We start from the raw sequence: 48,837 nt of genomic DNA, 5'->3' as shown, positions 1-48,837 counted from the left end.
TCCCACCCCTTCCCATCCCGAACAGGACCGTGAAACAACTTTGCGCCGATGATAGTGCTGCAACCAGTGTGAAAGTAGGTTATCGTCAGGCTTGTTATTCGCAGTAGAGAAAAACCCCGCCAGCAATGGTGGGGTTTTTTTTCGTCTGGTAGTTTTATCCATGCCAGCGATTGCCTGGTTTTTGAAAGGGATACCTTGTCTGCTTTGCATACACTGGAACAATTACGCGCTGGCCACCTGGCCGGCGTGCACCGTCTGAAGCTGTCCTGCGGCTTGACCGACTTCCCCCGCGAGATTTTCGATCTGGCCGATAGCCTGGAAATCCTTGATTTGTCCGGCAATGCGCTGTCCTCCCTGCCCGAGGATTTACCGCGCCTGCACAAGTTGCGCATTATTTTTTGTTCCGATAACTTGTTCGCCACCTTGCCGGCCGTGCTCGGTTCATGTCTGGACTTGAGCATGATCGGTTTCAAGGCGAACCGGATACGCCAGGTGCCGGCCGCCGCCTTGCCGCCCAGGCTGCGCTGGCTGACCCTGACCGACAATGCCATCGAAGTCTTGCCGGATGAGCTCGGTAAGTGCCGTGAATTGCAGAAACTCATGCTGGCAGGCAATTGCCTGAGCCACTTGCCCGCATCCCTGGCAGATTGCAGCCAACTGGAGCTGGTACGCATTGCCGCCAACCGTTTCACGGCGCTGCCTGATTGCCTGCTATCGTTGCCACGCCTGAGCTGGCTCGCGTACGCAGGCAACCCGTTCACGGAAGTGCGGGAAATGGCGGCCCTGACCGATGCCGGCGCGGCGAGTGTGGCATGGCAGCGCCTGGAATTGGCGCAGCAGCTGGGCGAGGGCGCATCTGGCGTGATTTACCGTGCCCGCCTGGACGGGCGCGATGATGTTGCTGTCAAAGTGTTCAAGGGGGCGATGACGAGTGACGGCTTACCGCGCAGCGAAATGGCCGCCTGTGTCGGCGCGGGTGCGCACGCGGGCCTGATTCCCATCCTGGGCACCCTGGACGGGCATCCGCAAGGGGCGCCTGGACTCGTCATGCCGCTCATCGATGGGACTTTCGGCAATCTGGCAGGACCACCGAGCCTGGCCTCATGCACGCGTGATGTGTATGCCGATGGCGCGCGCTTTGACGCGCCGCAAGCGCTGGCGATTGCCCATGGCATCGCCTCGGCCGTGTGTCAGCTGCATGCGCGCGGCATTGTGCATGGCGATTTGTATGGCCACAATATCCTGCATGCGGATGGCGGCGCCTGCCTGCTGGGCGACTTTGGCGCGGCTTCCATGTTTGTGCCCGGCTCGCCGCAAGGTGATTTGCTGCAGGGCATAGAGGCGCGCGCCTTTGGCGTGCTGCTGGGCGAGTTGATCGCGCATGGTGCAACGCCCTTGCCCTTCTTGCAGGCTTTGCAGCAAGCTTGCCTGCAAGAAGAAGTGTTGCGGCGGCCCAAGTTCGACGTGATCGAGCGGGCATTGCTGGAAATGCTCCAGGCATAAAAAATGGCGCAGCCTGCGAAGGCTGCGCCATTTTCAGTTCAGGCAGAGGATATTCAGCCCTGGACTTCTTTTTCCGGCAGGGCGATCTGGTTGTCGACGCTGAACTGGTAGTCCTTGAAGACGTGTTCGGCCGTCAGGATCTGGTATTCGCCGTTGTCCAGTTTATGCGTGGTGTCCTTCAGGCGATACGTGTAGTGGCCGCAGGTCCAGCAGTTGAAGTTGCGCATGTGCGTGCACAGGCAAGTCTTGTCCATCACGACGACGGTTTTTTGCTCGGGATGGGCCGCCACTTCGCGGTTGTACGAGTTGATGTACGCGCAGTTGCCCGTTGCGTCGAGCAGATAGCCATACGATTCGCAGCCTGGACGGATGCCGGCGCCGATGGCTGGCGTGTTCTTCAGCATGCGCATCGGGTAACCCGTCGGCGAGACGCCATTGACGATGATGTCTTCTTCCGAGGCCTTGTAGTATTCCTGCTTGACCTTGTTTGGCAAGCCGCATTCCTCGGTGACGGTGAAGCGCGTCGCCACTTGCACGCCAGCCGCACCCGCTTCCAGGAAGGAGACGGCATCGCTACCCGTGAAGATACCGCCAGCGGCGATCAGCGGGATGTCCAGCTGTTCCGTTTTCAGGTAGGCCAGGATTTCGGCGGTAATCGTGTGCAGGTCGTAATTGGCCCAGTCCATGCCAAAACCCAGGTGGCCGCCGGCCAGCGGGCCTTCGACGATGATGAAGTCGGGCAGGCGGTCCAGCTTGGCGTTCTTGCGCAGGAAAATTTGCAAGGCGCGCACGGACGAGACAATGATGCCCAGCTTGGCATCGCGGAAACGCGGATGGTCGGCGATCAAGGCAAACGAGCCGAAGTGCAGACCGGCCGACAGGGTGATGCCGTCGATGCCGGCATCCAGCGCCGCATTCAGGCGCACGCGCAAGGTTTCGCGGGGGCCGTTCATGGTCAGCTTTTCCATGCAATTGACGAAAATCAAACCATCGCCTTTTTTCGCTTCCATGGTGCGGCCGATATGTAGGCGCTGTGCTTCCGCCAGGCGGCCCAGGTCGAACTGCACCACGGCCTTGTCGCTATTATTGATGTTGAACTTGTACAGTTTCGTCTTGTCTTTGACGAAGGTGGTGTCGAAACGGCGATCCGACACATCTTCCACCATGGCATCGGAGATATGGCCGATACCGTTCAGCCGCGCCGCTTCCAGGGCCAGCTCCGACGTGGAAATATCCACACCCATTCCGCCTATCATGATGGGCACATATTCTTTTTTGCCAAATCGCAGGCGGAAATCATCAACACGTTTCATTGCTATCCTTAGACTACCGTGGTTATCACTGAGCCAGATGTACGGTCAAGCCCGCTGCCGGTCAGGCGCGCGGGCACATGTAGCTGCGCGCAGCTTCAATTCTACCCCAAGCGGGCAGGCTCTCCGGGGCAGCTTGCCACCGTGCCGGTGCAAGCGCGTGCCGGATCGCGCGCCCCATCAAAATTAATCGCGGAAATTGTTAAATTCCAGCGGCATGTCGGGCACGTCCTTGCGCAGCATGGTCATGGCCGCCTGCAGGTCGTCGCGCTTGGCGCCCGTGACACGCACGGCTTCACCCTGGATGCTCGCTTGTACCTTCATCTTGCTGTCCTTGATGACGCGCACGATTTTCTTGGCATCATCCGATTCGATGCCATTCTTGATCTTGATGATCTGCTTGACCTTGTCGCCGCCGATTTTCTTGATGTCACCTTCGTCGAGGAAGCGCACATCGACCTTGCGTTTGGTCAACTTGTTCGTCAGCACGTCGCGCACCTGGCTGAGCTGGAATTCCGAATCCGCAAACGCGGTCAATTCGTTTTCCTTGTGTTCGACGCGGGCGTCGCTGCCCTTGAAGTCGAAGCGGGTCGTGATTTCCTTGTTGGATTGCTCGACGGCATTCTTGACTTCGATCATATCGGCTTCGGAGACTACATCAAATGATGGCATGGTCTGTTCCTTTTCTTGTTAAAGCGAGCGCGCGCTCGGCGCACTGGGCCTTGGCGGTTGATTCTGCGCCATGGGACGGCCCTGTTAAAGATGCGACATTTTAACGGACAACGGGCAAGTCGCCCTTGTCCTGAGGTGGTTTTTTGTCGCTTTCGCTCTATAATCGAGCAAAATTCCCCTATCCCATGCATCCAGAGCTCACCATCGAACACAATTACTCCCTACAGCGCCTGAATACCTTCGGCATCACGGCCAATGCGGCCGCCTACGTACGCATCACTTCGCAAGCCGAATTGCAGGCCGCGTTGCAAGATCCCGCCTTGTCCGCCATGCCGCGTTTGATACTGGGCGGCGGTAGCAACATCGTCCTGACGGGCGACTTTCCCGGCGCCGTGCTGCACATGGCCACGCGCGGCATGCGCCTGGCGCAGGCGGACTTCGAGACCATCCTCGTCACGGCCGCCGCCGGTGAAAACTGGCACGACTTCGTGCAGTGGACCTTGGCACAAGGCGTGGGCGGGCTGGAAAACCTGTCGCTGATCCCCGGCACGGTAGGCGCGGCCCCTATCCAGAATATTGGCGCGTATGGCGTTGAAATCAAGGATTATCTGCATAGCGTGAGCGTCATGCACAGCGCCAGCGGCATCGTCTTCGACATGGATCGCGATGCTTGCCGTTTCGCTTATCGCGACAGCATCTTCAAGCAGGCAGACGGGCGCGAGCTGATCGTGCTGGAAGTGACGTTTGCCTTGCCTGCCGAGTGGCAGCCGAACTTGCGCTATGCGGAACTGGCGCAGGCCGTGGCCGAGCGCAATCTTGCCGAGCCGACGCCGCAACAGGTGGCCGAAACGGTGATGGCGATACGCCGGCGTAAATTGCCTGACCCGGCCGTTATCGGCAATGCGGGCAGTTTCTTCAAGAATCCCGTGGTGTCACGAGAGCAATGTCTTGCCTTGCTGGAACGTTTCCCCACGCTGGTGCACCATGCGCAAGCCGATGGCACGGAAAAGCTGGCGGCCGGCTGGCTGATCGATCAGTGTGGCTGGAAGGGGAAAAACCTGGGGCCCGCGGGAGTGTATCCCAAGCAGGCGCTGGTTCTGGTGAATAATGGCGGCGCTCGTGGCGCGGACATTACCCGGCTGGCGGCAGCGATACAGGATGATGTAGAGGCGAAATATGGCGTGCGCCTGTCGCCCGAGCCTGTGTTTGTCTGATTAGCCGAAGTGGCAGACGTAGTCCACGGTTTCCAATGTCTCGATATCAAAATAGCTATTGCCCGGGATGCTGAAGTTCTGGCCCGCGCCGTAGTTGTTCCATTCTGTCGCGTCGGCCAGGCGTACCTTGCACAGGCCGCCGACGATTTCCATCGTTTCCGGCGCGCCCGTGTTGAAGCGCAACGATGACGCGAAAATCACGCCCACGCTTTTCTTCGTGCCATCGGCCAGGATGACGTTGTGCGAGACGCACTTGCCGTCAAAATAGATATTCGACTTCTTGACGACGCTGACATTGTCCAGTTGTGTGCTCATGCTTCACTTTCCTTCAGTTAAAAATCAGTCTTCGACGTCATCAGCGCTCAGCACGCTGTTGCGTCCGCCGCGCTTGGCCGCGTACAGGGCCTGGTCGGCGCGGTTGATCAGTTGCTCGACCGTTGAGTCGGGCGAGGGCACGATGGTGGCCACGCCGATCGAGATGGTAACGATGCCCATGCTTGCCGCCGGGTTTTCGATCTGCAAGCCCTCCAGATGGCGCCGGCACGCTTCGGCGATCAGCAAGGCCCCTGCAGCCTCCGTTTCGGGCAGGATCAGGGCAAATTCCTCGCCACCATAGCGGGCCGCCAGGTCTGCCGGGCGTTTCAAATGTTCCGTCAGCACGGCGGCGACCTTTTTGAGGCACAGGTCACCCGCCAGGTGGCCAAAGTGATCGTTATAGCTTTTAAAATGGTCGATATCGCAAAATAGCAGGCTCAGTGGCGTCTTGTCGCGCTGGCCCCGCTGCCATTCAAATTGCAGGGTTTCATCGAAGCGGCGGCGGTTGGCGATGCCCGTCAAGCCATCGAGGGCGGCCAGTTTCTGCAATTCAATATTCGCGTCGGCCAGATTTTTTTGGCTTTCGCGCAGGAAACGAAATGCCTGGTCGCGTTGCAAACGGCTGATATGGGCTGCCGAATGGTAGCGTATGCGCGCCAGCAACTCCAGGCGGTCCGGCAGTTTCACCACATAATCGTTGGCGCCGACTGCAAAGCTGTGGGCTTTCAGTTTCGGGTCATCCTTGGCCGACAGCACGATGACGGGCACATGCGCCAGCGCCTCGTTTTCGCGGTACAGCTGGATCAGCGCGAAGCCGTCGATGCCCGGCAGCACCAGGTCTTGCAGGATGACGGTCGGTTGCAAGCGCAGCGCCGTGTCCAGCGCCTGCGTGGCGTCGGTCACGTAATGAAACTCGATATCCTGCTGGTCGCTCAGCATGCGCCGGATTGCCTCAGCAATGATCAACTGGTCGTCCACCAGCAGGACGCTGACCTTGAATTCGGTCAATGCGGGTTCGTGCTGAATGAAGCTGGAGGAAAATTCTGGCATTGCATTCTTTTCAGATGTTAGGGGAGGGCTCCCACCCATTGTTGAGTTTTGCGCCCAGGCGGCTGCGCAGGCTTGCGCCTATTCTATCCAATGGCAGGATGTGCTGCGCCGCATCGAGCTCGGCCGCCGCGCGCGGCATGCCGTACACGGCACTGCTGGCCTGGTCTTGCGCGATGGTCGTCTTGCCTGCGCGGCGCATGGCCAGCAAGCCATCGCCGCCGTCGCGCCCCATGCCTGTGAGCAATACGCCGATGGCGTCGCCGCGCCAGTGCTGCGCCACGCAATTGAAGAACACATCGACGGACGGGCGGTAAACATAGTCGCGTGGTGCTGCATCGTAACCCAAACGATAATTTTGATCTAGCAGCAGGTGATCATTGGTCTTGGCGACCAGCACACTGCCTGCCACCAGTTCGTCGCCCTCGGCGATCACGCGCACCGGCATGTCCAATTGATCGTCCAGCCATTTCGCAAAATGCGAGGCGAAGGTTTCATCGATATGCTGCACCACCACGATGGCGCAGCCGGGCGGCGCGGTCCAGCCGGACAGCACCCTGGCCACCGCTGACGGTCCGCCTGTCGATGCGCCGATGGCCACCAGGGTGGTGACCTGGCCGTCGCTGCGTTCGCCATTGGCTTGCACCAGGCGCGGCGACGGCACTTCTGCGCTGTGGCGTATCAGCTTGCCGATGGTCTTGATCTTGGCCAGCAGCTCGCTGTCGCCCCCCACTTGCCCCTGCAGCACGGGGGTGGCCGTGACGTCGAGCGCGCCGGCGCCCAGCGCGCGGAAGACTTGATTGACATTGTCTTGCGGGCGTCCTGTGACGACCAGGATGGCGCATGGACTTTGCTCCATGATCAGGCGCGTCGCCTCGACGCCATCCATCTCCGGCATGTTCAGATCCATCAGGATCAGGTCGGGGCGGTTACCCTCGCACATGCGCACCGCTTCGAGTCCCGTGCGGGCAATCCACAGCACCTGGTGTTCCTGCGTGCTGGCTACCACCCGGCGCAGGGCTTCGGCGGCCATGGCGACATCGTTGGCAATGGCAATTTTCATGAAGTACGACTCATAAGCGGGCATCTCCTATCAGGTCCGCCACCGCGTCGAGCAAGGTCTCGTCGTGGAAGCTGCCTTTGGTCAGATAATAGTCGGCGCCGGCGGACAGGCCGCGCGCGCGGTCTTCCGGGCGGTCCTTGTACGAGACGATCATCACCGGCAGCTTGTGCAGGTGCAGGTCCTTCTTGATCAGCGAGACCAGTTCGATGCCATCCATGCGAGGCATGTCCACGTCGGTGATCACCAGGTCGTACTCGCCACTGCGCACCACGTTCCAGCCGTCGATGCCGTCGATGGCCACGTCGACGTCGAAACCGCGCGCCAGCAGCAGCTTGCGCTCCATCTCGCGCACCGTCAGCGAATCGTCGACCACCAGGATGCGCTTGGCGCGGCGCTGCTGCGCGTGGCCGGCCTGCGCCAGCTGGTGCAGGCCGCCTTCGTGCAGCAGCTTGTCGATCGACAGCAGCAAATCGGGCACGTCGAGGATCAGCACCGGCTCGCCATCATCGAGCAGGGCGGCGGCGGAAATGTCGCGCATCTTGCCGAAGATCGGGTCGATGGCCTGCACCGCCAGGCTTTGCTCGCCGCGGATGGCGTCGACCACCAGGGCATAGCTTTGCTTGCCGCGCCCGATCACCACCACCGGCAAATCGTCGGCGCTGCTGGCCGCTTCGCCCAGTTCCAGCACCTGCGCCGCCGACACCAGGCCCAGATGCTCGCCCTTGAGCTCAAAGAACTGCTTGTTTTCCAGCGTATGGATGGCCGCTTGCGGCACGCGCACCACGCTTTCCACCTTGACGATGGGGATGGCGTAGGCTTCGCCCTGCACGTCGATCACCAGCGCGCGCACGATCGATTGCGTCAGCGGCAGGGTAATCAGGGCGCGGAAACCGCGTCCCGGCTCCGATTCCAGGCGTACTGTGCCGTTTTGCTGGCGTATCGTCTCGTGCACGATATCGAGGCCCACGCCGCGTCCGGACAGCTGGTTGGCCGTCGCTTTCAGGCTGAAGGCGGGCAGGAACAGGAATTCCAGCAGCTCGCCCTGAGACAGCGCGGCGGCCATGGCGGGGCTGGCCATCTTGCGTTCGATGACGGACTGGCGGATTTTTTCCAGGTCGACGCCGCGCCCGTCGTCGCTGATCTCGATGCTCAGCATGCCGGCGCGGTGGCGCGCTTCCATGCGTATCGTGCCCATTGCTTCCTTGCCCGCCTCGATGCGCTCGTACGGGCCTTCCATGCCATGGTCGATGGCATTCCTCAGCATGTGGTTCAACGGGCTTTCGATCTTCGCCAGGATGTCGCGGTCGACCAGGGTGTCTTCGCCGTCGATTTTCAGCTGCACTTCCTTGCCCAGGCTGCGCGCCAGGTCGCGCACCATGCGGGGAAACGCGTGGATGCCGTCGCGGAAAGGGCGCATGCGCAGCGCCAGCACTTCGTCGACCATGCCTTGCGAGACGGCCAGCAGGCGCCGTTCATAGGTTTCGATGTCGGCGATGTGTTCGAGCATGAACTGCTTCAGGGGCTGCGTCTTTTGCAGCGCCAGCAGGGATTTTTCCATCAGGCCCGGGTCGCCCGAGCGGGCAATGGCGACGTGCAGCTGTTCGATGACGGAAAACAGGCTGCTCTGGTTGCGCTTGAAGCGCTGCAGGGCGCCGATGAACGGGTGCATCTGGTGCGCATTGATGCGCGATTCGCTGGCCAGCGACAGCAATTTGTCGAAATTCTGCGCTTGGGCCTTGGCCGGCGCGCCGGCACGCGGCGCGGGCGCGGCCGCCGATTCTAGCTGTTCGCCCGTCAGGGCGCTGACCACGGGTGCCGGTGGCTCGGCCGCTTCCGCAGCCGCCGCTGCCGGCGCTGGCATGGGCGCTGGCGCCGAAGGCAGGGCCGGCAATTCGGGCAGCTCGGCGATGCCGGCGATGGCGTTCAGGGTCTGGTCGATCTGCGCCGCATTTGCAGCCAGCCACGCTTCGGCGCCCGCGTCGTCGAGGCGCGACAGCTGCACGATCAGGTCGACGCCCGACAGCAGCACGTCGACCCGCTCCGGCGTGAGTTTCAAGCGGCCATGCTGGGCGGCGACAAAACTGTCTTCCATCCCGTGCGCCAGCTGCACCACCACTTGCAGGCCGACGATGGCGGCGGCGCCCTTGATCGAGTGCGCCGCGCGCATCATCGATTCGACGGCGGCCGCGTCGCCCGCATGGCGCTCCATGGCCAGCAAACCATCGGTGAGAATCTGGGTCTGGCTGTCCGCCTCCATGCGGAACAGGTCCAGCAGGGAAAAGGCACTCAGGTCGCCGTGCTGGTCCTGGCTCATCGTAATAGTCTCGCAAGTTGAAAGCCGATCAGCGCCGTGTCCAGACAGCCGATGCGCATGTCGCCCTCGGTGATGACGCCCGACAGAAAGCGCGACAGGCCCTTGTTGATGGTGGCCGCCGGCGTTTGCAGGCTGCCCGACGCATAGCGCACGATGCCGTGCAGGTCGGCCACGGGCAGGGCGTAGGCTTGCTCTTCCCAGCGCATCAGCAGCAGGCGCGCAAAGGTGTGGCGGCCCTTGGCCGGAGGCGCGCCCTGTTCGTCGATGCCCAGCAGGTAAGCCAGCGACATGCATGGATACAGCTTGCCGCCGATATTCACGATGCCAGACAGCCCGCGCCCGCTGCGGTGCGGCAGCACGTGCGGCCTGGCCTGCGGCGCGACGGAGTCGAACACGCGCGTGGGCAGCGCCAGCCATTCACGGCCGATGCGGAACGCCAGCGCCGAGCTGTCGCGCATTTCACCGCCTGCATCGATCTGGCGGAAGTGGCTGGCCCAGTCGCGCTGGTAGTGTTCGTCCACGGGCCGTTGCAGGTTGCGCTGGGCGGCGCCCGCATACACGTCGCAGTTGCGGCAATGCACGTTGGCTGGCAGCTTGGGACAGCTCTGGTCGCCGACCACGCCGATATGGTTCCAGCAGTCGTCGATGGCTTCCGGGGTCTCGCTGCCGATGATGGATGTCATGCGTACCCCTTAGTTGGACGCCTGGCGGCGCTGGTAGATGCGTGCCGCGCGCGCCTTCAGGGTGGCGGCGGCCGTGTGGTTGCCATTGCGCTCGGCCAGCAGGGCCAGATGGCACAGCGCCTCGTAATGGTCCGGCTGCAGGTAGATGCAGCGGCGCCAGTAGTCGTCGGCCAGGTCCATCTTGCCGGCCAGCTCATTGATGATGCCCAGCATGAAATACGCTTCCGCCGCCTCGGGCACGCGGGCCAGGTGGGCGTGGCATTTTTCGCCGGCTTCGCGCAGCTGGCCACGGTCGGCCAGCAGGCGCGCCTCGGCCAGCAAATCGGTTTGCGCGGCCGGTGCCGGCGCTGGCGGGGGCGATGGTACGGACACGGGGCGCGTGCGCAGCCCCGCCGGCGAAATGGCAGCGGCAGGGCGCTTTGGTGCCGGCGGCACGCTGCGCAAGGTGCGCACGGCCGGCAGCGACGCTACCTGGGGGGCGGCAGCCGGCGCCGTCGTTTCCTTCTTCAGGGCGAAGGCCTGGCGGAACTGCAGCGTCGCAAAGCCGTTCTGGCAGAACGACGGCACTTCCGCATAGCCGGCCAGCAGCATGCCGTCGTCGGCCAGCAGGGCGGACAGGTTGGCGATGGCCGCGCGCGTGGTCGGCTTGTCGAAGTAAATCAGCAGGTTGCGGCAAAAGATGACGTCGTAATGGCGGCTGTAGGTGGCGGTATCGAACTGCAGCAAATTGCCCTGCCTGAAGGTCACCTGTTCGCGCAAGGCGTCGATGATGCGGTAGGCGTCGTCGGCCACATGCGTGAAATAGCGTTCGCGGAAGGCCACGTCCTGCGCGCGGAAGGCGTTGCGCCCATACACGCCGGCTTGCGCCCGCTCGATGCAGCCGGGGCTCAGGTCATACGCGTCGATGCTGAACGCCTGTTTTGGCACGCCGCCGTCGCGCAGCGCCATGGCCATCGAATATGGTTCCTCGCCGCCCGCGCACGGGATCGACAGGATGCGCGTGGCGCGCCCTCGCGCCCAGCGTTCCTGCACCAGTTCGACGGTGGCGTAAAACGCCTGCGGATCGCGGAACAGCCACGATTCCGGCACCACCACCAGTTCGATCAGTTGCGTCATTTCCGCCGGCGTGAGCGCTTGCAGATAGGCTGCGCTATCGGTAAAACCCGTCTGCTCCATGCGCTGGCCGACGGCCCGCTCGGCCACGGTTTTGGAGACGGACAGGCCGGTCGCGCGGCGCAGCAGGACTTGCGCCGTCATGCCGCGCTCGCATCTTGAAACAGCAGCGCGCGTACGTCCTGCGCCAGCAGATGTTCCAGTTCGACCAACTGCACGATGCCGTCGGCGTCGCTGGCCACCTGGCCCAGGAACGGCGCCGTCGCCACGCCGCTGTCTTCAAGCTGCTGCGGGTCGATGTCGGCGATGCCGCGCACCTGCGAGGCCAGCAGCCCCAGCGCATGCGTGGCGCCGCCAGGTGTACGGTAGTCGACGATGACGATGCGCGTGTCGAACTGCGCGGCGGCAGCCGGCAGTCCGGCCAGGCGCGACAGGTCGATCACGGGCACGGGCGTGCCGTGCAAGTCCATCAGGCCGGCCACATAGTCTGGCGTGAGCGGCAACTGCTTCAATTCCAGCAGCGGCAGCACGCGCACGATGCCGGCCAGGGGCAGGCCATAGCGGTCGCGTCCGATGTGAAAGAGCAGCACTTTCATGGGCTCAGATGGTCACGGCGAAGGTCGAGACGCTCGACTGCAGGTCGCCCGCCGCATATTGCAGCTGGTGCACCGCCTCGCTGGTGGCCTTCAATGATTCCACCGTCTGCTGGGTGGCGTCGTTGAGCTGCATCATGGTGTCGGAGATTTGCGACGCGCCTATCGCTTGCGACTGCATGCCTTGCAGCACGGCGTCAAATTGCGGCGTGAGCTTTTGCACCTGGTCCATTACGGACGACAGTTGTTCGGCCACTTGCCGCACTTCGCCCACGCTGCGGCGAATTTCCTCCGAGAATTTATCCATGCCCATCACGCTGGCGGACACGGCCGACTGCATTTCCTTGAGCATTTGCTCGATATCCCAGGTGGAAACAGAGGTCTGGTCGGCCAGGCGGCGAATTTCCGTAGCCACCACGGAAAAGCCGCGGCCCGCTTCGCCCGCTTTTTCCGCCTCGATGGCGGCGTTCAGCGAGAGGATATTGGTCTGGTCGGCCACCTTCGTGATAGTGATCAGCACGCTATTGATATTGCTGGCCTTTTCCGACAGGGCGGCCAGCTTGGCGTTGATCGAATCGGTGGCCGAGACCATGTGCTGCATGGTTGTATCCATGCGCTTGAGGTTGTTTTGCGCTTCGGCCGTGGCATTCGTCGTGTAGTCGGCCACGGCAGTGGCGTCTTCCATGGTTTTCAGCAACTGGCTCGTGTTGGCCGAGATTTCCTTGGTGGTGCTGAGAATTTCCACGCTGGTTTGCGCTTGCTCAATGCCCGTGGCTTCCTGCTGGCGTGCCGAGGCGGCGATTTCCGTGGCGGAGGTTGTCACCTGGATGCCCGCTTTTTGCACATTGTTGAGCAGACTGCGCAGGTTTTCGAACATCTTCGCCAGGCCATTGCCCAACTGGCCGATGGCGTCGCTGCCCGTGATGCTGACCTTGCCCGTCAGGTCGCCCGAGGCCGCTTTCGACACCACTTCCAGCAAGGAATCGACCTTGGCCCGCAAGTTATTCGTGGCGGCCAGTTCATTGGCCTGGTTGTCCTGGATGGTTTGCGCCATGCGGTTGAATTCTTCCGTTACCTTGCCCAGCTCGTCGCGCGAGAGGATGGCGGCGCGCGCCCCTTGCTCGCCGCCAGCGATGCGCCCGACGGCCTCCGTCAGGTTGTTCAGCGGGCCGAGGATGGCCTTGGACAGGATGAAGGAAATGCCCAGTGCCAGCACGATGCACAGCACGCCGCCCAGGGCCAGGGTCAGCAGCATGGTTTCCTGCAGGCGGCTCGAGGTGGCCGTGCGTTCGGCCAGCAGGCGGTTTTCTTCGGCGGCAGCTTCGTCGAGCAGTTTATTGGCCTGTACGATGCCGGGCGAGCCGCCCGGCGGAAGGAGGCGCGCCACCGTTTCAATGGCGCCCGGCGCATTGCCCAGCGCGCGGCGCTTCTCGATCAGGGGATTGATCCACTCCTTGACCCAGGTACTGCTCAGCTGGTCGATCTTGCGGAAGCGTTCCGACTGCGGCTTGTTATCGGCCGTCATGCTGATGGTTTTTTGCGTGTGCTGGCTCAGCACTGCCGCCTCGTCCGTTTCAGGCGTCAGCGACGCTTCATTGCCGGTCAGGATGTAGCCGCGCGTTTCCACCTGGATTTGCAGGATGGAATTATGAATCTTGTCGATCTCGATCAGTACTTCCATCGTGTGCCTATCCCATGCATTGGCGTCGGACAGGCGCGAAAAGCTGTTGTAGGCCACGCCCAGCAAGATCAGGATGATGGCCACGATGGAGCCGAAGCCCAGGTACAGTTTATTCTTGATACTCAGGTCTTTGAACATGGGAGGGCTCCGGAAGCGGGAAGGTCAGCACAATTGCACTGTAGCATTTTGCCATGCGCACAGCAAAATGTGGGTGCTACGGGGGCGTGCAGGGCGGTAAATCGCTGTCGGGTGTGTTTCAAACGTAAAAAAGCCGCCCAGGGGCGGCTCAGGCGGATGCGGGAGGCGGTGCCTCCCGGTAATAAATTACTTCTGGCCGCGCTTTTCGCGGGCGATGGCGGCGATGCGCATGCGCAAGGCGTTCAGCTTGATGAAGCCGCCGGCGTCGGCCTGGTTGTAGGCGCCGCCGTCTTCGTCGAAGGTGGCGATGTTCATGTCGAACAGCGAGTCCGTCTTCGAATCGCGCGAGACGACGATGACATTGCCCTTGTACAGTTTGATGCGTACCCAGCCGTTCACGGTTTCCTGCGTATGATCGATCAGGGTTTGCAGGGCGACGCGCTCGGGCGCCCACCAGTAGCCGTTGTAGATCATCGAAGCGTAGCGCGGCATCAAATCATCTTTCAGGTGGGCCACTTCGCGGTCCAGCGTGATCGATTCGATGGCGCGGTGGGCTTTCAACATGATGGTGCCGCCCGGGGTTTCATAGCAGCCGCGCGATTTCATGCCGACGTAGCGGTTTTCCACCAGGTCCAGGCGTCCCACGCCATGCTTGCCGCCCACTTTGTTCAGTTCGGCCAGCACGGTGGCGGGAGACATGCGCACGCCGTTGATGGCGACGATATCACCTTTTTCGTATTCGATGTCCAGATATTCCGCTTCGTCCGGCGCCTTTTCAGGGCTGACGGTCCAGCGCCACATGCTTTCTTCCGCTTCGGCGCTGGGGTTTTCCAGGTGACGGCCTTCAAAGCTGATGTGCAGCAAGTTGGCGTCCATCGAGTACGGCGCGCCGCCGTTCTTGTGTTTCATGTCGATGTCGATGCCGGCGTCTTCCGCGTACTTCAGCAGTTTTTCGCGCGACAGCAGATCCCACTCGCGCCATGGGGCGATGATTTTCACGCCTGGCTTCAGGGCGTAGGCGCCCAGTTCGAAACGCACCTGGTCGTTGCCCTTGCCGGTCGCGCCGTGCGAGATGGCGTCGGCGCCCGTGGCGTTGGCGATTTCGATCAGGCGCTTGGCGATCAGCGGACGGGCGATCGAGGTGCCCAGCAGGTATTCGCCTTCATACACGGTGTTGGCGCGGAACATAGGGAAGACGAAATCGCGCACGAATTCTTCGCGGACGTCTTCGATATGGATGTTTTCCGGCTTGATGCCGAATTTGATGGCCTTGGCGCGCGCCGGTTCCAGTTCTTCGCCCTGGCCCAGATCGGCCGTGAAGGTGACGATTTCGCACTGGTAGTTATCTTGCAGCCATTTCAGGATGACGGAGGTGTCGAGTCCGCCGGAATAGGCCAGGACTACTTTTTTAATGTCGCTCATATTGCTTCCAGTTGTCGTTGTCGATGTATGTGTTGCGATGCTGCCAGAATGGTTGCAGTACCTGGCGAATTATTGGATTTTACCCAGTAACAGGTACTCGATTAAAGCTTTTTGCACGTGCAGACGATTTTCCGCTTCGTCCCACACCACCGATTGCGGGCCGTCGATCACTTCGGCGGCCACTTCCTCGCCGCGGTGGGCGGGCAGGCAGTGCATGAACAGCGCGTCGGGCGCGGCGCGGGCCATCTTCGCGCCATCGACGATCCAGCCGTCGAAGGCGGCGATGCGGGCCGCGTTTTCCGCTTCGTAACCCATGCTGGTCCACACGTCCGTGTTGACCAGGTGCGCGCCCTCGCAGGCGTCGGACGGGTTGGCGAAGAAGGTGTAGCGCTGCGTCTTGACTTGCGACAGGTCAATGTCGTAGCCCTGCGGCGTCGACACGTTGACGTGGAAACCGAACACTTCGGCCGCCTGCAGCCACGAGTACAGCATATTGTTGGCGTCGCCGATCCAGGCGACGACCTTGCCGGCGATCGAGCCGCGGTGTTCGATGTAGGTGAAGATGTCGGCAAACACCTGGCACGGGTGGTGTTCATTGGTCAGGCCATTGATCACCGGCACGCGCGAGTTGGCGGCGAAACGCTCGATGATTTCCTGGCCAAACGTGCGCACCATGATGATGTCGCACATGCGCGACATGACCTGGCCCGCGTCTTCCACCGGTTCGCCGCGGCCCAGTTGGGAATCGCGCGTGTTCAGGTAGATGGCAGCACCGCCCAGCTGGTGCATGCCGGCTTCAAACGACAATCGCGTACGGGTGGAGTTCTTTTCAAAGACCATTACCAGGGTGCGGTCGATCAGTGGATGGTAGATTTCGTAATTCTTGAACTTGCGCTTGATCAGATGGGCGCGTTCGATCACATATTCGTACTCTTCCAACGTGAAATCGGAGAACTGGAGGTAGTGCTTGATCGGTTTTTTTATCGACATAATGACCACTTGAAGATGCGCAGGCCGCCGGCGGCGTGCCTTTCCCGCCGGGTTGCATCAGCGTACAACATCTCGTCTGATGACTGCCTCGCCCGGCGCGCTGCTGTGTTGATCGGTGCCCGTGCCTGTTTGTCGCACGGGTCGATGCGGTTTGCCAAGTTGTAAATCATGCAATGGCAGGGACTTCAGCTATTCAATTATAAGGGTTTTGCTTTTAGATTGGAAAGACTGGCCGGACGGGTACTTGTGTAGACAGGTGGCCGCGTCCAGCCAGGGTCTTGCCGGCTTAATAGATGTTGGCCGGGGTGGTTGCATCGATCTGCGGCGCCACCAGCGGCAGATCGAGCGTGAAACGCGTACCGGCGGGGCTGCTGGCGACCTGGATGGTGCCGCCCAGCAGGGCCGTGACGATGTTGTAGCTGATCGACAAACCCAGGCCGCTGCCGCCCTGGCCCAGCTTGGTAGTAAAGAAGGGGTCGAAGATGCGCGACAAATGCTGTTCGGCGATGCCGCTGCCATTGTCGGCGAAGACGACCTGCACGCGCACGCCATCGAGCGTGGCCGACAGGCGCATGCAGCCCTTGCCGGCGGCGCCATTGTTGGGCGCGGCGGCAAACGCGTGCAGCAGGGCGTTGTTGATCAGATTGGTGATCACCTGGCCGAACGGACCCGGATAGCTATCCATGGCGATGCCGAAATCGATGTCCGTCTCGATGCGGTGGCCCGAGCTGCGGATGCGGTTCATGACGGTGGCGATGATTTCATTGCTCACTTGTTGCAGGTCAAACTGGCGCCGCTGTTCGGTGGTGCGGTCGACGGCCACCTGCTTGAAGCTGTTGACCAGGTCGGCCGCGCTGTGCAGGCCGCGCATCACCAGCGCCGACGCCTTGCCCGCATCCTCGATGTAGGCGGCCAGGTCGGAGCGGCGCAGGCCGGGACCGTTCATCAGGCGCTCCACGTCTTCCGTCTTTTGCTGCATGGTGCTGGCGATCAACAGGCTGTTGCCGATGGGGGTATTGAGTTCATGCGCCACGCCGGCCATCAGGGAACCGAGGGCGGCCAGTTTTTCCTGCGACACCAGTTGCGCCTGGGCATCTTGCAATTGCCGGTAGGCGCTGGCATTGTCGAGCGCGATGGCGCCATACGCGCACAGGGTGCGGAAGATCAGCCGCTCGCGTTCGCCGTAGGCACGGGCATGGCAAGCCTGCACCGTCATCACGCCCAGCACGCGCTCGCCCACCATCAGCGGTACGTACAACACGCTCTGGTTATGCAGGGTGCCGGGTACGGTGTAGGCGTGGCGCTTGGGGGGCACCTGGTCGATATACACTTCGCGCCGGCCCAGCAGGCAGCGCACGGAGTAGGCGCGTGGATTGCTCAGGGGAATGGCGTTGTCGGACAGGGGCCGGCCCGCTTCCATGCCGTGCGCGCGGCGCAGCGCCGTGCCCGCAGCATCGAGCATGTAGACGGCGAAGGTGTTGACTGGCAGTAAAGCGTGGACGTGGCGGTCGAGTACCTGGAACACGGCGCTGGCGTCGAGGTGGGTGGTGATTTCCTGGCCGATAGCCGACAGCCGTTCCAGCGTGTCGCTGGTCTGTTGCAGCACTTCGGCGCGGCGCGCTTCGGAGGCGGCCAGTTCGCGGTGGTGATAGCCTTCCGAGCGCGCATGTTCCGTCTGGTGGTAGACCTGCATGGCGGTGGCGCGGTTGCTGGCCTGCTGGGTGTGGCTTTTTTCGCGCGCCACGCCCGCATCGAGGGCGATATCGTAGGCGCGCGCATAGTCGCCCGCATGCGCGTATTCGCGCGCCAGCGCATCGAGCAGTTCGCCGGGTGGCGAATAGCCTTCGATGGAAGCGGCCACCTGCAGCGCCTGGTGCAGGAAATGCAGGGCCGGATTGCGTTCCAGCATGTCTGCTGGCGGCGGCAGCTCGTGGCGCGCATGCAGCATGGACAAGACGCGCAGCGCCGCCACCTGGTGCATGGCGTCGCCCTGCGCCGTGGCCAGCTGGCGCGCCCGCTCGGCCGCCTGCAGCGCTTCGTCCGGGCGGTCCAGGTAGGACAGCGCGTGGGCGCTGCCGCGCTGCGCCATGCTGCGGAAATCGGCCTGGCCCAGCGCTTCGGCACGCTGCGCCAGGCGGCTGAAGGCGTCGAGCGCCGTGTCGTAGTCGCCCTTGTCCAGGCTCAGTTCACCCAGGTGGAACAGCGCGTTGGCATAGGTGCGCGCGCCCGACATGGGCGCCAGGATCTGCAGCGCTTCGCGCAGCAAGTCTTCGGCGGCGGCCAGGCGTCCCAGCCTGCGCATGGTTTCGGCCGTATGCGTCTGGCAGGCGCCGATACTGCGCGGCCAGCCGGTGGGGCGCGCCAGGTCCAGCGCGCACTGCATCCATTCGAGGGCCGATTCGTTGTCGTTGAGGCTGGCGAAACAGTCGCCGATATTGATGGCGGCCGTGATGGCGCCGCGCAGCTGGCCGCTTTCCAGCGCCGCTTCATAGCTTTGCATATAGTGGCCGGCGGCCGTGCCCAGATCGCGCGAGGTGTGCGCCAGCAAGCCGCGAAAGTCATGCACCCAGGTGGCCAGCGGCGCGGGCAGCTTGCCGCTGGCGCTGTCGGCCTGGAAGTGCTTGCCCCAGCGCGCCTGAGCGGCTGGCGCATCGCGCAAGACGGCCCAGCGCGCCATGGCCGCGTCGGCCAGGCTGGCGCGCACCCCATCGCCGGCGCCGCGCGCTTGCTCCGCCGCGGCCAGCAGCTCGGCATCGCAACGGGCATGGTCGCCGCGGTCGACAGCGATCGAGGACAGCAGCCAGTGGGCGTCGGCGCAGCCGGCGCCGTCGCCGTACGCGCACAGGATGGCGTGCGCCGCCATGGCCAGGCTTTCTGCCGCATCGAGTGAACCTTGCAACCATGCAACTTCCGCCCGCACCAGCTGCAGGCGTGCCTGCGCGATGGCCAATGCCTGCGCCGGCAGGTTTGCCAGGGGCAACCAGCCCTCCGCTTCGGCCGCATAGTGCTGCGCCTGGGCGCAGTTGCGCTGGCGCAAATGCCAGGCCAGCAGCATCAGCAAGGGCAGGCGCTCCACTGCGCTGAGTGGCCGTAGTGTGTCTTCCCACTGTGCAATGTCATGTTCGAGTGCGAACATTTCCATCCGAAATCTCCCGCAAGGCGATGGTGTTGGCCAGCGGCCAGTGACACCTTATTGAATCGCATTGTAAGCTGCATTCGGATGCAGTTGTTTGGCCGACTCGACAGTATTTTCTGCACGCGTCATGTCAATCTGCGCAAAGCAGGCGGGGCGTGCACCAGCCCCTGCCGGCTGGTGCACGCCCCGTGGACGGCTTGGTGATGGCCTGGCGGCCCGTCGCCGTGCCGCTTGCTTTAGCGGCCGGCGAAGTGCACGGTGCTGGCCGTTTCGCCCGCCTTGGCGATGGCGCCCGGAATATTATTCAGTCCGGTAATGGCGATGACGTCGCCATCGTTGCGAAATTCCAGGCGGCTGCCGCTGGCCGTTTCAAAGATGCCTGGCGCGCGGCCGAACAGTTCCACTTCCGGTTGCCCCTTGATGTGCGTGAAATAGCGGTTGACTTGCTGGCGCAGCAGCAGGGTATCGCCCGTGTCGAGCTGGTAGCTGTTGCCGTACTGGCTGACTTCCTGCGGTGCCAGCTTGTAGACTTTGCCGGAGACCTGGACCTTGTCTTGTTCGCCCATTTCCAGTGCGCTGGCGCTGAGGCAAGACAGGCCGAGGATGAGGGCGGCGCTACCGAGGGCGAGGGTACGCGAGAATGATGGTTTCATGATTTCACCTTGTGATCGAGATGCTAGTTGGAGTTAGACCAATGTTGTCTCCAGCAGGTTCGCTGGCGGGGACAATGCCAAGGTAGCAAGTGGATCGGCGCCATGCCAGCGCGAAGCGACGAAATGCCGGAATCCGGCGCTGAAGCGCACAATCGCGCGACGGATGGTTTTGAAATGAACGGTGGAAAGTTGGCTATACAACAGAATTTAATTCTGTTTTAATTGCAACGATAGGGGTTTTATTGGATTGGCGCCCACTGTGATAGCGGGCGCCATGACAGATCAATACAGCGTCTGCGCCGATTCGTGCAGCAATTGGCCATACAGGGTATGGCGCATCTTGGCGATCTTGCCTTCAGACAAGGCTTGCAGGATGGCGCATTGCGGCTCGATCAGGTGGCGGCAGTTGTAGAACTTGCAGCCGCCCAGGTAGGGCTGGAATTCGCGGAAGGCCCGCTCCAGCATGCCTTCGCTCAGGTGGTACAGGCCGAATTCCTGGAAACCGGGCGAATCGATGATGGAACTGTTCGCGCTCAGTTCGTCGAGCTTGTACAGGCGCGTAAAGGTCGTCGTGTGCTTGCCCGTGTCGAGCGCGGCCGAGATTTCGCGCACGGCGATGTCCGCGTCCGGCACCAGCAGGTTGATCAGCGATGACTTGCCCATGCCCGACTGGCCGATCAGGATCGACGACTGGCCTGCCAGCAGCGGCGCCAAGGTGGCCACGGCGTGCTCGGGTTCGGCGCGCGCCGACACTTCATCGACGGGATAGCCCATCGAGGAATACGGCAGCAGGCGTTCGCGGGCTCTGTCCAGCGAAGCCGTCACATCCGTTTTATTCAGGATGATGCGCGCCGCGATGCCGGCCGCGTCGGCCGCTACCAGCGAGCGCGAAATCAGGTCGTCGGCGAAGCCCGGTTCCGTCGCCACGACAATGAACAGCTGCGTCAGATTGGCCGCCAGCAGCTTCGATTTGTACTGGTCCGAGCGGTACAGCAGGGTCTTGCGTTCCTCGATGCGGTCGATGACGGCCTGGTCGTTGGAGGTGCGCGTCAAGTGCACGATGTCGCCCACGGCCACATTGGTTTTCTTGCCGCGCGTCACGCATTGCAGCTTGGCGCCCTCCACGTCGGCCAGGTAATGGCGGCCGTGGGCGGCGATGATGACGCCCGTCAACTTGCCTTCGCTCATGGGGCCACCTGGCTGCTCTGGAAGATGAGGTCGGCCTTGGCGGCGCAGATGAAGTCGTTTTCGGACAGGCCACCGGCGCCCTGGTTGACCGAGTGCGTGTCGTAGCGCACGGCGCAGGTTTTGTAGGTAATGATGAGCTCCGGATGGTGGTCTTGCGTATGGGTCATATAGGCCAGGGCGTTCACGAACGCCAGGGTCTGGTAGTAATTCTTGAAGCCGAAGTCGCGGCACAGCTTGCCATTTTGCAAGCTCCACTGGGGCAACAGGGCGTGCAGGGTGGCGATGTCCGTGTCGCCCAGCGCCTGCTGGCGCGGTGCGCAGGACAGTTGGGACAGGTCTTGCGAGGTCGATGGCGTATTCATGTGGCAGCCCCTTTCAGGTGGCGGATGCGCACGCTGGCCGGCGGATGCGAGTCGTAGAAGGCCGAGTGCAGCGGGTCGGGCGTCAGGGTCGACGCATTGTCTTCGTACATTTTGACGAGCGCCGAGACCAGGTCATCGGCCTGTGTGTGCGTGGCGGCAAAGGCGTCGGCCTCGAATTCGTGCTTGCGCGAGCTGAGCGATGTCAACGGTCCCAGCAGGAAAGTGAAGACGGGCAAAGCCAGCATGAACAGCAGCAGCGCCAGAGCATCCGTCGGCTGGCCCGTCAGTGCCAGGGCGACGGGATCGATGCCCAGGCCCGCGTAAAACCATGGCTGTGTCTTCAGGAAGCCCAGCAGGGCCAAAAAGCCCAGCGAGATGAGGAACATCATGGCGATGCGCTTGACGATGTGTTTGAGCTTGAAATGGCCCAGTTCATGCGCCAGCACAGCTTCGATTTCCTGCGGCGCCAGGCGCGACAGCAGGGTGTCGAAGAAGACGATACGCTTGTTGGCGCCAAAACCCGAGAAGTAGGCATTGCCGTGGGCGCTGCGTTTTGAGCCATCCATGACGAACAAGCCTTTAGAGGCGAAACCGACGCGCTGCATCAAGCCTTCGATGCGGCTTTTCAGCGATTCATCGGCCAGGGGCGTGAATTTGTTGAACAGCGGGGCGATGACAGTGGGAAACAACACCATCATCAGCAACTGGAAGCCGCTCCAGACGAACCATGCGTACAGCCACCACAGGTCGCCCGACTTGGCCATCAGGGTCAGCACGACCCAGATCAGCGGCAAGCCGATGAGCGCGCCCAGGCCCACGCCCTTGAGCATGTCCGTAAAGAACAGCTTGCGCGCCATGGTGTTGAAGCCGAAGCGCTGCTCCAGCACAAATTGGCGGTAGTAATCGAAGGGCAGGTCGATCAGGCCGGAAATGATGGCAAAGGCGGCGATCAGGCCGATCTGGTACAGCATGGGCGAGCCCGCTCCCATCCATTCATTCAGGGACAGCGCCAGCCATTGCAAGCCGCCCAGCAAGGTAAATCCGATCAGCACGGCATAGTTGACCAGCAAGGTCAGCAAGCCGAACTTGGTTTTGGCTACCGTGTAGTCGGCCGCCTTCTGGTGCGCGGCCAGCGGGATCTTTTCCGCGAACTCGGGCGGTACAGCGGCGCGGTGGACCAGCACGTGGCGGATCTGCCGCGAAGCGAGCCAGAAGCGCACGGCCAGGGTCAAAACGAGGACGGATACAAACAAAATCGAAAACGCGAGTGAATACATTCTGTGCCTGTGAGAAAATGGCTGATTATTTAGTTTGATTAGGCCAAGAGAGAATTATGTCACAAGCGACCGACTTAACCGCATCCACCCCTGCACCCGTTGTCCCGGCACGTCCAAATGAGATGAACCTGGTCTGGGTCGACATGGAAATGACGGGCCTGGAACCTGATACCGACCGCATCATCGAGGTGGCGGTAGTGGTGACGGACATGCACTTGAACCTGCTGGCCGAAGGCCCCGTGTTCGTGATCCACCAGTCGGATGAAACCCTGAACAAGATGGATGCCTGGAACAAGGGCACGCACGGCCGCTCCGGCCTGATCGACAAGGTGAAAGCGTCGACCGTGACGGAAGCGCAGGCGGAAGCGGAACTGATCGCGTTTCTGAAGAAATACGTGCCGGCAGGCAAGTCGCCCATGTGCGGCAACACCATCGGCCAGGACCGCCGCTTCATGGTGCGCGGCATGCCGAAGCTGGAAGCGTTCTTCCATTATCGCAATGTTGACGTGTCGACACTCAAAGAACTGTGCAAGCGCTGGAAGCCGGAAATCGCCACCGGTTTCAAGAAACACCAGAAGCACACGGCCCTGGCCGACATCCTGGAATCGATCGAAGAGCTGAAGTACTACCGCGAGCACTTCATCAAGCTGTAATCGAAGACGCCTCACAAAACCTGCTGCGCGTCGGTATAGGCGGCCTGCGATGCTCACCGTACTAGAAGTACGGTTACGCTTCTTAGCCACCTCTCCCTTCCGCTCGCTACGGTTTTGTGAGGCGTCGCGAAGGTTCCGTTACGCTAATTCGAAGGCGAGGGCGGACCAGACGCCATCCTCATCCTGCCACTCCAGCGCAAACGGTCCCGTTTGCCGTAAGTCCGTGATCCAGGCTGTTTCGCCAGGTTCGCGGAAATATCCCACGCACTGTCCAAACGGCTGGCCCAGCCGGCACAGCACCAATCCCTCGCCCGCCACGGCGCACCATTGCTCATTGATATCGATCAAGGCCACGGCCGGATCGCCATAGAATTCGCCCAGCTCTTGCCGCCATCCATCGGCCGCCGTCACGCTGGCCTGTTCATATGCATGCTGGACTATGTATTGGGCGCTGCGCGCCAGTTCCCTGCTGCTCATGCTGTCTCCGCAGTGGGCCAGACGGTTTCCTGGTCGGCGCGCGCCTCGGCGATCAGCCATTCGCAGAACGCGTGCACGAGGGGACGCGTTTCCGCCTGGGGCGAGCGCAGCAAATAATAGCAGTGGGGGCCGCGCACCGCGTGTTCGAACACGCGCACCAGGCGGCCCGAGCGCAGGTCGTCGCCGATCAGGGGACTGGCGGCGATGGCCACGCCCTGGCCGCTGGCGGCCGCGTCCAGGCATAAATACGTGTGCGAAAAGCGCGCGCCGCTGTTGCCGCTATTGCCGCTGTAATGCACGCCGCAGCTGTGCAGCCAGCGCGTCCAGTCGATCTCGCCGGGCAGGTGCACTTCCGGCTCGTCGTGCAGCAGCGGATAGCGCAGCAGGTCGGCGGGCTGGCGCAGGCTGGCCGCGTTGGCGCGAAAGCCGGGGCTGCAGACGGCGGAAAACCATTCTTCCATGAGTAAATCGACCTTCAAACCCGGATAACGGCCCGGCCCCAGGCGGATGGCCACGTCCACGCCATCACGCGCCAGGTCGACCGGGTGCATCGACGCCAGCACGCGCAGTTCGATCTGCGGGTAGCGGTCGCGCAAACGTCCCAGGCGCGGCATCAGCCAGCGCGAGACGAGCGAGCTGGTGGCCGTCACCGTCACCACCTTGTCATCGCCCTGGCGCCGCGCTTGCTCGGACACCTCGGCCAGCTGGTTGAGTATCGGCCCCAGCGCGGCCGCATAGCGCTGGCCGGCGCTGGTGAGCACCACGCCGCGCGGCAGGCGCTGGAACAGCACCACGCCCAGCCACGCTTCCAGCTGTTTCACGTGGTGGCCGATGGCGCCGGCCGAGACGTGCAGTTCTTCGCCCGCGCGCTGGAAGCCTTCATGGCGGGCGGCTGCCTCGAAGGCGTGCAGGGCGGCGAGCGGGGGCAAGGGACGTGACATGCGGATGAACCTCCTCGTTAAGGCTAAATAATATTGAGCCTATCCGTGAAGAATATTGGTTTGTTTCATTTTGCGCAAGCGAATATGATGCCGGCTATGCGTGAAGTGACCCGCAATATGATTAATGCAGGATTTTTCGCGCAAGCATCCCAAGCCAGGAACGAGATCGCCCGCAGAGGCGCTCCGGACAGCCCGCCTTGTTCTTCGTTCTACCCGATTTATTTGAAGAGGTTAGTCATGTCTGATCGCCGCGCTGTTGCGCTGGTGTTGCTGTCGGCCGCCGGTTTCGGCAGTTCAGCAGTGTTTGCAAAGGCGGCCTATGCGTCCGGGGTCAACCCGTCGACCATGCTGGCCTTGCGTTTCGTCATCGCCGCCATGTTGCTGCTGCCGCTAGTGTGGCTGGGCGGCTGGCGCTTGCCGCGCGGCCGCCTGCTGGCAGGCTACATGCTGATGGGCCTGATGTACACGGCCCAGTCACAAGGCTATTTCAATGCCCTGATGTATGCCAGCAGCGGCCTGTGCGGCATGCTCTTGTACGTGTATCCCGTGCTGGTGACCATCCTGGCGCTGGCGCTGGGCTGGGAAAAGCTGGACCGGCGCATGCTGGTGCTGATGGCGCTGGCCATTGCCGGCATGGCCATCACCCTGGGCGGCAAGCTGCAGGGCCAGCCCATAGGCATCGCCCTGGCATTGATGGCCGCCGGCGTGTACGCCGTGTACATTCTGTTTGGCAACAGCCTGTCGAAAAGCCGCGAGAATATTCACCCATTGGCCGCTTGCGTGGTGATCCTGGGCACGGCTGGCCTGTCGAATACTGCGATTGCCCTGTGGCAAGGCGTTTCCTTGCCGGGAACGGCGACGGGCTGGCTGGCCGTCAGCGCCATCGCCCTGTTCTCGACGGCCATCGCGATTGCCGCCTTCTTTGCCGGCGTGGCGCAAATCGGCGCGGCCAAGGCCTCCATCATTTCCACGTTTGAACCCGTCATCACGATGGCGTTCGGCGTGACATTGCTGAAGGAATCCGTCAGCGGCACGCAATTGCTCGGTGGCGCCATGGTGCTGGCCGCCGTCGTCTTGCTGGCGCAGCGGCCTACGGCGAAACCGGCCACCATGCCGGCGGTACAGGCCAGCGCCTGAATTCAACGCTGACATTTTCTCAACACTGATCAGTCGTACTGATCGGTCTCCTTTGGCGCCGCGACGGGTTTCCTGTCGCGGCGCTTTTTTTCGTTCGCTTTCAGGCGCACACACAAATAAGTCTTGATTGCGAATGATTCTCATTTATAATTGATTCAAGATTCCCCCACCACCAGCCAGCCCATGCCAGCCAGTGTTCGCCTTGAAAGGAGACACCGTGTTGAGCACCTTCCCCATTTGCAATACCGAACTGGTCGCCAGCGAATTTGCCCGCCTGCGCCGCGAAAAGAATGCCCGCCACCGCGACATCGCCGAGGAACTGGCCATTGCCGAGGGCGAGCTGATTGCTGCGCACGCGGGCTTGTCGCTGGCCGATGGCGCTTTGCTGGGCGCCCAGCGCCTGCAGGCGGACTGGCCCGCGATCATCGCCGCGCTGGAGCCGCTGGGCGAAGTCATGGCGCTGACGCGCAACGCCTCGTGCGTGCATGAAAAGACGGGCATCTACCGCAAGGCCAGCCACAACAACCATGTGGGCCTGGTGCTGGGTGGCGACATCGACTTGCGCGTGTTTTACCGCCACTGGGCGCATGGCTTTGCCGTACGCGAGGTGAACGAAAAAGGGGGCGAGAAGGAAGTGCAGCGCAGCCTGCAATTCTTTGACGCTGCAGGCCATGCCGTACACAAGATTTTCCTCAAGCCGCAAAGCGACCTGGCGGCCTATGACGCGCTGGTGGCGCGCTTTGCCGACGCGGACCAGACGGCTGGCATTGCCGTGACGGCGCCCGCGGCGCCGCCGGCGGAACTGCCAGACGCGCAGATCGATGTGGCCGGCTTTCGCGCCGCCTGGGCCGACTTGCGCGACACGCATGAATTTTTCACTGTGCTGAAAAAATACTCGGTCTCGCGCCTGCAGGGCCTGCGCCTGGCCGAAGCGCGCTTCGTGCAGCAGCTCGACAAGTCCTGCGTGCTCGACCTGCTCAACGACGCCGCCCGCGAAAAGGTCGCCATCATGGCCTTCGTCGGCAATGCCGGCATGATCCAGATTCATTCGGGACCTGTGCACAAGATCGCCGTGATGGGGCCGTGGATCAATGTCCTCGACACGCGCTTCAGCCTGCATTTGCGCGAAGACCATATCGCCAGCGCCTGGGTGGTCAGAAAGCCCACCGTCGATGGCCTTGTGACGTCCGTGGAACTGTTCGACGCCAGGGGCGACACCATCGTCATGTTCTTCGGCGAACGCAAGCCGGGCGTGCATGAGTTGTGCGAATGGCGCCACATCGTCGAGCGCGTCGTGCAGGAGGGCGAACTATGCGCCGCATGATCGCCGCCAGCGTGGCGCGCCGCATCGCGCTGAAAAAAATGGGGGCGGGAGCGCTGGCGCTGGCCGCGCCGATGCAGGTGCTGGCCGCCGTCAGCGACGCGGGCAAGCCGGTTGTCAGGGCGCGGCGCATCGTCAGCGTGGGCGGCGCCCTGACGGAAATCGTCTACGCGCTCGAGGCGCAGGCCGAACTGGTGGGCGTCGATACCACCTCGCTGTATCCGGCCGTGGCGCAACAGCTGCCGCAGGTGGGCTATGCGCGTACCTTGTCGGCCGAGGGCGTGCTGTCGCTGGCCCCTACGCAGCTGATCGCCACCGAGGAAGCGGGGCCGCAAGCGGTGCTGCGCCAGGTGCGCGACGCGGGCGTGCCGGTGGCGGTACTGAACGCGAATAACAAATTCGAAGGCTTGCTCGAACGCGTGAAACAGGTGGGCCAGATCACGGGCCGGCCCGATCCGGCCGCTCGCCTGACGCACGCTTTGCAACAGCAGTGGGACGGCGCCTTGGCCAGGGTGCGCCAGCGCGGCCACATGCCCGTGCGCGTGCTGTTCATCCTCGCCCATGCGCCGAACCAGGTGATGGTGGGCGGGCGCGAGACGGGGGCCGACGCCATGCTCGCGTATGCGGGCGTCGTCAACGTGATGGGCGGGCAGACCGGATTCGCCGGTTACAAACCCCTCACGCCGGAAGCCGTGATCGCCGCGCGGCCCGACATCGTGCTGGTCACGGACCAGGGCTTGAAGGCCTCGGGCGGCGTGGATGGCATCCTCAAATTACCGGGCCTGGCGCAGACGCCGGCCGGGCGCAAGCACCGCATCGTCTCGCAGGAAGCCATGCTGCTGCTGGGCTTTGGCCCGCGCATGCCACAGGCGCTGGCCGAACTGGACGCCGCGTTCGCGCAAGCCATGGCCGCATGAACGTGCGCGCGATGACGCCGGCAGTGTCCTTGCGCTGGCCACGCTGGAGCGCTGGCGGGCTGCTGGCGGCCGCACTGGCTTGCGGCTTGATCATTGCCGTGCAGGCGGGCGCCGTGCCGGTGAGCCTGGCCGACTGGCTGGCGCCGTTTCAATCTGGCGAGCAGGCACTGTCCGGCGGCGCGTATGTGCTGTGGCATATTCGCCTGCCGCGCGCCCTGTTTGCCATCCTGATCGGCGCCGCGCTGGCGCTGGCCGGCGGCCTGACGCAAGGGTTGTTTCGCAATCCGCTGGCCGATCCGGGGCTGCTGGGCGTGAGCAGCGGCGCCGCTTGCGCGGGCGCGGCCACCATCGTTTTCGCGGCCAGCCTGCACGTGGCGCCCGAGCTGCGCGTGTGGCTGCTGCCGGCCGCCGCGTTTGCGGGCGCCATGCTCATTTGCGTGCTGCTCGACCGCGTCGCCCGCTGGGCCACGCCCGGCTCCATCGTCGGCCTGCTGCTGACGGGCGTGGCGCTGAACGCCATCACGGTGGCCGTCATGGGCTTGTGCATCTACCTGGCCAGCGACGACCAGTTGCGCACCCTGACTTTCTGGACCCTCGGCTCGCTGTCGGCCGGCAGCTGGCGCCAGGTGGCGGCCCTGCTGCTGGTGCTGGCCGGTGCGCTGTGGGCCACGCGTTTCCTGATGCGCTCACTGAACGCGCTGGCGCTGGGCGAGGCGCAAGCGCTGCACGTGGGCATCGACGTGGGGCGTTTGCGCACGCAGGTGATCGTGCTGGTGGCCGTGTTGACGGGCTTCGCCGTCGCCTGGTGCGGCGGCATCGGCTTCATCGGCCTGATCGCGCCGCACCTGGTGCGCACCTGGCTGGGCGCGGACCAGCGCAAGGTACTGCCCCTGGCGATGCTGATGGGCGGCTTGCTGCTGCTGTTGGCCGACACCCTGGCGCGCACGGTCGCCATCCCGGCGGAAGTCCCCGTCGGTATTTTCACGGCCTTGCTGGGCGGGCCATTCTTCCTGATGCTGTTGCGGCGCTTCCGCCACGGCACCGCCTAGAGTGATGACCATGACGCCCTTACTTGAGCTGAGCTTTGCCACCACGCAACTGGGCCAGCAGTATTTCGGTCCCTTCAACTTGCAGGTGCATCCCGGCGAGCGCATCGCCATTCTCGGCCCCAGCGGTGCAGGCAAATCGACCTTGCTCAAACTGATGGCGCGCGAATTGCAGCCGCAGGCGGGCAAGGTGGTATTTGCCGGCCGGCCGCTGGCGCAGTGGCCGCTGGCCGAACTGGCCCTGCACCGCGCCGTCCTGCCACAGGCATCGAGCGTGGCCTTCGGGCTGCAGTGCGCGCTGGTGATCGGCCTGGGACGGGTGGCGCGCCTGATCGACCCGCAACTGGGACAGATCGTGCAGGATGCGGCCGCCCTGGCGCATGCCGCGCATCTGCTGGGCCGCCGTTTGGACACCCTGTCCGGCGGCGAACAGGCCAGGGTGCAGCTGGCGCGCATCTTCGCGCAGATGTGGGATGTGCAAGAGGGCTTGATACTGGTCGACGAACCGCTGGCGGCGCTCGATCCCGGCCTGCAGTTCGATTTGCTCGATAGCCTGCAGCAGTTTTGCGCCGCGCGCGACCACGCCGTCATCGCCATCCTGCACGATATCAATCACGCCTTGCTGGGCTTCGAGCGGCTGCTGCTGGTGCGTTCGGGCCAGCTGGTCGCCGATATTGCCAGCGATGCCGGCGCCGTTCCCGCCCTGGCCGCGCTGTACGGCATCGCCCTGACGACGGCCACCAACAGCGATGGCGACGTGTGCGTCATCCCTGCCAGAAGCGCCCTACGCAGGGCAGCCTGAGCGACTCACTCACTCAATCACCAGACGTCCGCCGCGCGCGGCCGCGCCATCTGGCCGCTGCCCAGCAGCCACACCATCAGGGCCTCGGCCTGTTCGCGCGTGGCCGCCACCTCCTGCATGATGCCGAAGGCTTTCATTGCGCCGGCCGCCATCGCTTGCAGGCGCGCGCGCTGTTCCGCGTCCGCTTCGACCGACACCAAGCCCCGGCAAATGGCGGCCAGCGCCACCTTGTTGTGCTTGAGCCACAGGCCGCGCCGCTTGCGGTCCACATGCGCTTCATCGCTGCGTTCTTCCTCGAACAGCATGACGAACGGTACACCGTGGCGCAGCAGGGCGTCCATGTCGTTTTCCCACAGCGGGGCATAGCCGGTGACGGCCGTTTCAGGGCGAAAGCGCACGATGGGAAAGTCGCTGACGTCGTGGATGGAGAACTGTGCGGGATTCGGTTTCATGGCGTGTTTCCTTGCGATGTAGTTGAAAATGCTTGCCAGCCGCCGCCCAGCGCCTTGTAGACCTGGACCAGCGACAGCGAGGCGGTGGCGCGGCTGTCGACCAGCGCCGCTTCGTTGTTCAATAAAGTGTTCTGCACATGCAGCACGTTGATCAAGTCCGTGCCGCCCTGGCGGTATTGCAGTTCCGCGCTGCCCAGCGCCCGGCGTCCCTGCTTGACGGCTTCATCGAGGCTGGCCTGGCGGCGGGCGTTGGCCTGATAGCCCGAAAGCGCGTCTTCCACCTCGTGCCAGGCGGCCAGCACCGTCTGACGGTAGGCGATGGCCGCTTCCTGCTGCTGCGCCTCGCGCAATTGCAGCTTGCCGCGCAGGCGGCCGCCATCGAACAGGGGCACGCTGAAGCCGGGGCCGAAGGCAAAGCGCTTGGCGTCCCAGCCGATGTCGGACAGTTGCATCGCTTGCAGGCCGACGCTGCCCGAGAGCGTGATGCGTGGATAAAAATCGCCTTGCGCCACGCCGATGGCGGCCGTGGTTGCGTGCAGCTGCGCTTCGGCGCGGCGGATGTCGGGACGGCGTTCGGCCAGGCTGCTCGGCACGCCCAGTTGCACCTGCATGGCCACGGCTGGAATGTCCTTGCCCGCCGCCAGTTCCGCCTGCAGGGACTGGGGCGGCAGCGCCAGCAAGAGGGCGAGGGCATTGCCCAGGCGCGCTTCGCGCTGCTGCAGTGGCGGCAGGCGCGCCTCGATGGTGGCTACGTGGGCCGCCGCCTCTGCCTCGTCGAGTTGCGTCGCCACGCCTTCGCGCAGGCGGATGCGGGTCAGGTCCAGGGTATGGCGGGCGATATCGAGCAGTTGCTGCGTGATGGCCAGGGTTTGCTGTGCGCCGCGCAACTCGATGTAGTCGCGCGCCGTTTCGGCCAGCACGGCCAGCACCACGCCGCGCTGCGTTTCCAGGGCCACCTCGACCCGCGCGTCAGCCGCTTCCACTTCGCGCCGCACGCGGCCCCACAAGTCCAGCTCCCAGGCCGCATCGAGGTTGTCTTGCCACAGGCTGTAGGCAGCCTGGCCGTTGTTGCGCGACGGGTCGCTCAAGCCTTGTTCGCTGTTGCGCGCGCGGCCATAGTTGCCATTTGCGCCCAGGGACGGGCCTTGCGCGGCGCCGGCCACGCCGCGCGCGGCGCGGCTTTGTTGCAGCCGGCTGGCCGCTGCCAGCACGTCGAGGTTGGCGCCGGCGGCGCGCTGCAGCAAGGACGACAGGGTGGTGTCGCCAAAGCTGTCCCACCAGCGCTGCTCGATGGCGGCATCCTGCTGCGCGGCGAAACGGGCGTCCTGCGCCTGGCGCCATTGCGGTCCCCGATCATGGTGTGGGCGCTGGAAGTCGCTGCCGACGCTGCCGCAGCCGGCCAGGCCCAGGGCCGTGATGAAGATCAGTGCTTTCATCGCGCGCTCACCTGTTTGATATCTTGACGGCGCATGGCCGTATCGATGCGCACTTCGGCCGACATGCCCATGCGCAGGAGGCTGCCCCGGTCCCGGTCGCCATCCTGGCCCGTATCGAGCGCGATCCTGACGGGGATGCGCTGCACCACCTTGGTGAAGTTGCCGGTGGCGTTTTCCGGCGCAATGGCGGCAAACGTCACGCCCGTGGCGGGCGCGATGCTGTGCACCGTGCCGTGCAGGAGCACGCCCGGATAGGCGTCGACGGCGATGCTGGCGCGCTGGCCCTGGCGCACGTGGGTCAGTTGGGTTTCCTGCAGGTTGGCGACGACGAAGCTGTGGTTCAGGGGCACCACAACCAGCAGGCTGGCGCCGGGAGCCACGAGGGCGCCGACGCGCACGGCGCGGCGTCCCACGATGCCGTCGATGGGGGCGCGCAGCTGCGTATGCGACAGATCAAGTTCGGCTCGTTGCAGGCTGGCGCTGGCGCGCAGCAGGGCCGCTTCGGCCGCGCCTTGCTGCGCTTGCAAAATTTCCGTCTGCTTGCGGGTGGAGACCAGGGCGGCGCGGTTTTGCGCCAGGCGCGCGCGGCTCACGTCGAAGCGCGATTGCGCCTGCTGCGCGTTTTGCACGCTGCCCGCGCCCTGGCCGGCCAGGTGCTGTGAACGGGCCAGCTCCTGCTGCGCCAGTTTGTCTTCCGCCTGGTTGGCGTCGACCAGGGTGGTGGCTTGCTCGATCACCGATTGCTGGCGCTGCAAGGTGGCGCGGGCATTGGCCAGCTGCGCCTCGACGCCAGCTACTTCGGCGCGGGCCGAGGCGGCGACGGCCTGGTAATCGCGGTCATCGATGCGTGCCAGCAGCTGGCCCGCTGTCACGCTCTGGTTATCTGCTACCAGCACTTCCCGCACGATGCCGCCCACCTTGGGGGAGAGCACGGTGTAGTCGGCGCTGACAAAGGCGTCGTCGGTGGTTTGCTCTTCGCCACGGGCGAACAGCAGTCGCCAGGCAGTGAAGGCGAGAGCGCAGGCCAGCAGGGCCAGGCCGAGGATAAAAGCGCGCGAGCGCAGGATGGGGACAGTCATGGTGAGGCTCTTTCGTGAAGTAAAAGTCAAGCGGCGCGCGGCGGATAGACGCGCGTCGGCAGGATGGGAATGATCACAATCATGGCCAGCGCGGTGGCGGCCACGGTGAGGTACAGGTCGGACGAGGTCAGGGTGACGACTTGCGCATGCATGCACGCACTCAGGCCAGGACCCAAACCCGCCATGTCCACGGCGGTCGGCAGGTTGCCCAGGCGCTCGCTGAGCACTGTCGAATGGAAATGGTTGCGGCGCGTGATCAGCGCATCGAGCACGCCGGTGGCGACGACGGCCGACATGCCCTTGATGGTGTTGAACCAGGCCGAGGCGAACGGGCCATCCTGCGGCGCCAGGCCCGTGGTGGCCAGCAGCAGCAAGGGAATCACGGCCATCGGTTGCGCAAAGATCTGCACCGCTTGCAGCAGGTAGAAATGCGTGCGTATCCAGTCCGGCGACATGCGCGCTCCGAGCACGCAGGACAGGGCCAGCAGGGCCAGGCCGATGGCCAGCACCCAGCGGCAGTCGACCGCGCGGATATTGCACAGGGCGGCCACCAGCGGCAGGGCGATCAACTGCGGCAGCGCCACCATCAGCATCACGGGCGCCGTTTGCAGCGGGCGATAAGCGTGCACCTGCGCGAGGTAGGACGAGGGAATCAGGATCACGGCCAGCAGCACGAACAGCACGCCGCCCAGGGTCAGCAGTGCGTGGCTGAGGTTGCGCCGCGACAGCAGCTGCAGCTGCAGCTTGAAGAACGGTAGCGGATGCGACCACTCATTTGTGAAAAACAGCACCAGCAGCAAGAGGCCGCCGCCCAGCAGCACGCAGATCAGCGGCGAGGCGAACCACGCCAGGCGCTCGCCCTGCAGCATGCCGACCACCAGCATGCTGATGGCGGGCAAGCCAAGCAGCAGGCCGCGCCAGTCGAACTGGCGCAAGCGCTCCAGGCGCAGCGGGTCTTGCGGCAAGCCCCAGGACACCATCAGCAGGGCGATGATGCTGCCCGGGATAACTTGCCAGAAGGCCCATTGCCAGCCCAGGTACTCGGTCCAGAAGGCGGCCAGCGGCGTGCCCAGACTGGGACCGAAGGTGGCGCTCAGCGCATAGCCGCCCAGGCCATACAGCTTGATGTTCGGCGGCAGGAAGCGCAGCGCCACCGTCATCAGCATGGGCGGCAGGGCGCCCCCGGCCGCGCCTTGCACCACGCGCAGGAGGATCAGCACGGACAGATTCGGCGCAAACGGGCATAGCAGGCCGGCGGCCATGCAGACGAGGATGGCGGTGGCCGTCAGGCGGCGCAGCGAGAAGGTGACGGAGCACCACGGCGCAAATGCCATGGCCGATACCGAGGCGGCCGCATACAGGGCCACGAGCCAGCTGGCGTCGTCGCGCGCGATGCCCATGGCGCCGCGGATGTCGGCCAGCGCGACCTTGGTGATGTTTTCATTCAGGCCGGACACCAGTACGGCCAGCAGCACGCCGGCCAGGCCCGTGGCCAGGCGCAGGCCGAAGACGGCGGGTACAGGTGGTGCGGCCTGTGGTGGAGAAGGGAACGGCGCGGCCGCAGGGGCGGCGCCGGGAAGGGGGACAGCAGACACAGGGAACTCCGTGGATGAGAATCAGTCCACGCAGTATAGGTAGCCGTTAATCTTGTGAAAATTGATCATTGATGAAGTCTGGATTGCGTCTGACGCAACGATTCAGGCTCCCGGCGCGCTGCTGCACAGCTCCTTGATCATGCGCCGCAGCCAGCGGTGCGCATGGTCGTGGTCGAGGCGCGGGTGCCAGGCCTGGAATACTTCCACGCTGTCGACGGGGATGGGCAGCGGGAACTGGCGCAGGCTCAGGCCCAGGCGCTCGACGATGGGCAGCAGGGGCGTGGGCATCAGGGGTAGCAGCAGGAGCGAATCGGCCACGGCGAAAATGGCCGACTGAAAATTGGGCGTGATCAGCGACACCCTGCGCGTGTAGCCACGCTCGGCCAGGGCGGTGTCGAACGGGCCGCGCGCCAGGCCGCGCCGCGAGACGCTGATATGTTCGTATTCGGTAAAGCTGTCGAGGTTGAGGGGGCTGTCGAAGATCGGGTGGTCGCTGCGGGCGATGCCGACAAAGCCGCTGGAAAATAGCTGCTGCAGCTTGATGTCGGGCGCAAAGGCGCGCCGCGCGCTGATGTACAGGTCGATGCGGCCCGCCTGCAGGGCGTCGTTTTCCGTGGCGCCATCGCCTTCGGGCACGAAGCGCAGCACCGTGTTCGGTGCATGGCTGGCCAGCAGGTCGCGCAGCTTGCCGCCGTAGGCGCCGACAAACACGTCGTTGGCGCACAGGCTGAAGGTGCGTTGCAGCGTGCGCAGGTCGATTTCTCGGCCGGAAGTGAAGACGGCGTGCGCCTGCTCCACCACGCCGCGCACCTGCTCGCGCAATTCCAGTGCGCGTGGGGTGGGCGCCAGGCCGCGCCCGGAGCGCACGAAAACGGGGTCGCCGATGGCGTCGCGGATGCGCGCCAGGGTGCGGCTCATGGCCGGCGCACTCAGGTTCATGCGCCGCGCGGCGGCCACGGCGCTGCCTTCCTCGAGCAGGATATCGAGGGCAACGAGCAGGTTCAGGTCGGGGAGTTTCATGCGGCGATTATAGCCCGTGGGCCAACGCCAGCGCTGCGCCGGCAGGACGCCGGCGCAGAGGGAGATGCTATTGCGGGATTACTCGGCTGCCGGCTCGGCGCCGCAGCATTTCTTGAACTTCTTGCCGCTGCCGCAAGGGCAGTCGTCGTTGCGGCCCACTTTCGGCTCTTCGCGCTTCATGGTTTGCACCGGTGCCTTGCGGCGCGGTACCCAGAAACGGTGGATGGCCGGCAGGTTCGCTTCCAGTTCCTGCGCCAACTTGTGCGCCTTGACCGGGTCTTCCACCAGTTTCAGTTCTTCTTCCTTGATTTCGTCGGCGCCCAGCAGGTAGATCGGCTGCATCAGCTCGGCCACTTCGGAGTTCCAGATTTCACTCCACGAGCCAGGACGCAGTTCCATGCCGTCCCAGAAGCCCCAGCACCAGGCTTCGGCGTCGATCAGGGTCTGGCCTTCGTAGTCGTGTTCGACGAACAGGGCTTCGAATTCCTTCGGCGCCACTTCAAACGTCACCAGCACTTCGTTCATGAAGCGCATGATCAGGTTGACGATGCGTTCTTCTTCCTTGCTGTTCTTGAATTTTGGTGCATCTTCGGCATCTTCGCCCCAAACGCGCGGCAACCACTCGGCCGGCATGATCGGTTCCGGGCCGATGGCCACAGCCGTCAGATAGCCGTGCAGCATATCCATGGTCATCGCGTCCTCGGAGCAGCGCTCCGACAACAGGAATTGGTCTAGTTCGTCGAATTCTTTTTCTGATAATGGCTGTTCGAGTTGCATGGCTTGCTCTTTGATTGAATGTAAGCCGTCAGTATACGCTTTGCTGGGCTGCGCCGCCGAAGTGTTTGCACCGGCGGCCCGCGCGCGCCTTACAATGTCGCTTATGCACAATGAAAACCAGCCGCACGAGGACGACCGGCCCGTCCATCCCTTTTCCGCCCTGAGCCCCGATTGCGTGCTCGACGCCCTCGATAGCGTGGGGCTGCGCGGCGACGGCCGCCTGCTGGCGCTCAACAGCTATGAAAACCGCGTCTACCAGGTGGGCATCGAAGACAGCGCGCCCCTGGTGGCCAAGTTTTACCGACCCGCGCGCTGGAGCGATGCCGCCATCCTGGAAGAACACGCGTTCGTGTCCGAGCTGGTCGAGCGCGAAATCCAGGTGGTGCCGGCGCTGGAGATCAATGGCAGCACCTTGCACCAGTACCAGGGCTTCCGCTTTGCCGTCTTCCCCCGCCACGGCGGCCGCGCGCCCGAGCTGGACGACCCGGCGACCTTGGAATGGACAGGGCGCTTCATCGGCCGCATCCACGCCGTCGGCGCGCTGTCCACGTACAAGGAACGCCCGGCGCTCGATCACCAGACGTTTGGCGTCGAACCGCGCGAGTTCTTGCTGGAGGGCAATTTCCTGCCGCCCGAACTGCTGGCCGCCTATTCCAGCGTGGCGCAGCAGGCGCTCGATGGCGTCAAGCGCTGCTATGACCGCGCGGGCGACGTGGCCGTGTTGCGCACGCATGGCGACTGCCATGGCGGCAACGTGCTATGGACGGACGCCGGCCCGCATTTCGTCGATTTCGACGATAGCCGCATGGGACCGGCCATCCAGGACCTGTGGATGATGCTGTCAGGCGAGCGGGGCGACATGGTGCGCCAGATGAGCGACATCCTGGCCGGCTACGAGGATTTTTGCGATTTCGACCCGCGCCAGCTGTACCTGGTCGAAGCGCTGCGCACCCTGCGCCTGATCCATTACTCGGCCTGGCTGGCGCGCCGCTGGGACGACCCCGCCTTCCCCGTCGCCTTCCCGTGGTTTAACACGCAGCGTTACTGGCAAGACCGTATCCTGGAGTTGCGCGAGCAGGTGGCCTTGATGGATGAGGCTCCCCTGTGGCCTATTTGACCTAAACGCCCGAAGAGCGTGGTAAAAGTCGCTCTTCTTGCCGTGCTGATTTGCAGGTGCTTACTCGATAATGGTGTTAATAAATTCCTATAAGCAACGGAATTCACCCGAATAAGCGAGAAATCATGCAAGCACAGCAAAATCAGCGCCAGGCCGTTTCCCTCACCGTCGCCTATTCGGCCGACGACGAGTTCGACCAGGACAGCATGGTCTCGCTGCATGATTTCAAGGACCTGGAGCGCAAGGCTGACGCACCTGCACCCGCACCTGTCCCTGCCGCCCTGATGCCCGAGCCGCAAGCCGAGCCGGCAGCGGAAACCGACAGCAAGGCGCCGGCTGCCGAACGCCAGAAAATGGAATTGAAGGCGATCCACGAGGCGATTGCCCGCGTGGAAGCGGAGGCGAAGGCCACCTGCGCCGCCGAAAGCCGCGCGCTGGCCGAGGCGCGCGTGCGCTCGCTGGCCGAGGACCGCGCCGCCATCGACGCCGCCGCCGCCGCCGCCGCGCAGCAGAATGCGCAGGCGGCCGAAGAAGCGATCGCCGCCAACCGCGAACGTCTCGATACCATGCGCGCCGCCGCGCAAGCCAGCGTGGCCCGCCTGGAAGCGGTCAGGCAGGAGACGGCCGAACTGCGCGCCCGCGTGGAGTCCGACAATGCCATCCGCCTGGCCGCTGAACAGCGTTCGCGCGCCGAGCAGGAAAGCCGCTTGCGCGCCACCGAGCAAGTGGCCGTGCAGTCGGAGCTGGCCGAGCAAGCCGCCCGCGCCGCCGACGAATTGCAGGTGCAGACGGAGCAGGCACGCCTGCAGGCCGTCGAGCGCGTCGCCGCCGTGCAGGCGGCCAAGGACGAAATGGTGGGCATCGCCTCGGCTGATGCCAGAGTCGCCGTGCTGGCGCGTGAACGCGAGCGTCATGCCCATGGTGCGCGTCAGACGGCGCAGATGCTGGCCGAAGCGGAAAGCGAAGCGCTGGACTTGACGGTGCAGCGCGAGCGTGCCGACCAGATCGCGCTGGAATCGGCCTTCAACCGCGCCGCCGCCGAAGTGCGCGCCCTGGAAGAAGCGCGCGCGCTGGCGCACCTGGAGCAGGAACGTGAAGCCATCGCCCTGGCGCAGGCGGAATCGGAACGCCATGCGGCGCAATCCCTGCGTTTGCGCCTGCAGACAGAAAAGGAATTGCGCGACGCGGCCATCCACCGCGAGCGCCTGGAAATGGTCGCAGTCGCCAGCGCGCAGGCGCGCCGGGATGCCGACGTGCGCATCCTTGCCGCCACCGAAGCGCGCATCGAGGTGGACCGCCAGCTGCGCGCCGTGGCGCTGGCCCGCGTAGCCGCCGAACAGGATGCGGAAATCGCCGGCCACGCCAAGCTGGAGGCGGAAACGGCAGCCCTCGAAGAAACCAGGGCCCGCGAGGCGGCCGAGCAGGCAGCCGCCGTGGCGGCAGCCCGCGAACTGGAAGAGCAGCAGCGCGCCGCCAGCCTGGCGCACGAACGCGCCGATCTGGCGCGCCAGGCGTCGGAACTGGCCGCCAGCCAGAATGACGCCGAGCAGGCCGAGGTCGATGCCGGCAAGGTTACATTGGCCGCGCAGGCACAGGCATCGCAATTGGCACAGGAAAAAGCGCAGCAGGCAGAGCAGCTGCTGCAAGCCGAGCAGGAGCGCCTGGCCGCCGAACAAGCGGCCATCGTCGCATTGAAAGAGAAACTGGAAGCGGAAGCGCTGGCGTTCAACGCGGCGCAGGAACGCATCGCCGCCGAAGGCGCGCAAGCGGAACTGCTGCGCGGCCAGCACGCGGCGGAACAGGCCTTGCTGGAAGCGGCGGAGAAGGAAGCCGACGCTATCCGCATCCTGATGGATCAGGCGCTGGTCGAAGGCGAACAGAAAGCCGCTGCCGCGCAAGCCGTGCAGGCGCAGGCGCGCCTGGCCGTGGAACTGGGGCAAGTGCATAGCGAGCGCGCCCGCGTGGAAGAAGACAAGGCGCAAGCTGCCGATGCGCTGCTGGCGTCCGAGCGCGATTTCGTCGCTGCCGAACGCGAGTCGCTGGCCCTGATCGCGCAAAAACTGGTGCAGCAGCGTCAGACCAGCAGTGCCGAAGAACGCGCTTCGCAAGCCATCGCCGGCCGCCTGGAAGCGGAAAAGCAGGCGACGGCGGCCGCTGAAACGCGCGCCACCCTGGAACAGCAAGCGCTCGACGCCATGCGCCAGCGCGAACAGCTGGAACGGGCGGCGCAGCAGGCGGCCAGCGAGAAGCTGGCCGCGCAGCAAGTTTTGCTGGCCAGTGCCCAGGCCCACGCCGCCCTGCAGCGCAAGGCGGCCGAGACGACGCTTGCCATGGCCGCCGCCAGGCAGCAATTGCTGGAACTGGACACGGCCCGCGCGCAGCAGCAAGAGCGTGAACTGGCGGCCCTGCGCGCCAGCCTGGAACAACCGCAAACCGTCTTTTCCAGCTCCTTGAGCGCCGCCCGCGCGAAAGCGGAACAAGTCAGCTCGGCCAGCCTGACGCGCGAAGTGATCGAGCGCTTGACGCAGCCGAATGAAGCAGGAGCCGTCTGGCGTTCGCGTTGAAGGCCTGAAAACCCGATAACACCCGGGGTCGGACCTTAAGGTCCGACCCCAGTCACAGGTTTGGGTTGCGTCTGTATTTCCATTAAAACTTCCTGCCCACCCCCACCAGCAACACATCCGCATCGCGGTGGTAATCCGTCACGACGTGGTTCCACGCCACTTGCGCCACCCATGCCGAATTCCACCTTTTCATTGAGCGAACGGATCAGCCACAGCTGGGCGGCCACGCCACGCCAGTGCGCCAGCGCCGTGCTGCCTTCATCGAGGGCGGTGACGGTCCAGTCCACGTATTTTCCCGCCGCGCGCCGGTATTCCAGGGTGAACGGGCGCGCGCTTTCCGAGCGCAAGCTGTTGACGATGGTGTGGCCCGTCGATAGCGTCAATGTGTCGTCGTGGGCCCAGTTCTGCAGGTGCAGCTTGGCGCCCGGCACGCCGTCATATCGGTAGCCGGCGCGTGGTGTTGTCCTTGCCATCTGGCTTGATGCGGTTGATTTGCGCTTGCGCATACCAGCGGTTGTCGAACTGCCAGCGCGCCTGCAGGCTGACGATGGAACCCCAGCCGTGGTCATTGTCGAAGTTGTGCAGGCCGTCGTCGGTCCTGGCCGTGTCGAAGAAGAAGTAGCGGCCCACGCCCGCGCCCAGCATCAGGCCCTGGTCCACTTTTTTCGTGCGCAGCCAGAACTGGCCCGCCATGCCGTCGCGGTGATGGTCTTCCGGGTGCCCTTCGTTGATGTACGACAGGCTGACGGCGTTGTAGCTGCCCACCGGCTGCGTGTAGCTGATGGCGGCGACAAAGGTGCGCTCATTGGTCGAACTGACTTTCAGGGCGCCTGCCATGCCGGACAGGTCCTGTGCCTGGATAGACAGGGAAAGCGAGAGGGCCAGCAAGGCCAGGACAGAATGGTGGATGCGCATGAAAATCCGGTGATGATGCAGGCTGAAGGTCGGCTGGCTGGGCATCATGCGATAGCGCAATAATCATGCACATTTACTACATTAGTAAAATGTCTCAGTCAGAACTAATTGCCCTAGTGTATAAGAAAGTGAGAATGTGTGAGGCGCGCCAGCCGCGCCATGCATTTTTTGCTGGCAGGGGATCGGTGGCTGCAGGGGAGGGGAATGGCGCCGGCGCGAGTATGGCCGGCCGGCGCGGGATTGCTGGACTTGCGGTCGTATTACTGTCTTGTTACTGGCTGAGTACGACTTTATCGGCAAAATATTCGGTCTCGCCGAAGCACTGCGTCGGCACGCCCTTGTGCTGGCTGTAGGTGACGAGGATGCGCTTGCCGGCAGCGGCCGACAATTGCTTCGCCACTTCCTCGTCGCGCACGCTGAACAGGAATTTTTCAGGGATGGTGCCCGGTAATGCCGTCAGCAGCAATTCGCCCTCCCATGTCTTGCAGATCCAGCCCCGCTTGGAGAACTTTTGCAGGTAGCCCGCCCGTTCGCCTTCCGAGTACGAGAAGCTGAGAGCCATCCAGGTGTAGGCGGCCAGCAGCAGGAAGCCGGCCACGAGGAAGATGACGAAGGCGAAGGTGACTTTTTTGGTCGTAGGGGTCATGTTGACTTTTATCGTTAAATTGAAGAAAACCCGGGGTCTGACCCCGGCCTTCCGCCAGTGGAGACGTACACTCAGTCCTTGCGGCCAGCTTTCCAGTTCAAGCCAAAATTGTAGCGCTCGTCCATGGCCTGGTGCGCCGTGATTTTACCTTGGCCGCCGAAGTATTCCACCAATTTTGTTACCTGCAGGTTGCCGCCGTGGTTTTCCAGCATGGCGATGGCGCACATGGCGTGCTGGCTGTCTGTGTCGAGGCGTACTTCCACGCTAGGCTGGCCGGGAATCTCGATCGTCACCACGCCATCCGTTGCGGCCCAGTTCGGCACGCCTTCGTAGATGAAGGCGTAGACGAGCACGCGCTTGATCTGGTCGAAATGGGTGCCGTTGATGAAGATGTTTTCGCCGCTGCTGACGCTGCCCGTGCGGTCGTCGCCTTCCAGGTGGATGTACGGCGGCCTGTCATAGGCGCCCCAGCTGTTGCCCAGCGCCTGCACGGCGCTCTTGCTGCCATTGCTCATTTCGAACAGGCAGCCGATATCGAGGTCGATGCCGCCCGCGCGGCTGGCCGGCTTGTTGAACAGCTTGCCGAGGAAGCCCGTGTCCAGTTTCGATGCGGGCGCCTGGCCTTGCGCGGCGTTCTGGTTCCAGTTCAGGTTGACGCGGATGCGGCCATAGCCGCCGCTGTCGCGCTTGTCGAGCGAAATCTTGTCGCCGCGCTTTTCCAGGCGAATTTTCGACAGCGAGATTTTATTCGCCGCCGGCGGCGCCGCCGGCGTAGGCACGGGAGCCGGCGCAGGAGATGATTGCGCTGCTTCGCTGCCGCCAAAGTGTTTCAGCAGCGCCGCCAGGCCGCCCGCAAAGCCCTGGCCCACGGCGCCGAAGCGCCAGCTGCCGTCGCGGCGATACAGTTCGCCGATGATGACGGCTTTCTCGTCCTGGAAGTCTGTGCCGGAAAAGGCGAACGTGGCCGCCTGGCCCAGCGCCATGCTGGAGTTGCCCAGCGCGCGCATGCTGCCCTGTTCCGTCGCTGCCGTAAACACCAGCTTGTCGATGGAGGCGGGCAGGCGGCCAAGGTCCAGCTGGAAGGTGGAACGGGAGCCGTTCAGCTCCACCGTGACGGCGTTGTCCGGCGCGCTTTTCTGGTTGTAGAACACCATGTAGCGGTCGTCCGACAGCTTGCCTGCCGCGTCGACGCCGAAGCAGCTGACGTCCACTTCCATCGAGCCGGAAGCGATATCGAGAGTGACGGCAAAGGGACCGTTCAAGCCCAGGTCAGCCAGTTTGCCTTTTTGTCCGCGTGTGAAATTGGTCATGGTCGTGCAATCCCTTCGTCGCTTGATAGTTGAGTCAATGAGGTATTCGATAGGTGCGCCGGCGCCGCGTCGGCCGCATGGCGGATACCGAACAGGCGCGCCTGTTCGATGATGCGCTGCGCCCAGCTTGAGTGGGTCGCCACTTCGCACATCGATTCCTGCATGCGGAACACGGCTGGGCTGTCCGGGTCGATGATGCGCAGCGCCAGTTCGATGTCCGACTGCGCCACCTGGTAGTGGCGCTCGATCTGCGGCACCTGGTCCGGGTGGATGGCAGTCTTGGCGATCATGCCGTGCGCCATGTCCTGCGCCACTTCGGCATCCAGCCAGCTGCCTTGCGACAGGTGCTCGAAGACGGGCGCCGTCAACTGGAAGCCGTGCGGCTTGAAGATGGTGACCAGGCGGCCGATGACTTGCCCCAGCGGCGTCTGGTAGATGGTGCCGCTGGTGGGACGGCGCAGGCCCAGCAGGGCCAACAGATCGTTGCCGCCGATGCGCAGCGCCAGGATGCGGCGACGCACTTCCGGCGCCGACAGCATGAGGCGGAACTGCTTCATTTCCTCGTCGTCGAACACTTCCGCCGTTTCCAGGGTCGGCATCAGCAAGTGATGCGTGTGGCGCACCAGCTCGAAATACGCGGCGAAGTTGTGGCGGGTAGACTTGGGCAGCACGAAGCCGCTCAATTTCTCGGCGCCGGGCATGCCCAGCACGCGCGCCAGCACCTCGAGATTGCGCACGCGCACGAAGCGCAAGGTATCCGATTCGGCGCCCATGTTTTGCAGCGCCAGCGACAGGTTGAACAGCGCGTAGCTGAGATCGCGCTCGGCGATGGCGTCCTCGGTGCACAGGATCACCGAGCGTAAATGGCTGAATTTGTCGCCATTGGCGATCGCCAGCAAGTCCTTGTGCGTGGTCGGCACGTACATGGAGGCGCCCAGCGCCGCCTTGTGTTCACTTTGCGGGTGTAGGGAGTTGTTATCCATCGACTGCGCTCCTGATAAGGGCGACCGCCTGGTAAGGCAGCGCCGGTTCTACGGTGACGGGTATGGCTTTTTCCTGCGCAAGAAGCAGCAAATGTGCCACGTCCGGCGCATTCGTGTCGCGCACGATCAGGCGCTCGGGCACGCGGCGCAGCAGCACGCGCGTCGCCTCGCCGATGCCCGGCTTGATCAGGTTGATGTCGCCGATGCCGTATTTCTCCTGCGCATCGGCCATGTAGGCTTGCGAGCGGGCCGCCATGGCTGGCGCATTGCTCGCCTCAGCCAGCGGGATGCCGCTGCTGGCGGCAATCGCCATGGCGTCGGCCACCAGGCCGTCGGCGAAATCGCGCGACTGATCGTGCTGCTCGAACTGCGCGTAGTACACGCAGCCGTGGAAATCTTCGGGGCCGATGCTGTCATTGAGCACGGAGCGGCTGACCAGGCCCGAGACGGTGGCGTTCAAAATGCTCGACGGGATCAGGTAGTCGCCCGATGACGCGGCGCAGGCGGCCGTGCCGGCCAGGTCGGACAGCACGAACAAGCCGCCGTCGATGGCCGTGCCCTGCGCCGCATTGAAATCATTGACCGTCTGGCGCAATTCGCGCGAAATCACGCCCTTGCCCGTCCAGCCGTCGACGAAGACGATGGAGGCGTCAGCATGACCCTGCGCCAGGATGTGCTTGAGGGCGTTCGCATCGATGCCGCGGTCGCGGATGATGGAGACTGAATAATGGCTGCATGCGCGCTGGAAGACCTGGCGCAGCAAATGACCGAGGATGACGCCCACGGGCGTGCCGGCGCGCGCCAGCGAGACCAAGGTGATGGGCCCAGTGCGGCGTGCCGCAATCAGGGCCGCCAGGCGCAGGCAGTCGCGCGCCATCTGCAGGCGGTTGGCGGCAAACGCGCTCTGGAACAGCGCCAGGTAGGCGGGCGAGGGCAGGGATTCGGGCGACAGCATTTCGCTGTAGTGGCGCTGGCCGGACTGGATCAAACGCTCCTTTTCGGCCAGGTCGAGGATGGGTTCGAGCGCCATCGGCGTGAGCAGGAATTCCACGTCTTCCTGACGGTAGCTGCCGCTGAAATGCTGCGTGCCTTCGGTCATAGCGCCGCCACCGTGAGTGCCGCCAGCTGGGTGCCGTTGGGGATGATGGCGTAGTCGCATTCGGCCATGAAGCGCGCGTCCGAACGGCTGTCGCCCATGCCGAAGCTGAGAATGGGTCCATGTTCGGCTTCCAGCTCCGCGCGCAGGTAGGCCACGGCGCGCGCCTTGTTCAGGGTCTTCGGCAGCACGGCCAGGTTGTTGCCGTTGCGGTGGATGAAGTAGTCGGCGCCTTCTGTCGCGATCCACTGCTGCAGCACTTGTTCTTCGATGTCGGCCAGGCGTTCGCCGCGCGCTTCGTGGTCCTTGACGACGATGTAGAACGGCGTGTTGTAATCCTCGATCAGGCGCGCGCGCGAGGGCATGCCCTCCTTGCTCTGGAAATCGTCGATGATGCGCATGGCGTCCTGCAGGCCAGGCAGCGCCGTCTGCATGTCGTTCTGCATCAGGGCCAGCCAGCCCGCGTCGAGCGCGCCGCCCGGCTGCAGCACGATGCCGCCGTAATCGAGCACGCTATAGCTGGTAAACGGCAGGTCGACCCGGCGGAAGGCGTCGCCATTCCTCGCCGTGGCGGGAATCAGGGTCATGCCGCTTTGCGCAAACGCAAAGAAGGCGCGCTGGCGCGCCGTCGTAAACGAGCAGGCGTCGCCATTTTTCAGATACGCGGCTGCTTGCAGGTCGGTCTCGCCCGGGCATTTTTTCGGGGTCTGGAACAGTGTGTCGTCCAGGTCAACAAACAGGAATTTCTTCAATTTTGGTCTCTGACTGAAAGTGGAACAGGCGGCCATTCAATTGGCCGGCGAGTTGCATGAGGGCCGGGCTGGCCGGAGTTTCATGGCAGATGAAAACGTGCTGGTACTGGCCAGGCGCCACGTTGTACAGGTAATTGGCGATGCCTTCGCCGTAATTGTCGTCGCAGCGGACGATATGGCCGACGGAGCCCCACGACAGGATCGGCGAGCGCGTGGTCGATTGCACCACCACGTTCTTGCCCAGTGCTTCGAGCTCGCGCGCCAGCAAAAACGACGGATGCATGAATTCGCCCGTGCCCAGCACCAGCACGGAGTCGCCAGCGCCGATTTCCTGCGCCAGCTGCACCGCCAGGCCTTGCGGCGGGTTCAAGGCACGGCCTACGCCGATACGGCCAAAGGCGGGGCTGGCGCCCCGTTCCGCATTCGCTTCGAAGCGTTGCGCGCTGGCCGCCACGGGTGCCGGCGCATCGCCGGCCTGGAAGGCGTAGTGTCCGGACAGTGCCGCGCCGACGCTGGTGGGCAGGCCGAAACGCTGCGTGAGGCCCGCGTTGGCGGCCTGGCCCATGAAATTGGTGATCACGCCCAGGTGCAGCTTCTCCAGTTGCGGATAGCGCGCGCGGCACACTTGCACCAGGTTGGCGAAGGTGTTGCCCGTCGACGCTTCATCGTCGATCAGCACCAGGCTGCGCGCCGTGGAAAACAGGGCGCTGGCCGCGTCGGACAAATGCAGAAACTGGCGCGGCGCATGGCTGTGCGATTCCTCGAATTCGAAGAAGGGCACCGTGCCCACGCGGTAGCGCGAGCTGTGCAAAAACAGCGCCTTGCCATTCGGGTTGGCGCGCAGCCACGCTTCGAACACGCCCTGGCCCAGGCCGACGGCCGTTTCCGCCATGGCGATGAAGACCACGGGGCCGGGCAGGCTGGGAGGAATTTGCGCGGCCAGGTCGTCGTGGATGGCTTCCATGGCGCGCGGCGTGACGGGCCAGTGCTTGCCCAGCACCTTGGACAGGAACAGGAAGCCGCGCTTGGCGTTGGCGCGCGCGGCAAAGCCGATCAGCCAGTCCAGCGGAAAGCGCGCCTCGTCCACCTTCAGGGTCAGTTCGCCCGTCGGCATCTGCTTCTTGACGATATTCATGGCAGCTCCACGGCGTAGGCGGCTTCGCCCACGCGCATGCCTGCACGGATGGCGGGCACGGTGAGCTTGTCATAGCCCTGGTCGAAGCCGGCCAGCGCCAGGTAAGGCAGGTTGGGGCCGGCCGCGCACGCCATGCCAATGCCGCCCGACATGCGCGGGTTAATCTCCAACAAGGCCAGGCCGTTGGCGCCTTCGCGGAACTGGATGTTGAAGACGCCATTCAGGCGGTAGTCGCGCGCCAGTTTGTCGCAGGCTGCCAGCAAGTCGTCGCGCAGCTCGATCAGCTGGCCGCTGCCGCCCCCGTGCAGCTTCTTGCGCGGCACGGCGCAAATGAGCTTGCCTTGATCGGCGACGCAGTCGGCGCTGTATTCGTGGCCGTCAAGGTATTCCATCAGCAGCAGGGTCTTGAATGTTTCCATCTGCGCCAGGCCGCTGCGCAGCTCCTGCGCATTGATCTGGTAGGCGGCGCCGGCCAGCAACAGCTGGGCGCTGCTGCGCTCTTCATCGAGAATGGCAAAGCCCAGGGCATACACGGATTCGGACGGCTTGATGCATAGCTTGCGGTGCAACGGGCGCAGTTCGGCGTAGGCGGCGTCGTATTCCTCGATGGTCGTGACGGCGCGGTAGTCGGCCGGGCGCGCTATGGGCAGATCGAGGCCGTCGCAGAAGCGTGCCTTGTCGTGCATCAGGTCCAGTACATCTTCGGTGGCCACGCTGAGCACGCGCGTGCCGATGGCGGCGAAGCGCGCGCTGGCGCTGCCAATCAGGCCAGCTTCCTTGCCGGGCCAGAAAATCGTGATGTTCCGGTCGCGGCAAAATTCCAGGCACCACTCGACATAATTGAGGCCCGTCAGTCCCGACGGTTCGACCGCAAATTCGTGGGCCGACAAGAATGCCGCCGCATGCGCGTTCGTATTGCTGCACACGATGTGATAGCGCGGCTGGCCGCCTGTGGCGGCCATATCGGCCTCGCGGATCAGGCGCATGGCCGTGCCGACCGAGGAAAACGTTTTGTTGAACCAGACTCTTTGCATGTACGGGGACCGGGTGGAAATAGGGGAAGCCGCGCGCAGGTGCGCGCGCGGGCAGTGTAGCCAGAAAAACTTAACCTGGCCTTAGGGAGAGGGGATCAGCCGGCCTTGCCGGTGGCTGTCCATTTCAGGAACGCATCGCGGTTGCGCGAGCAGATAAAGACCTTGCCGGAACCGGAAAAGCGCAGCACGATGCCTTCGCCGCTGGTCACGCTGTTGACGATATTGCCGAGGAAACCGCCGATGCCGCCGCCGCTGGCGCCGCCGCCCGTGGTCACGGAAATCTCGTATTTCAGGCTATTGTCCCAGCAGACCACGTGGGAATTGTCGATCACGACATCCTTGCCCGGCTCGACGTCGAGCTGGAACATGGAGCCGAAGCCCGACACCACCACCTGCCCCGTGCCGGCCGTCTCCATGACGAAGAAGCCGCCCGACTGGGCGAACAGCGCGTTGCCGATGCTTTGTGTGCGCACCTTCATTTCCGTGCCCGCAGTGGCGGCGACAAAGGCGCCGTCGTTGAGCAGGTACTGGCGCGCGCCCACGTCGACCACTTCGATGGCGCCCGGCAGGGTGGGCGAGAGCAGGCAGTCGCCGCTGCCGCGCACCGCTTCGATGTGCTGCTGGAAGAACGATTCGCCATTCGCGAAGCGGCGCATGATGGCGCTGCCCAAGCCGCCCGTCATCTTGCCTTTCAAGTCCAGCGCCGTTTCCATCATCACCATCGCATCGGATTCGCAATAGATGGTTTCGCCCTGTTTCATGCTGACGTGGAGGAAGGGATCGACGTCGCCCGTGACACTAAATACTGGCATGATAAATCTCCAAAAAAAAGCCGCCTGAGTACGTCCAGGCGGCTGTGTTTAGCGCATAAAACGTTTAGGCATTCACACCGAACGAACGGGCCAGAGGGCCCAGGCCGCCGTTGAAGCCCTGGCCGATCGCCTTGAACTTCCATTCG

46 protein-coding genes and 1 rRNA gene (1 of these 47 only partly in view) are annotated in these 48,837 nt (G+C 63.8%); 11 read left to right on the top strand and 36 right to left on the bottom strand.

What is annotated here, in order from left to right:
- Positions 1–91 (top strand): 5S ribosomal RNA (rrf, locus tag ACQ4W0_RS22160); the annotation flags it as partial.
- Between the two features lie 113 nt (positions 92–204).
- Complete coding sequence (locus ACQ4W0_RS22155; RefSeq protein WP_436578725.1) at positions 205–1,503, top strand: leucine-rich repeat-containing protein kinase family protein; 1,299 nt, start codon at positions 205–207, stop codon at positions 1,501–1,503.
- Between the two features lie 53 nt (positions 1,504–1,556).
- On the opposite strand, the gene ACQ4W0_RS22150 is transcribed toward ACQ4W0_RS22155, so the two are convergent.
- Positions 1,557–2,816 carry a nitronate monooxygenase gene (locus ACQ4W0_RS22150; RefSeq protein WP_436511976.1) on the bottom strand — a complete coding sequence of 420 codons (1,260 nt, stop codon included), beginning with the start codon at positions 2,814–2,816 and terminating at the stop codon, positions 1,557–1,559.
- A gap of 183 nt (positions 2,817–2,999) precedes the next feature.
- Positions 3,000–3,485: a YajQ family cyclic di-GMP-binding protein gene (locus ACQ4W0_RS22145; protein WP_010396032.1), complete on the bottom strand. Its 486-nt coding sequence runs from the start codon at positions 3,483–3,485 to the stop codon at positions 3,000–3,002.
- A gap of 185 nt (positions 3,486–3,670) precedes the next feature.
- On the opposite strand from ACQ4W0_RS22145, the gene murB reads away from it, so the two are divergent.
- The gene (murB, locus tag ACQ4W0_RS22140) at positions 3,671–4,699 is read left to right on the top strand and encodes a UDP-N-acetylmuramate dehydrogenase (protein WP_436578709.1); all 1,029 of its coding nucleotides are present in this window, start codon (positions 3,671–3,673) and stop codon (positions 4,697–4,699) included.
- Here murB and ppnP read toward each other — a convergent pair whose 3' ends face one another.
- The 15 genes from ppnP to ACQ4W0_RS22065 form a co-directional block, all read right to left on the bottom strand.
- Complete coding sequence (gene ppnP / locus ACQ4W0_RS22135; RefSeq protein WP_436578708.1) at positions 4,700–5,014, bottom strand: pyrimidine/purine nucleoside phosphorylase; 315 nt, start codon at positions 5,012–5,014, stop codon at positions 4,700–4,702.
- Between the two features lie 24 nt (positions 5,015–5,038).
- Positions 5,039–6,064 carry a diguanylate cyclase gene (locus tag ACQ4W0_RS22130; protein WP_436578707.1) on the bottom strand — a complete coding sequence of 342 codons (1,026 nt, stop codon included), beginning with the start codon at positions 6,062–6,064 and terminating at the stop codon, positions 5,039–5,041.
- Between the two features lie 10 nt (positions 6,065–6,074).
- Positions 6,075–7,124 (bottom strand): chemotaxis-specific protein-glutamate methyltransferase CheB, encoded by a 1,050-nt coding sequence (cheB, locus tag ACQ4W0_RS22125; RefSeq protein WP_436578706.1) that lies wholly within the window; start codon positions 7,122–7,124, stop codon positions 6,075–6,077.
- 10 nt (positions 7,125–7,134) lie between these two features.
- Complete coding sequence (locus ACQ4W0_RS22120; protein WP_436578705.1) at positions 7,135–9,438, bottom strand: hybrid sensor histidine kinase/response regulator; 2,304 nt, start codon at positions 9,436–9,438, stop codon at positions 7,135–7,137.
- Positions 9,435–10,121 carry a chemotaxis protein CheW gene (locus tag ACQ4W0_RS22115; protein ID WP_436578704.1) on the bottom strand — a complete coding sequence of 229 codons (687 nt, stop codon included), beginning with the start codon at positions 10,119–10,121 and terminating at the stop codon, positions 9,435–9,437. Before ACQ4W0_RS22115 ends, ACQ4W0_RS22120 begins: the two co-directional genes overlap by 4 nt.
- Positions 10,122–10,130: 9 nt before the next feature.
- Positions 10,131–11,378, bottom strand: coding sequence for a CheR family methyltransferase (locus ACQ4W0_RS22110; RefSeq protein WP_436578703.1), 1,248 nt, complete (start codon positions 11,376–11,378; stop codon positions 10,131–10,133).
- Positions 11,375–11,830, bottom strand: a complete 456-nt coding sequence (locus ACQ4W0_RS22105; protein ID WP_436578702.1) for a chemotaxis protein CheW — start codon at positions 11,828–11,830, stop codon at positions 11,375–11,377. Before ACQ4W0_RS22105 ends, ACQ4W0_RS22110 begins: the two co-directional genes overlap by 4 nt.
- Before the next feature lie 4 nt (positions 11,831–11,834).
- A complete protein-coding gene (locus tag ACQ4W0_RS22100) occupies positions 11,835–13,646 on the bottom strand; it encodes a methyl-accepting chemotaxis protein (protein ID WP_436578701.1) in 1,812 nt (603 codons plus the stop codon).
- A gap of 186 nt (positions 13,647–13,832) precedes the next feature.
- Positions 13,833–15,068: an argininosuccinate synthase gene (locus ACQ4W0_RS22095; protein ID WP_071078781.1), complete on the bottom strand. Its 1,236-nt coding sequence runs from the start codon at positions 15,066–15,068 to the stop codon at positions 13,833–13,835.
- Positions 15,069–15,137: 69 nt separating this feature from the next.
- Positions 15,138–16,058, bottom strand: a complete 921-nt coding sequence (gene argF / locus ACQ4W0_RS22090) for an ornithine carbamoyltransferase (RefSeq protein WP_436578700.1) — start codon at positions 16,056–16,058, stop codon at positions 15,138–15,140.
- Positions 16,059–16,344: 286 nt separating this feature from the next.
- Entirely contained in the window at positions 16,345–19,194 is a 2,850-nt protein-coding gene (locus ACQ4W0_RS22085) for an ATP-binding protein (RefSeq protein WP_436578699.1), read from the bottom strand.
- Positions 19,195–19,430: 236 nt separating this feature from the next.
- Positions 19,431–19,847: a hypothetical protein gene (locus ACQ4W0_RS22080; protein WP_436578698.1), complete on the bottom strand. Its 417-nt coding sequence runs from the start codon at positions 19,845–19,847 to the stop codon at positions 19,431–19,433.
- A 282-nt stretch (positions 19,848–20,129) separates the two neighbouring features.
- Complete coding sequence (gene rsgA / locus ACQ4W0_RS22075) at positions 20,130–21,035, bottom strand: ribosome small subunit-dependent GTPase A (RefSeq protein WP_436578697.1); 906 nt, start codon at positions 21,033–21,035, stop codon at positions 20,130–20,132.
- Positions 21,032–21,397 carry a 4a-hydroxytetrahydrobiopterin dehydratase gene (locus tag ACQ4W0_RS22070; RefSeq protein WP_436578696.1) on the bottom strand — a complete coding sequence of 122 codons (366 nt, stop codon included), beginning with the start codon at positions 21,395–21,397 and terminating at the stop codon, positions 21,032–21,034. Before ACQ4W0_RS22070 ends, rsgA begins: the two co-directional genes overlap by 4 nt.
- Entirely contained in the window at positions 21,394–22,674 is a 1,281-nt protein-coding gene (locus tag ACQ4W0_RS22065; protein ID WP_436578695.1) for a M48 family metallopeptidase, read from the bottom strand. The genes ACQ4W0_RS22070 and ACQ4W0_RS22065 overlap by 4 nt, the downstream gene beginning before the upstream one ends.
- Positions 22,675–22,730: 56 nt before the next feature.
- Here ACQ4W0_RS22065 and orn point away from each other — a divergent pair, with 56 nt between their 5' ends.
- Positions 22,731–23,327 carry an oligoribonuclease gene (orn, locus tag ACQ4W0_RS22060; RefSeq protein ID WP_170840539.1) on the top strand — a complete coding sequence of 199 codons (597 nt, stop codon included), beginning with the start codon at positions 22,731–22,733 and terminating at the stop codon, positions 23,325–23,327.
- A gap of 138 nt (positions 23,328–23,465) precedes the next feature.
- Here orn and ACQ4W0_RS22055 read toward each other — a convergent pair whose 3' ends face one another.
- The gene (locus ACQ4W0_RS22055) at positions 23,466–23,804 is read right to left on the bottom strand and encodes a hypothetical protein (protein WP_436578694.1); all 339 of its coding nucleotides are present in this window, start codon (positions 23,802–23,804) and stop codon (positions 23,466–23,468) included.
- Entirely contained in the window at positions 23,801–24,745 is a 945-nt protein-coding gene (gene gcvA / locus ACQ4W0_RS22050; RefSeq protein WP_436578693.1) for a transcriptional regulator GcvA, read from the bottom strand. Before gcvA ends, ACQ4W0_RS22055 begins: the two co-directional genes overlap by 4 nt.
- A gap of 237 nt (positions 24,746–24,982) precedes the next feature.
- Here gcvA and ACQ4W0_RS22045 point away from each other — a divergent pair, with 237 nt between their 5' ends.
- The 5 genes from ACQ4W0_RS22045 to ACQ4W0_RS22025 all read left to right on the top strand — a co-directional run bounded on the left by ACQ4W0_RS22045 (position 24,983) and on the right by ACQ4W0_RS22025 (position 29,968).
- Complete coding sequence (locus tag ACQ4W0_RS22045; protein ID WP_436578692.1) at positions 24,983–25,882, top strand: DMT family transporter; 900 nt, start codon at positions 24,983–24,985, stop codon at positions 25,880–25,882.
- A 220-nt stretch (positions 25,883–26,102) separates the two neighbouring features.
- A complete protein-coding gene (locus ACQ4W0_RS22040; protein ID WP_436578724.1) occupies positions 26,103–27,206 on the top strand; it encodes a hemin-degrading factor in 1,104 nt (367 codons plus the stop codon).
- Positions 27,194–28,120, top strand: a complete 927-nt coding sequence (locus ACQ4W0_RS22035; protein WP_436578691.1) for a heme/hemin ABC transporter substrate-binding protein — start codon at positions 27,194–27,196, stop codon at positions 28,118–28,120. Before ACQ4W0_RS22040 ends, ACQ4W0_RS22035 begins: the two co-directional genes overlap by 13 nt.
- A complete protein-coding gene (locus tag ACQ4W0_RS22030) occupies positions 28,117–29,169 on the top strand; it encodes a FecCD family ABC transporter permease (protein ID WP_436578690.1) in 1,053 nt (350 codons plus the stop codon). Before ACQ4W0_RS22035 ends, ACQ4W0_RS22030 begins: the two co-directional genes overlap by 4 nt.
- Positions 29,170–29,179: 10 nt before the next feature.
- Positions 29,180–29,968: an ATP-binding cassette domain-containing protein gene (locus tag ACQ4W0_RS22025; RefSeq protein WP_436578689.1), complete on the top strand. Its 789-nt coding sequence runs from the start codon at positions 29,180–29,182 to the stop codon at positions 29,966–29,968.
- Positions 29,969–29,985: 17 nt separating this feature from the next.
- Here the strand turns inward: ACQ4W0_RS22025 and ACQ4W0_RS22020 are convergent, their stop codons facing one another.
- From ACQ4W0_RS22020 to ACQ4W0_RS21995, 6 genes are all read right to left on the bottom strand, one after another.
- Positions 29,986–30,420: a hypothetical protein gene (locus ACQ4W0_RS22020; RefSeq protein WP_436578688.1), complete on the bottom strand. Its 435-nt coding sequence runs from the start codon at positions 30,418–30,420 to the stop codon at positions 29,986–29,988.
- Complete coding sequence (locus ACQ4W0_RS22015; protein WP_436578687.1) at positions 30,417–31,856, bottom strand: efflux transporter outer membrane subunit; 1,440 nt, start codon at positions 31,854–31,856, stop codon at positions 30,417–30,419. The genes ACQ4W0_RS22020 and ACQ4W0_RS22015 overlap by 4 nt, the downstream gene beginning before the upstream one ends.
- Positions 31,853–32,935, bottom strand: coding sequence for an HlyD family secretion protein (locus tag ACQ4W0_RS22010; protein ID WP_436578686.1), 1,083 nt, complete (start codon positions 32,933–32,935; stop codon positions 31,853–31,855). The genes ACQ4W0_RS22015 and ACQ4W0_RS22010 overlap by 4 nt, the downstream gene beginning before the upstream one ends.
- A 26-nt stretch (positions 32,936–32,961) precedes the next feature.
- Positions 32,962–34,530: an MFS transporter gene (locus ACQ4W0_RS22005; RefSeq protein ID WP_436578685.1), complete on the bottom strand. Its 1,569-nt coding sequence runs from the start codon at positions 34,528–34,530 to the stop codon at positions 32,962–32,964.
- Between the two features lie 102 nt (positions 34,531–34,632).
- A complete protein-coding gene (locus ACQ4W0_RS22000; RefSeq protein WP_436578684.1) occupies positions 34,633–35,550 on the bottom strand; it encodes a LysR family transcriptional regulator in 918 nt (305 codons plus the stop codon).
- A gap of 78 nt (positions 35,551–35,628) precedes the next feature.
- Positions 35,629–36,327 carry a UPF0149 family protein gene (locus tag ACQ4W0_RS21995; protein WP_436553782.1) on the bottom strand — a complete coding sequence of 233 codons (699 nt, stop codon included), beginning with the start codon at positions 36,325–36,327 and terminating at the stop codon, positions 35,629–35,631.
- 103 nt (positions 36,328–36,430) lie between these two features.
- Between ACQ4W0_RS21995 and ACQ4W0_RS21990 the strand changes: the two genes are divergently transcribed.
- Complete coding sequence (locus ACQ4W0_RS21990; protein WP_436578683.1) at positions 36,431–37,444, top strand: serine/threonine protein kinase; 1,014 nt, start codon at positions 36,431–36,433, stop codon at positions 37,442–37,444.
- Between the two features lie 125 nt (positions 37,445–37,569).
- A complete protein-coding gene (locus tag ACQ4W0_RS21985; protein ID WP_436578682.1) occupies positions 37,570–40,008 on the top strand; it encodes a coiled-coil domain-containing protein in 2,439 nt (812 codons plus the stop codon).
- A 35-nt stretch (positions 40,009–40,043) separates the two neighbouring features.
- Here ACQ4W0_RS21985 and ACQ4W0_RS21980 read toward each other — a convergent pair whose 3' ends face one another.
- The 11 genes from ACQ4W0_RS21980 to ACQ4W0_RS21930 all read right to left on the bottom strand — a co-directional run.
- Positions 40,044–40,481, bottom strand: a complete 438-nt coding sequence (locus ACQ4W0_RS21980) for a hypothetical protein (RefSeq protein ID WP_436578681.1) — start codon at positions 40,479–40,481, stop codon at positions 40,044–40,046.
- Entirely contained in the window at positions 40,444–40,971 is a 528-nt protein-coding gene (locus ACQ4W0_RS21975) for a hypothetical protein (RefSeq protein ID WP_436578680.1), read from the bottom strand. Before ACQ4W0_RS21975 ends, ACQ4W0_RS21980 begins: the two co-directional genes overlap by 38 nt.
- Before the next feature lie 223 nt (positions 40,972–41,194).
- On the bottom strand, positions 41,195–41,569 hold the full coding sequence (locus ACQ4W0_RS21970) for a DUF8785 domain-containing protein (RefSeq protein ID WP_436578679.1): 375 nt from the start codon (positions 41,567–41,569) through the stop codon (positions 41,195–41,197).
- A gap of 71 nt (positions 41,570–41,640) precedes the next feature.
- Complete coding sequence (locus ACQ4W0_RS21965) at positions 41,641–42,879, bottom strand: TerD family protein (RefSeq protein WP_436578678.1); 1,239 nt, start codon at positions 42,877–42,879, stop codon at positions 41,641–41,643.
- Positions 42,876–43,862: an HpcH/HpaI aldolase/citrate lyase family protein gene (locus tag ACQ4W0_RS21960; RefSeq protein WP_436578677.1), complete on the bottom strand. Its 987-nt coding sequence runs from the start codon at positions 43,860–43,862 to the stop codon at positions 42,876–42,878. The genes ACQ4W0_RS21965 and ACQ4W0_RS21960 overlap by 4 nt, the downstream gene beginning before the upstream one ends.
- Positions 43,855–44,961 carry a cysteine protease StiP family protein gene (locus ACQ4W0_RS21955; RefSeq protein WP_436578676.1) on the bottom strand — a complete coding sequence of 369 codons (1,107 nt, stop codon included), beginning with the start codon at positions 44,959–44,961 and terminating at the stop codon, positions 43,855–43,857. Before ACQ4W0_RS21955 ends, ACQ4W0_RS21960 begins: the two co-directional genes overlap by 8 nt.
- Positions 44,958–45,710, bottom strand: a complete 753-nt coding sequence (locus ACQ4W0_RS21950; RefSeq protein WP_436578675.1) for an HAD family hydrolase — start codon at positions 45,708–45,710, stop codon at positions 44,958–44,960. The genes ACQ4W0_RS21955 and ACQ4W0_RS21950 overlap by 4 nt, the downstream gene beginning before the upstream one ends.
- Positions 45,688–46,845, bottom strand: a complete 1,158-nt coding sequence (locus tag ACQ4W0_RS21945; RefSeq protein ID WP_436578674.1) for a phosphoribosyltransferase domain-containing protein — start codon at positions 46,843–46,845, stop codon at positions 45,688–45,690. Before ACQ4W0_RS21945 ends, ACQ4W0_RS21950 begins: the two co-directional genes overlap by 23 nt.
- Complete coding sequence (locus tag ACQ4W0_RS21940; RefSeq protein WP_436578673.1) at positions 46,842–47,879, bottom strand: ATP-grasp domain-containing protein; 1,038 nt, start codon at positions 47,877–47,879, stop codon at positions 46,842–46,844. Before ACQ4W0_RS21940 ends, ACQ4W0_RS21945 begins: the two co-directional genes overlap by 4 nt.
- A 95-nt stretch (positions 47,880–47,974) precedes the next feature.
- Complete coding sequence (locus ACQ4W0_RS21935; RefSeq protein WP_436553792.1) at positions 47,975–48,691, bottom strand: TIGR00266 family protein; 717 nt, start codon at positions 48,689–48,691, stop codon at positions 47,975–47,977.
- Positions 48,692–48,755: 64 nt separating this feature from the next.
- Positions 48,756–48,837, bottom strand: the 3' end of a protein-coding gene (locus ACQ4W0_RS21930; protein ID WP_070290657.1) for a TerD family protein. The gene runs 494 nt beyond the window's last position; only the last 82 of its 576 coding nucleotides appear in the window; its start codon lies beyond the right edge, outside the window; the stop codon is at positions 48,756–48,758.

It is taken from the genome of Janthinobacterium breve (assembly GCF_051380895.1).
In the GTDB taxonomy this organism is placed as follows: Bacteria; Pseudomonadota; Gammaproteobacteria; order Burkholderiales; family Burkholderiaceae_D; genus Janthinobacterium.
The sequence above is the reverse complement of the archived record's forward strand: the minus strand, read 5'-3'. Positions and strand labels throughout refer to the sequence as shown.

Excerpts from the sequence above, each read along its gene's own strand:
- ACQ4W0_RS22100 (WP_436578701.1), bottom strand. The coding sequence starts at position 13,646 with ATGTTCAAAGACCTGAGTATCAAGAATAAACTGTACCTGGGCTTCGGC.
- ACQ4W0_RS21970 (WP_436578679.1), bottom strand. The coding sequence starts at position 41,569 with ATGACCCCTACGACCAAAAAAGTCACCTTCGCCTTCGTCATCTTCCTC.
- ACQ4W0_RS22145 (WP_010396032.1), bottom strand. The coding sequence starts at position 3,485 with ATGCCATCATTTGATGTAGTCTCCGAAGCCGATATGATCGAAGTCAAG.
- ACQ4W0_RS21995 (WP_436553782.1), bottom strand. The coding sequence starts at position 36,327 with ATGCAACTCGAACAGCCATTATCAGAAAAAGAATTCGACGAACTAGAC.
- ACQ4W0_RS22045 (WP_436578692.1), top strand. The coding sequence starts at position 24,983 with ATGTCTGATCGCCGCGCTGTTGCGCTGGTGTTGCTGTCGGCCGCCGGT.
- argF (WP_436578700.1), bottom strand. The coding sequence starts at position 16,058 with ATGTCGATAAAAAAACCGATCAAGCACTACCTCCAGTTCTCCGATTTC.
- ACQ4W0_RS21955 (WP_436578676.1), bottom strand. The coding sequence starts at position 44,961 with ATGACCGAAGGCACGCAGCATTTCAGCGGCAGCTACCGTCAGGAAGAC.
- ACQ4W0_RS22035 (WP_436578691.1), top strand. The coding sequence starts at position 27,194 with ATGCGCCGCATGATCGCCGCCAGCGTGGCGCGCCGCATCGCGCTGAAA.
- ACQ4W0_RS21935 (WP_436553792.1), bottom strand. The coding sequence starts at position 48,691 with ATGCCAGTATTTAGTGTCACGGGCGACGTCGATCCCTTCCTCCACGTC.
- ACQ4W0_RS22095 (WP_071078781.1), bottom strand. The coding sequence starts at position 15,068 with ATGAGCGACATTAAAAAAGTAGTCCTGGCCTATTCCGGCGGACTCGAC.
- rsgA (WP_436578697.1), bottom strand. The coding sequence starts at position 21,035 with ATGAGCGAAGGCAAGTTGACGGGCGTCATCATCGCCGCCCACGGCCGC.
- ACQ4W0_RS21960 (WP_436578677.1), bottom strand. The coding sequence starts at position 43,862 with ATGGATAACAACTCCCTACACCCGCAAAGTGAACACAAGGCGGCGCTG.
- ACQ4W0_RS22120 (WP_436578705.1), bottom strand. The coding sequence starts at position 9,438 with ATGAGCCAGGACCAGCACGGCGACCTGAGTGCCTTTTCCCTGCTGGAC.
- ACQ4W0_RS22025 (WP_436578689.1), top strand. The coding sequence starts at position 29,180 with ATGACGCCCTTACTTGAGCTGAGCTTTGCCACCACGCAACTGGGCCAG.
- ACQ4W0_RS22070 (WP_436578696.1), bottom strand. The coding sequence starts at position 21,397 with ATGAATACGCCATCGACCTCGCAAGACCTGTCCCAACTGTCCTGCGCA.
- orn (WP_170840539.1), top strand. The coding sequence starts at position 22,731 with ATGTCACAAGCGACCGACTTAACCGCATCCACCCCTGCACCCGTTGTC.
- ACQ4W0_RS22080 (WP_436578698.1), bottom strand. The coding sequence starts at position 19,847 with ATGAAACCATCATTCTCGCGTACCCTCGCCCTCGGTAGCGCCGCCCTC.
- ACQ4W0_RS22150 (WP_436511976.1), bottom strand. The coding sequence starts at position 2,816 with ATGAAACGTGTTGATGATTTCCGCCTGCGATTTGGCAAAAAAGAATAT.
- ACQ4W0_RS22065 (WP_436578695.1), bottom strand. The coding sequence starts at position 22,674 with ATGTATTCACTCGCGTTTTCGATTTTGTTTGTATCCGTCCTCGTTTTG.
- ppnP (WP_436578708.1), bottom strand. The coding sequence starts at position 5,014 with ATGAGCACACAACTGGACAATGTCAGCGTCGTCAAGAAGTCGAATATC.
- ACQ4W0_RS21985 (WP_436578682.1), top strand. The coding sequence starts at position 37,570 with ATGCAAGCACAGCAAAATCAGCGCCAGGCCGTTTCCCTCACCGTCGCC.
- ACQ4W0_RS22020 (WP_436578688.1), bottom strand. The coding sequence starts at position 30,420 with ATGAAACCGAATCCCGCACAGTTCTCCATCCACGACGTCAGCGACTTT.
- ACQ4W0_RS22105 (WP_436578702.1), bottom strand. The coding sequence starts at position 11,830 with ATGAAAGTGCTGCTCTTTCACATCGGACGCGACCGCTATGGCCTGCCC.
- ACQ4W0_RS21975 (WP_436578680.1), bottom strand. The coding sequence starts at position 40,971 with ATGATGCCCAGCCAGCCGACCTTCAGCCTGCATCATCACCGGATTTTC.
- ACQ4W0_RS22000 (WP_436578684.1), bottom strand. The coding sequence starts at position 35,550 with ATGAAACTCCCCGACCTGAACCTGCTCGTTGCCCTCGATATCCTGCTC.
- ACQ4W0_RS22030 (WP_436578690.1), top strand. The coding sequence starts at position 28,117 with ATGAACGTGCGCGCGATGACGCCGGCAGTGTCCTTGCGCTGGCCACGC.
- ACQ4W0_RS21965 (WP_436578678.1), bottom strand. The coding sequence starts at position 42,879 with ATGACCAATTTCACACGCGGACAAAAAGGCAAACTGGCTGACCTGGGC.
- gcvA (WP_436578693.1), bottom strand. The coding sequence starts at position 24,745 with ATGTCACGTCCCTTGCCCCCGCTCGCCGCCCTGCACGCCTTCGAGGCA.
- ACQ4W0_RS21990 (WP_436578683.1), top strand. The coding sequence starts at position 36,431 with ATGCACAATGAAAACCAGCCGCACGAGGACGACCGGCCCGTCCATCCC.
- cheB (WP_436578706.1), bottom strand. The coding sequence starts at position 7,124 with ATGAAAATTGCCATTGCCAACGATGTCGCCATGGCCGCCGAAGCCCTG.
- ACQ4W0_RS22015 (WP_436578687.1), bottom strand. The coding sequence starts at position 31,856 with ATGAAAGCACTGATCTTCATCACGGCCCTGGGCCTGGCCGGCTGCGGC.
- ACQ4W0_RS22110 (WP_436578703.1), bottom strand. The coding sequence starts at position 11,378 with ATGACGGCGCAAGTCCTGCTGCGCCGCGCGACCGGCCTGTCCGTCTCC.
- ACQ4W0_RS22130 (WP_436578707.1), bottom strand. The coding sequence starts at position 6,064 with ATGCCAGAATTTTCCTCCAGCTTCATTCAGCACGAACCCGCATTGACC.
- murB (WP_436578709.1), top strand. The coding sequence starts at position 3,671 with ATGCATCCAGAGCTCACCATCGAACACAATTACTCCCTACAGCGCCTG.
- ACQ4W0_RS21940 (WP_436578673.1), bottom strand. The coding sequence starts at position 47,879 with ATGCAAAGAGTCTGGTTCAACAAAACGTTTTCCTCGGTCGGCACGGCC.
- ACQ4W0_RS22115 (WP_436578704.1), bottom strand. The coding sequence starts at position 10,121 with ATGACATCCATCATCGGCAGCGAGACCCCGGAAGCCATCGACGACTGC.
- ACQ4W0_RS22010 (WP_436578686.1), bottom strand. The coding sequence starts at position 32,935 with ATGACTGTCCCCATCCTGCGCTCGCGCGCTTTTATCCTCGGCCTGGCC.
- ACQ4W0_RS21945 (WP_436578674.1), bottom strand. The coding sequence starts at position 46,845 with ATGAATATCGTCAAGAAGCAGATGCCGACGGGCGAACTGACCCTGAAG.
- ACQ4W0_RS21980 (WP_436578681.1), bottom strand. The coding sequence starts at position 40,481 with ATGGCAAGGACAACACCACGCGCCGGCTACCGATATGACGGCGTGCCG.
- ACQ4W0_RS22055 (WP_436578694.1), bottom strand. The coding sequence starts at position 23,804 with ATGAGCAGCAGGGAACTGGCGCGCAGCGCCCAATACATAGTCCAGCAT.
- ACQ4W0_RS22085 (WP_436578699.1), bottom strand. The coding sequence starts at position 19,194 with ATGTTCGCACTCGAACATGACATTGCACAGTGGGAAGACACACTACGG.